Source organism: Microlunatus parietis (assembly GCF_013407955.1).
In the GTDB taxonomy this organism is placed as follows: domain Bacteria; phylum Actinomycetota; class Actinomycetes; order Propionibacteriales; family Propionibacteriaceae; genus Microlunatus; species Microlunatus parietis.
The window spans coordinates 7,117,985-7,175,655 of the sequence record NZ_JACCBU010000001.1 but is presented as its reverse complement, the minus strand read 5'-3'; the positions used below and the strand labels follow the sequence as shown (position 1 = coordinate 7,175,655).

45 protein-coding genes (2 of these 45 running past the window's edge) are annotated in these 57,671 nt (G+C 70.8%); 17 read left to right on the top strand and 28 right to left on the bottom strand.

Going from position 1 to position 57,671, the window contains the following annotated elements:
- The 4 genes from BKA15_RS34285 to BKA15_RS37160 form a co-directional block, all read right to left on the bottom strand.
- Positions 1 to 2,046: the 5' portion of a CDP-glycerol glycerophosphotransferase family protein gene (locus tag BKA15_RS34285; protein WP_179758083.1), read on the bottom strand. 1,563 nt of this gene lie to the left of the window's left edge; only the first 2,046 of its 3,609 coding nucleotides appear in the window; its start codon is at positions 2,044 to 2,046; its stop codon lies off the left edge, out of view.
- 10 nt (positions 2,047 to 2,056) lie between these two features.
- Positions 2,057 to 5,677: a bifunctional glycosyltransferase/CDP-glycerol:glycerophosphate glycerophosphotransferase gene (locus tag BKA15_RS34280; RefSeq protein ID WP_179758082.1), complete on the bottom strand. Its 3,621-nt coding sequence runs from the start codon at positions 5,675 to 5,677 to the stop codon at positions 2,057 to 2,059.
- A gap of 87 nt (positions 5,678 to 5,764) precedes the next feature.
- Positions 5,765 to 8,461, bottom strand: coding sequence for a glycosyltransferase family 2 protein (locus BKA15_RS34275; protein WP_179758081.1), 2,697 nt, complete (start codon positions 8,459 to 8,461; stop codon positions 5,765 to 5,767).
- Between the two features lie 3 nt (positions 8,462 to 8,464).
- A complete protein-coding gene (locus BKA15_RS37160) occupies positions 8,465 to 10,378 on the bottom strand; it encodes a glycosyltransferase family 61 protein (RefSeq protein ID WP_179758080.1) in 1,914 nt (637 codons plus the stop codon).
- Positions 10,379 to 10,476: 98 nt separating this feature from the next.
- On the opposite strand from BKA15_RS37160, the gene BKA15_RS34265 reads away from it, so the two are divergent.
- A complete protein-coding gene (locus BKA15_RS34265; RefSeq protein ID WP_179758079.1) occupies positions 10,477 to 11,985 on the top strand; it encodes a glycosyltransferase in 1,509 nt (502 codons plus the stop codon).
- A 144-nt stretch (positions 11,986 to 12,129) separates the two neighbouring features.
- Here BKA15_RS34265 and BKA15_RS34260 read toward each other — a convergent pair whose 3' ends face one another.
- The 3 genes from BKA15_RS34260 to BKA15_RS34250 all read right to left on the bottom strand — a co-directional run bounded on the left by BKA15_RS34260 (position 12,130) and on the right by BKA15_RS34250 (position 17,111).
- Positions 12,130 to 13,989, bottom strand: a complete 1,860-nt coding sequence (locus BKA15_RS34260; RefSeq protein WP_179758078.1) for a glycosyltransferase family A protein — start codon at positions 13,987 to 13,989, stop codon at positions 12,130 to 12,132.
- Between the two features lie 108 nt (positions 13,990 to 14,097).
- Positions 14,098 to 14,844, bottom strand: a complete 747-nt coding sequence (locus BKA15_RS34255) for a class I SAM-dependent methyltransferase (RefSeq protein ID WP_179758077.1) — start codon at positions 14,842 to 14,844, stop codon at positions 14,098 to 14,100.
- A 20-nt stretch (positions 14,845 to 14,864) separates the two neighbouring features.
- Positions 14,865 to 17,111, bottom strand: a complete 2,247-nt coding sequence (locus BKA15_RS34250) for a CDP-glycerol glycerophosphotransferase family protein (RefSeq protein ID WP_179758076.1) — start codon at positions 17,109 to 17,111, stop codon at positions 14,865 to 14,867.
- A 103-nt stretch (positions 17,112 to 17,214) separates the two neighbouring features.
- Between BKA15_RS34250 and BKA15_RS34245 the strand changes: the two genes are divergently transcribed.
- The gene (locus BKA15_RS34245; protein ID WP_179758075.1) at positions 17,215 to 18,753 is read left to right on the top strand and encodes a glycosyltransferase family 2 protein; all 1,539 of its coding nucleotides are present in this window, start codon (positions 17,215 to 17,217) and stop codon (positions 18,751 to 18,753) included.
- A 207-nt stretch (positions 18,754 to 18,960) separates the two neighbouring features.
- Here BKA15_RS34245 and BKA15_RS34240 read toward each other — a convergent pair whose 3' ends face one another.
- Complete coding sequence (locus BKA15_RS34240) at positions 18,961 to 19,710, bottom strand: class I SAM-dependent methyltransferase (protein WP_179758074.1); 750 nt, start codon at positions 19,708 to 19,710, stop codon at positions 18,961 to 18,963.
- Positions 19,711 to 19,822: 112 nt separating this feature from the next.
- Between BKA15_RS34240 and BKA15_RS34235 the strand changes: the two genes are divergently transcribed.
- A complete protein-coding gene (locus tag BKA15_RS34235) occupies positions 19,823 to 21,241 on the top strand; it encodes an SDR family NAD(P)-dependent oxidoreductase (RefSeq protein ID WP_312879649.1) in 1,419 nt (472 codons plus the stop codon).
- 3 nt (positions 21,242 to 21,244) lie between these two features.
- On the opposite strand, the gene BKA15_RS34230 is transcribed toward BKA15_RS34235, so the two are convergent.
- Complete coding sequence (locus tag BKA15_RS34230; protein ID WP_179758072.1) at positions 21,245 to 22,237, bottom strand: small ribosomal subunit Rsm22 family protein; 993 nt, start codon at positions 22,235 to 22,237, stop codon at positions 21,245 to 21,247.
- 46 nt (positions 22,238 to 22,283) lie between these two features.
- On the opposite strand from BKA15_RS34230, the gene BKA15_RS34225 reads away from it, so the two are divergent.
- From BKA15_RS34225 to BKA15_RS34205, 5 genes are all read left to right on the top strand, one after another.
- Positions 22,284 to 23,837 (top strand): flavin-containing monooxygenase, encoded by a 1,554-nt coding sequence (locus tag BKA15_RS34225; RefSeq protein ID WP_179758071.1) that lies wholly within the window; start codon positions 22,284 to 22,286, stop codon positions 23,835 to 23,837.
- Positions 23,838 to 24,009: 172 nt separating this feature from the next.
- On the top strand, positions 24,010 to 24,297 hold the full coding sequence (locus BKA15_RS37155) for an SDR family NAD(P)-dependent oxidoreductase (RefSeq protein WP_312879647.1): 288 nt from the start codon (positions 24,010 to 24,012) through the stop codon (positions 24,295 to 24,297).
- Positions 24,298 to 24,379: 82 nt separating this feature from the next.
- Positions 24,380 to 25,378: an aldo/keto reductase gene (locus tag BKA15_RS34215; protein WP_179758069.1), complete on the top strand. Its 999-nt coding sequence runs from the start codon at positions 24,380 to 24,382 to the stop codon at positions 25,376 to 25,378.
- 50 nt (positions 25,379 to 25,428) lie between these two features.
- A complete protein-coding gene (def, locus tag BKA15_RS34210) occupies positions 25,429 to 25,998 on the top strand; it encodes a peptide deformylase (RefSeq protein WP_179758068.1) in 570 nt (189 codons plus the stop codon).
- Positions 25,999 to 26,068: 70 nt separating this feature from the next.
- On the top strand, positions 26,069 to 27,073 hold the full coding sequence (locus BKA15_RS34205; protein ID WP_179758883.1) for an RNA polymerase subunit sigma-70: 1,005 nt from the start codon (positions 26,069 to 26,071) through the stop codon (positions 27,071 to 27,073).
- Here the strand turns inward: BKA15_RS34205 and BKA15_RS34200 are convergent, their stop codons facing one another.
- The 6 genes from BKA15_RS34200 to BKA15_RS34175 all read right to left on the bottom strand — a co-directional run bounded on the left by BKA15_RS34200 (position 27,074) and on the right by BKA15_RS34175 (position 35,256).
- The gene (locus BKA15_RS34200) at positions 27,074 to 27,658 is read right to left on the bottom strand and encodes a dihydrofolate reductase family protein (protein ID WP_179758067.1); all 585 of its coding nucleotides are present in this window, start codon (positions 27,656 to 27,658) and stop codon (positions 27,074 to 27,076) included. It lies immediately after the preceding gene.
- Between the two features lie 80 nt (positions 27,659 to 27,738).
- Positions 27,739 to 29,169: a MocR-like pyridoxine biosynthesis transcription factor PdxR gene (gene pdxR, locus BKA15_RS34195; protein WP_179758066.1), complete on the bottom strand. Its 1,431-nt coding sequence runs from the start codon at positions 29,167 to 29,169 to the stop codon at positions 27,739 to 27,741.
- Positions 29,170 to 29,173: 4 nt separating this feature from the next.
- Entirely contained in the window at positions 29,174 to 31,420 is a 2,247-nt protein-coding gene (gene treS / locus BKA15_RS34190) for a maltose alpha-D-glucosyltransferase (RefSeq protein WP_179758065.1), read from the bottom strand.
- A 112-nt stretch (positions 31,421 to 31,532) separates the two neighbouring features.
- The gene (locus tag BKA15_RS34185) at positions 31,533 to 33,269 is read right to left on the bottom strand and encodes a cation:proton antiporter (RefSeq protein ID WP_179758064.1); all 1,737 of its coding nucleotides are present in this window, start codon (positions 33,267 to 33,269) and stop codon (positions 31,533 to 31,535) included.
- 22 nt (positions 33,270 to 33,291) lie between these two features.
- Positions 33,292 to 34,338, bottom strand: a complete 1,047-nt coding sequence (lplAB, locus tag BKA15_RS34180) for a lipoate-protein ligase LplAB (RefSeq protein ID WP_179758063.1) — start codon at positions 34,336 to 34,338, stop codon at positions 33,292 to 33,294.
- 21 nt (positions 34,339 to 34,359) lie between these two features.
- Positions 34,360 to 35,256: a hypothetical protein gene (locus BKA15_RS34175; RefSeq protein WP_179758062.1), complete on the bottom strand. Its 897-nt coding sequence runs from the start codon at positions 35,254 to 35,256 to the stop codon at positions 34,360 to 34,362.
- Between the two features lie 167 nt (positions 35,257 to 35,423).
- On the opposite strand from BKA15_RS34175, the gene BKA15_RS34170 reads away from it, so the two are divergent.
- Positions 35,424 to 35,705, top strand: coding sequence for an iron-sulfur cluster biosynthesis family protein (locus tag BKA15_RS34170; protein WP_179758061.1), 282 nt, complete (start codon positions 35,424 to 35,426; stop codon positions 35,703 to 35,705).
- A 17-nt stretch (positions 35,706 to 35,722) separates the two neighbouring features.
- Here BKA15_RS34170 and BKA15_RS34165 read toward each other — a convergent pair whose 3' ends face one another.
- A complete protein-coding gene (locus BKA15_RS34165; protein ID WP_312879646.1) occupies positions 35,723 to 36,088 on the bottom strand; it encodes an MmcQ/YjbR family DNA-binding protein in 366 nt (121 codons plus the stop codon).
- A 67-nt stretch (positions 36,089 to 36,155) separates the two neighbouring features.
- Here BKA15_RS34165 and BKA15_RS34160 point away from each other — a divergent pair, with 67 nt between their 5' ends.
- Positions 36,156 to 36,980 carry a hypothetical protein gene (locus tag BKA15_RS34160; RefSeq protein ID WP_179758060.1) on the top strand — a complete coding sequence of 275 codons (825 nt, stop codon included), beginning with the start codon at positions 36,156 to 36,158 and terminating at the stop codon, positions 36,978 to 36,980.
- On the opposite strand, the gene BKA15_RS34155 is transcribed toward BKA15_RS34160, so the two are convergent.
- The 3 genes from BKA15_RS34155 to BKA15_RS34145 are packed head-to-tail and all read right to left on the bottom strand — an operon-like array spanning position 36,946 to position 41,383.
- Entirely contained in the window at positions 36,946 to 39,159 is a 2,214-nt protein-coding gene (locus tag BKA15_RS34155; protein WP_179758059.1) for a glycoside hydrolase family 3 protein, read from the bottom strand. The genes BKA15_RS34160 and BKA15_RS34155 overlap by 35 nt on opposite strands.
- Positions 39,159 to 40,427 carry an alpha-L-fucosidase gene (locus BKA15_RS34150; protein WP_246322490.1) on the bottom strand — a complete coding sequence of 423 codons (1,269 nt, stop codon included), beginning with the start codon at positions 40,425 to 40,427 and terminating at the stop codon, positions 39,159 to 39,161. Before BKA15_RS34150 ends, BKA15_RS34155 begins: the two co-directional genes overlap by 1 nt.
- The gene (locus BKA15_RS34145; protein WP_179758058.1) at positions 40,424 to 41,383 is read right to left on the bottom strand and encodes an ROK family transcriptional regulator; all 960 of its coding nucleotides are present in this window, start codon (positions 41,381 to 41,383) and stop codon (positions 40,424 to 40,426) included. The genes BKA15_RS34150 and BKA15_RS34145 overlap by 4 nt, the downstream gene beginning before the upstream one ends.
- A 142-nt stretch (positions 41,384 to 41,525) precedes the next feature.
- Between BKA15_RS34145 and BKA15_RS34140 the strand changes: the two genes are divergently transcribed.
- From BKA15_RS34140 to BKA15_RS34120, 5 genes are all read left to right on the top strand, one after another.
- The gene (locus BKA15_RS34140) at positions 41,526 to 42,416 is read left to right on the top strand and encodes a carbohydrate ABC transporter permease (protein ID WP_246322489.1); all 891 of its coding nucleotides are present in this window, start codon (positions 41,526 to 41,528) and stop codon (positions 42,414 to 42,416) included.
- Positions 42,417 to 42,499: 83 nt separating this feature from the next.
- The gene (locus BKA15_RS34135) at positions 42,500 to 43,423 is read left to right on the top strand and encodes an ABC transporter permease (protein WP_312879645.1); all 924 of its coding nucleotides are present in this window, start codon (positions 42,500 to 42,502) and stop codon (positions 43,421 to 43,423) included.
- Between the two features lie 13 nt (positions 43,424 to 43,436).
- Positions 43,437 to 45,179: a type 2 periplasmic-binding domain-containing protein gene (locus BKA15_RS34130; RefSeq protein WP_179758056.1), complete on the top strand. Its 1,743-nt coding sequence runs from the start codon at positions 43,437 to 43,439 to the stop codon at positions 45,177 to 45,179.
- Between the two features lie 33 nt (positions 45,180 to 45,212).
- Entirely contained in the window at positions 45,213 to 45,986 is a 774-nt protein-coding gene (locus tag BKA15_RS34125; protein ID WP_312879644.1) for a glycoside hydrolase family 16 protein, read from the top strand.
- 194 nt (positions 45,987 to 46,180) lie between these two features.
- Positions 46,181 to 47,107 carry an aldo/keto reductase gene (locus BKA15_RS34120; RefSeq protein ID WP_218871689.1) on the top strand — a complete coding sequence of 309 codons (927 nt, stop codon included), beginning with the start codon at positions 46,181 to 46,183 and terminating at the stop codon, positions 47,105 to 47,107.
- Positions 47,108 to 47,113: 6 nt separating this feature from the next.
- Here BKA15_RS34120 and BKA15_RS34115 read toward each other — a convergent pair whose 3' ends face one another.
- From BKA15_RS34115 to BKA15_RS34075, 9 genes are read right to left on the bottom strand one after another with little or no spacing between them, the layout of a single operon-like run.
- The gene (locus tag BKA15_RS34115; RefSeq protein ID WP_179758055.1) at positions 47,114 to 47,527 is read right to left on the bottom strand and encodes an HIT family protein; all 414 of its coding nucleotides are present in this window, start codon (positions 47,525 to 47,527) and stop codon (positions 47,114 to 47,116) included.
- 10 nt (positions 47,528 to 47,537) lie between these two features.
- Entirely contained in the window at positions 47,538 to 48,443 is a 906-nt protein-coding gene (locus BKA15_RS34110) for an aminoglycoside phosphotransferase family protein (RefSeq protein ID WP_179758054.1), read from the bottom strand.
- Between the two features lie 39 nt (positions 48,444 to 48,482).
- On the bottom strand, positions 48,483 to 48,650 hold the full coding sequence (locus BKA15_RS34105) for a hypothetical protein (RefSeq protein ID WP_179758053.1): 168 nt from the start codon (positions 48,648 to 48,650) through the stop codon (positions 48,483 to 48,485).
- Positions 48,651 to 48,693: 43 nt separating this feature from the next.
- Positions 48,694 to 49,374 carry a response regulator gene (locus tag BKA15_RS34100; protein WP_179758052.1) on the bottom strand — a complete coding sequence of 227 codons (681 nt, stop codon included), beginning with the start codon at positions 49,372 to 49,374 and terminating at the stop codon, positions 48,694 to 48,696.
- Entirely contained in the window at positions 49,371 to 51,893 is a 2,523-nt protein-coding gene (locus BKA15_RS34095; protein WP_179758051.1) for a DUF4118 domain-containing protein, read from the bottom strand. Before BKA15_RS34095 ends, BKA15_RS34100 begins: the two co-directional genes overlap by 4 nt.
- 4 nt (positions 51,894 to 51,897) lie before the next feature.
- Entirely contained in the window at positions 51,898 to 52,476 is a 579-nt protein-coding gene (kdpC, locus tag BKA15_RS34090) for a potassium-transporting ATPase subunit KdpC (RefSeq protein ID WP_179758050.1), read from the bottom strand.
- A gap of 5 nt (positions 52,477 to 52,481) precedes the next feature.
- Positions 52,482 to 54,569: a potassium-transporting ATPase subunit KdpB gene (gene kdpB, locus BKA15_RS34085; protein ID WP_179758049.1), complete on the bottom strand. Its 2,088-nt coding sequence runs from the start codon at positions 54,567 to 54,569 to the stop codon at positions 52,482 to 52,484.
- Complete coding sequence (gene kdpA / locus BKA15_RS34080) at positions 54,566 to 56,227, bottom strand: potassium-transporting ATPase subunit KdpA (RefSeq protein WP_179758048.1); 1,662 nt, start codon at positions 56,225 to 56,227, stop codon at positions 54,566 to 54,568. The genes kdpB and kdpA overlap by 4 nt, the downstream gene beginning before the upstream one ends.
- Positions 56,227 to 56,316 (bottom strand): potassium-transporting ATPase subunit F, encoded by a 90-nt coding sequence (locus BKA15_RS34075; protein ID WP_179758047.1) that lies wholly within the window; start codon positions 56,314 to 56,316, stop codon positions 56,227 to 56,229. Before BKA15_RS34075 ends, kdpA begins: the two co-directional genes overlap by 1 nt.
- Before the next feature lie 138 nt (positions 56,317 to 56,454).
- On the opposite strand from BKA15_RS34075, the gene BKA15_RS34070 reads away from it, so the two are divergent.
- Positions 56,455 to 56,988 (top strand): Dps family protein, encoded by a 534-nt coding sequence (locus BKA15_RS34070; protein ID WP_179758046.1) that lies wholly within the window; start codon positions 56,455 to 56,457, stop codon positions 56,986 to 56,988.
- Positions 56,989 to 57,178: 190 nt separating this feature from the next.
- Positions 57,179 to 57,671, top strand: partial view of a PQQ-binding-like beta-propeller repeat protein gene (locus BKA15_RS34065; protein WP_179758045.1) — the 5' end (the start) only. The gene runs 1,049 nt beyond the window's last position; only the first 493 of its 1,542 coding nucleotides appear in the window; it begins with the start codon at positions 57,179 to 57,181; the stop codon falls past the right edge of the window.

The window sequence follows — 57,671 nt, the reverse complement described above, 5'->3', positions numbered from 1 at the left end:
CACCGGGCCGGCGGCCGCGTTCAGCCCGAGGCCGACCGCGAGCAGCAGCCGGGCCGGGCCGGCGAACGTCAGCAGGCTCTCCCAGTCCCTGAGGTCGACCAGCTGGGTCCGTCGCAGCCAGCCGATCAGCAGCACGCCGGCGAGCGCCAGCACCACCGGCACGGGTTCCGGCGCACCGATCAGCACGGCGGCGAGCGCGAGGGCCGACAGCGCCCCGGCCATGGCTCCGCCGGCGAGCGCCGACAACTGCCGGCGCAGGTTCGCGCGCCGGCTGGGCCGGCTCGGCTCGTCCGGTTCGGACAGCCCGTGCAGGTTCCCCGGGTCGGTCTCGGTGGCGGCGTCGCGGACCGCGTCGACGAACGCGTCGGCGTAGTGCTCGGCCGGGAAGTCCCCCAGGTAGTCGGCCCGGATCTCGGCCCGGACCGCGGCGTGCGGGTCGGCGCCGAGCAGGTCGTCCAGGACCGGCTCCAGGTTCGCCAGGTCGCGGTCCAGGACGTACGCGCCGCGGGCGATCGGGTACTGCGCGACGAAGTCGCCGCGTACCGGATCGTCCTGGGGCACCGCCACCATGGCGAACGGCTTCCGCGAGTACAGGTAGTCCGAGACGATCGCGGACACGTCGGCGATCATCGCGGCGGACTCGTTGGTGCAATCGAGCACGGTCCGGTCCGACTCGGCCGCCGGCCCCCAGACGTGGGCCCGGCCGGTCGCGGCCGCATCGTCGGCCAGCCGGCGCTGGATCTGCTCGACCAGCGCGGTGTCCTCGGCGAAGTGGTACGAGAACGGGTGCGGCCGGAAGATCACCGTACGGCCGCGGGCCAGTAGCGCCTCGACGATCCGCAGGCCCACCGGCAGCGAGGACAGCTGGGTCTCGGTGACGTGGCCGCGCCAGGTCGGCGCGTACAGGACCGGGCCGTCGCCGGTCCCGCCGCCGGTCTCGACGACCTGGACGCCCTCGACCTGGGGCCGCCCGACGACCCGGAACTTGTCCGCCGGGATCCGGACGCCGTGATCGGCATAGCGGCGGGTCGCGGCCGGGCCGGCGGCGAAGATCCGGTCGTACATCGCATGGGTCGGGTTGTACGACGGCGGCTTGTCGGAGTCGCCGTGGCCGAGATACACGTGGGTCAGGTGGCCGTACCGGATGAAGACACCGTTGCCGGACGACGCGTTGACGTAGAACGCGGCCCGCAGGGTCGGCGCGATGACGTCGTCCAGGCCGCCGATGGTGCGGCGGACCACGATCGGCACGTCGGTCAGCCCGGCCAGCACCCGCGCCGGCAGCTCGTCCCGGGCGACGATGAGGAACGGCAGCCCGGCCCGTTTCAGGTACGGCAGCCACATGGCGACCTGGTACGACGCGTCGTCCGGCCGGGCCGTGTAGACGACGAACCGCGGCCCGTACGCGGCGACCGCGCCGGACAGCTGCCGTTCGATCTCCCGGTGCCGCCGGATCCGGCCGGCCGTCTCGGCCAGGAACGCGACCGTCACCAGCGCCGCCAGCACGGCGGCGACCGCCCACAGCCAGGAGCCCGGGATCTCCACCCCGATCCCGGCCAACCAGCCGAAGCAGGCGCCGGCCACGGTCGCACCGAGGCTCGCCCACAGCACGGCGGGCGGCAGCCAGCGGCGCGGCTCGGGCAGCGGCGGGATGCCGGGCAGCCCGTGCACGAAGACCAGCTTGGAGGCCGCTCCGCGGGCGATCGCCGGCTCGACGATCAGCCCGGCGACGATGATCAACATCGCCAGCGCCCGGCCGGCGCCGGCCACCGGATCGCCCGCCGGCTCGAACACCGTCACCGCCGCGACGAGCGCCACCCGGGGCAGCTGCCGGCTGCCGACCGGCGACTCACCGTCGCGCCGGTACGCCAGCTGCTGCTCGATCCCGATGATCACTGCGGCTGCGATGACCAAGATCACGAACAGCGCGACCCCGAGGTCGGAGTTCACCGCCCCGGACCAGACCAACCAGGCCAGGACCAGCGGCACCGCCGCCAGCAACGGGTCCTCCAGGCTCCACCGCACCTGCTGAGCAGTCGGATTCACGCCGGCCCACTCAGCCGTCGGTGCGACTGCCGCGATCGGCCTCGTCGAAGAACGCCTCCACCACGCGCTGGGTGGCGGCGCCGTCGTGCAGGCCGTTGTACTCGGCGTTGAACCGCGCGATCTCGCCGGCGTACTCCTTCTCCACGACGTCGAGCCGGAGCAGGCAGTCGAGCAGTTCCGGCAGGTCCTTGACCTGTGGGCCGGGCGCGGTGGGCGCCCAGTCGAACAGCGACGACCGGGTGCCCAGGTAGTCGTCCAGGTCCGGCACGAAGAAGATCATCGGCTTGCCGGTGAGCGCCCAGTCGAAGCGAAGCGACGAGTAGTCCAAGATCGCCACGTCGGCGGCCAGCGTGAGGTCGTTGATCTCCGGATAGCGGGTCACGTCGACGACCGTCGCGGCCCTCTGCCCGTTAGACCCGCGCTCCAGGTCGCCCTGGCGCAAATTGTAGTTGTGGCCGCGGAGCAGGATCACGTACTCCTCGCCCAGCTGGGCGGCCAGCCGGTCGATGTCCAGCGCGTCGTAGAACCGGGCCGACCAGGCGCCGGTGGCGCTGGTGTCCCGCCAGGTCGGCGCGTACAGCAGCACCTTCTTGCTCGGGTCGACGCCGAGCCGGCCGAGCACCCGGTTCCGCTCCCCGGGGTCCGGGGCGACCAGGGCGTCGTCGCGCGGGTAGCCGGTGACCAGGATCTCGCCCTCGTACCGATATTCCTGCCGGTACAGGTCGGCGCAGAACTCCGACGGGACCAGGATCGAGGTCCAGGCATCATTGCGGCGTTGGCACTCGACGTCGATCAGATCGTCGGGGAAGTCCTTGGCCCGCCAGAACGAGATGCCCATCGACTTGAACGGATAGCCGTGGAAGGTCTGCAGGAACTTCTGGTACGGCCGCCGAGCAAAGAACCGGTCGAAGTCGATGTTGTTGCAGAGGTAGCGCGAGGTGGCGATCGCCTCGTACCAGGCGGCGCTGCCGATGATCACCGGCTTGCCGCCCTCGGGCAACTCGACCGACAGGTCGGCGACCCCCCAGAGCAGGTCCAGCGGAGCGTTCCGCGCGTGCAGTTCCCGGTGGATCGCGAGCTGGCTGTCGGTGGCGAACTCGCCCCGGTAGCACTGGAAGAACACCTGGTCGGCGGGCTGGTGCGGCCAGTCGGTCGCGGCCAACCGGCGCTGCGCGACCCGGCCCAGTTCGGCCTCGGCGAGCGGCGCCCGGAGGCCGATCGTCAGCACCGGTGAGCCGGACCGGCGGCCGACGGTGATCCGGTGCCAGTCGGTGACCAGGTCGTACGGGAGTTCGGCGAGCCAGTCGATGGCGTACAGGAGGTTGACCGACTCCTCCTCCCCCGTCTCGGTCGTGGACCAGGGCAGCCGGACGCCGTAGCTGCCGGTCGGCAGCGGGTAGGACTGCTCGCTGCGCCAGTTCGGCACCGCCGGGTCGAACGCCAGCCGGTGCCGGCCGCCGGGCAGCTCCTCGACCGACGCGGCGAACGCCTTGCCGCGCGGCGAGTGCAGGTAGGCGCCGGCCAGGGTGGCCGGATCGGCACCTTCCAGGGACACGTCGACCAGGATCCGGGTCCCCTCGGTGGAAACGCCGTGGGCCCGCAGCACGACCGGTGCCGTGGTCAGCGTCACGTACCCGCGCGGGGTCCGGATCCAGCGCGACGAACCGCGGCCGTAGCTGCCGATCTCGGCACCCACCTCGGCCTCCGCGGGCCAGGAGATCCGGCGGTCCGAGCGGGCGCTGTCGCGCAGCCGTACCTCCCAGCTGCTGCTCGGCCGCAGGGTCTCCGGCAGCTGCAGCGCGAACGTGTAGTCGCCGTCGGCGCGCGGCTCGACCTTGGCCCGGAACACCTGCTGCGCGTTCCGGGTCAGCACCACCTCGCGCGGCGGCCGGCCGGGCCGGAGCAGCCGCAACCGGCCGGACAGTTCCTGTCCGTTCGCGGACAGCTGGACCGCCCGCCACTGGTCGGGCCGGATCTGGATCGCGAAGCCGATCTTGTCGTCGTTCACCGGCACGATCCGGTACGAGACGTCGCCGTGGGCCAGGTCCCGGGCCGGGTTCATCTTGCCCTGGCCGGTCCGGATGATGCCGTGCACGCCCGCCTCGCGCTCGACGCCCCGGCAGGAGGTGCGGATCCGCAACTGCCACTGCGCCTCGGTGACCGGCTCGTCGACCAGGGCGTCGACGTCGACGACGGTGGTGAAGCCGGCGGAGTCGTACCGCTGATTGGGGTGGTTGGCCCAGCGGGTGATGTAGTCGCGGCGGAACCGGCCGACCTCGAGCTCGACCCGGCGGCCGGTGGTCACCTCCTTGAGGTAGGCGGTGATCTCCTCGTCGTGCTCGGTCAGGTCGACGCCGCGGGCGAACGCCCAGCCCTCCAGCCGCAGCTTGCCGTCGGGCAGCCAGTCGGTCCGGGCGACACAGGCCGACAGCGCGCTCTGGTGATCACTGAGCCGGTACATCTCCTCCGGCAGGTCCAGCTCCTCGGCGATCGGCAGGTCGGCGTACACGACGCCGTCGATCACCGTCGTCTGCGGCAGCGCGCCGTTCAGCCGGAAGAACTCGATCACCCGGCCGGCCTCGACCCAGCGGCCCTGCGCGGCGAGCGCGACCCGGAGCTTGCGTTCGACCCGGACGTGCGCCCAGGCGGCGGCGTCGGCGCGGGCGATGAACCGCTGGCAGGCCCGCTGCAGCACGGACCGGTACTCCTCGTCGGCGGTCACCGCGAACTCGACGAACAGGGACAGGTCGATGTCCAGCACCCGGCCCAGCCAGGCCGCCGACACCCGCGGCGACGACTCGGCCGAGACGACCTCCCAGGCCAGGTCCTTCACCGAGACCCGGTCCCGCAGGTTGGAGACCTCGTGCTTCTGCTGGCCGATCGAGGACTGGTCCTCCCGGATCCGCCAGTTGTACGTGCTGATCGACAGCATGTCGAAGGAGCGGGCGCGCAGGTACGCGGTGACCATCGGCACGTGGTCCTCGTACGCGATGCCCTCGGGGAACGGGCCGATCTTGGTGTTCCAGAACTCGCGCCGGAACATCCGGTTGCAGGCGATCACGTCCTGCATCGCGTCCGGGAACTCGTCGATGGTGATCCCGAGCCGCTCCTCGCGGTGCGCGTTGTCGACCCAGGCCGGCTTGGACGACTTGCCGTGGCTGAACCGACGGACCGAACCGACGACGAAGTCGGAGCCGGTCTTGTTCAGGGTGTCCACCATCCGCTGGTACGCCCGCTGCGGGATCGTGTCGTCGGAATCGAGGAACGTGATCAGCGGCGCGGTCGCGGCCGCGATGCCCACGTTGCGGGCGGCGCCGAGGCCGGCGTTGGCCTGCCGGATCACCTTGATCCGGCGATCCTTCTTCACGTACTGCGCGATCACCGCCGGCGAGCCGTCGGTCGAGCCGTCGTCGACGACGATGATCTCGAGCCGCTTCAGGGACTGGCGGAGCAGGCTGTCCAGGCAGGCGCCGAGGTACTCCTCGACGTTGTAGACCGGGACGATGACGCTCAGGTCGGGTCCGGGCAGCCGCCGCCACAGCAGCGGTCCGACCGGACTTTCCTTCACGGTCCGGACCAAGCCGTTCGGGAGCCGCCGGGCGATCCGGCGCAGAAGCTTGCGTGCCTGCACAGTTCTCCTGTTCGTGTGCCACGTGGGCGAATGCACATATTTCGAAAATGTCACGGGGCCGCGGCGAGTTTAAGTGACGTCGACCGGTCAGGACGAGTCGTCCACGCCGCGCCGACGGTTCCAGACCTTCCGCAGGCCGCGGCGGAACCGGCCGCCGACGCCCTCCGGGCCGGGCTCGGGATCGGGTGCCGGCAGCGCCAGCGGCACGGTCGCCGCGGTCTCGCCGCCGATCGCGACGGTGGCCGTGTCGGCGCCGAAGTCGACGGTCATCCGGCGCGAGCTGCGGTGGCCGGTGAACGCGAACATCAGGTCCCGCCGGTCGGCCCGGACCGGGCCGTCGACGACCAGTTCCGCGCCGGCGTCGGTCGCGACCAGCCGGGCCGGCCGCTGGCTCTCGGTGACGGCCCGGCCCGACAGCCGGCCGGAGCCGGCGATCTGCACCCTGGCCAGGGCGACCACCACCTCGCCGGCGTCGGTGGTCACGTCCTCGGCACCGGGCCGGGCGGCGCCGACCACGGTCCGGGCGGTCTCGGTGAGGTCCAGCGCCAGCCCGCCGTCCTGCGTCGCGTACGCCACCGCGGCGCGGCCGTCGACCAGCGCCGGCAGCTCGGTCAGGCTGCCGATCCGGACCGGGTCGCGGTGCTTGCCGCTGGCGCCGTGGCCGTCCAGCCGGACGTCCCAGATGTCGTCCTCCAGCCCGGCCACGTCGACCCGCCCGGTGACCTCGAACCTCGAGTCCGGGTCCTGGGCCTGGCGATGCACCGGCACCTCGATCCCCGACGCACGTCCACGGACCGAGATGCTGGCCGAGTCCAGCGGCTCGCTCGCGGTGCCGGTGACGGTGACGACGAAGGTCCGGCCGGCCCAGGTGACCCGGACGTCGTCGGTCCGCAGCGTTCCGGTGGGCTTGGCCCCGGGGACGGCATGTGACTTGGCCGCGGCCGGTTCCGGGAGCGGCCGGACGACGGGTGGTTCGGCGGCCAGGTCGAGCTCGGCGCGCAGCGGCGTCTGGCGGTCCTGGAAGCGGGCGTGGACGGCGAACGTGTCGCCCGGTTCGGGCCGGAACCGCAGTTCGGCGGGCCGGTCGGGCTCGGCGACCAGGGCGGCCGGCGCCGAGCTCTCGTACCCGACGGTGCCGGTGAGTTCGGTGTCGCCGTACGTGTGCAGGCCGGTCAGGCCGAGCCGGACCCGATCGGGCCGGACCCGGCTGGCGGCCGGGTCGATCCTGGTCAGCGGCAGGATCCGGCGGGCCTCGCCGAGCCGGGTCAGGTCGACCGCGAGCCGCCCGTCGTTGGTCCGGTACGGCACCGCAGGCAACCCTGCGATCAACGCGGGCACCTCGAATCCGTGCCCTGAGCCTGTCGAAGCGCCGTCCTGAGCCTGTCGAAGGGGGTCGGCGCGGACCGGGTCGATCCGTTCGTAGCCGAGCCCGGTCAGGTGCAGCCGGGCGTCGAAGATCTCGTCACCCTCGCCGCCGTCCAGCCAGCCCCGCAACGGGCTGCCGCCCGGGCCGAGCTCGATCCGCGCGGCAACGGTGAACGTGAGCCGGCGTTCGGCGTCCAGTCGCAGCGGCGTACCGCCGGGCATCGGCCACTCGACGCCGGAGTTGCGGCCGCGCAGCCCGAGGTCGACCACGGTGGCGGCCAGGTCGCCGAGCCGGGTGGCCGACTCGGGCGGCAGGTCGGGCAGCCCGGCGCCGGCCAGGTCGATGATCGGGCCGTCGGTCCCCTCGGCGACCGGGTACGGTTCGTCGCCCGCCTGCAGCCGGCCCTTGATCATCACCCGCAGCACGCCCCGGTCCCAGGCCACCTCACGGACCGGGTCCAGCCCGAGCTTGACGGTCCGGTCCCGTTCCCGCAGGGCGTCCAGGCCGGCCCGGTCACCGCGCCGGTAGAGCCAGGACCGGACCCGGTCGATCGGCTCCAGGTCGGCGTCCATCCCGACCGGGAAGTGCCGCAGCAGCCGGTCCGCCTCGGACAGGAAGCGGTCCCGGATCGGGTGATCACCGGGGCCGAGCCAGCGCAGGATCACGCGGACGTACCAGCGTTTCAGCAGGGCCCGCCGCTTCGGCCCGTCGGGCAGCGCCTCGATCGGCTCCAGCGACCGTTCGAACGAGTCCAGGAAGACGTCGAAGTCGAAGCCGGCCCGGTGCAGGTTCTGATCATGGATCAGCCATTGGTAGCAGGGATAGTCGGCCAAGATCGCGATCTTGTCGGTCGCCGCGTAGACCGCCGCGTTGAAGTACTGGTCCTCCAACCGGACCGGGCCCTCCGGGAATCTGATCTTGGTCTCGGCCAGCAGCGACCGGCGGTACAGCTTGTGCGGCGTCACGCAGTGCAGCACCCGCTGGTCCACGCCGGCGTCGGCGACGTTGCCCTGCCAGGTCGGCCAGCCGGGCGTCAGCGGGTCGCCCTTCATCACCTCCTTGCCGAGCACCACGTCGGCGCCGGTCTCGACCGCGTAGTCGTACATCCTCCGCAGGGCGTCCGGGAACAGCTGGTCGTCATGATCGAGATAGAGGACGTACTCGCCGGTGGCGCGGTCGGTGCCCAGGTTGCGCGGCCGGCCGGACCAGCCGGAGTTCGGGATCTGGTGCAGTCGCAGCTGCGGCTGGTCCTTGATCAGCCGTTCGACGAGGGCGTACGTGCCGTCGGTGGAGCCGTCGTCGACGAAGATCCCCTCGTACTCCTCCGCGGGCAGGGTCTGGCCGAGCAGACTTCGTACGGTCTCCTCGACCCGGCTTCCCGAGTTGTACGTCGCAATGACGACGCTGACTTTCGGCATGGGTCACCAGTCTGTGGTTGCCGCGTCGGTGAGGAAGTCACCGTCGCGTTCGAAGTCGACGCTGAACCCCGACGCGAACGCCTTGCCGTCCCAACCCTTCTCCGGCTGGGCGATGTCCGGGTCGCACCAGACCAGGCTGACCCGGTGCCCCATCGCGAAGGCCATCATGTATTCGTTCCGCGCCGTGTACGACTCGGACGAGATCAGGATGACCCGTTTGGGTTCGGCGCAGAAGATCAGGCTGAACATGGCGCTGCCGGCGAACCCGGCGATCAGCTCGGCGGAGTCGAAGATCGTCGCCTGCTCGGCGACGTCGTAGTCCTCCGGGTAGACGATCGTGAACCCGTGCCGGGTGAAGAACTCCTCCACCTCGGTGAGGTTGTGGCAGGCGCGTTTGTAGTTGGAACGGCGGGACACGAACACCTTCGCCGGCCGGTCCTGCTCGCTCCGGGCCCTGCCCTCGGCAACCAGCTTCGCGCCGGCCCGGCGCCAGACGTCCGGAAGCTCCGGGTGGACGTAGCTCGGGTTGACCAGCATCGGCGTGGCCGACAGCAGCTTCTCCACCCGGAGCACGCCCTTCGGCGACACGAAGTCGTCCGGCCCGGCGCCGGCCGCCATCAGCACCTCCCGCTCGAACGGGGCCAGTTCGTTGTGGCCGCCGGGCAGCGGCAGCAGCACCTTCAGGTCGGGATGCCGCTCCTTGGCAGCCGACCAGGCCCACATCCGGGACAGCTGCTCGGTCATCATGTGGCCGAAGTGCCGCGGCCATTCCGAGGACAGGTAGAAGTAGCTGCCCGAGAGTTCCTTCGGTTCCGACACCTTCCGCGGGTAGCGGGCGAACAGCGGGTTCAGGTCGTCCAGGAACCGGTTCTTCAGCCGCGGATGGGTCAGGTGCCGGAACGTGTCGGGCAGGATCACGTCGTGCGACAGCACCACCTGGTGCGGGCAGGCCAGCGCGTCGTCGTACTCGCGTAGCTGCAGCTCGGGCACCTTGTATTCGGTGGCGAACCGCGGGTCGTGCCGATCATGGTTGTAGCGCAGGTCGCCGACCCGGGAGAACGTGGTCGCCGGCAGCCTGGTCAGGATCCGGCCGATCTCCGGCTTGGCCGCCAGCACCCGCTCCACTTCCCACTCGCGCAACTTCGGCAGCGCGGGCCCGGCGCTGGTGATGATCAACAACGCGTCGTCGTAGGAGATCCCGCGGACCGCCTCGGCGATCCCCTTCTCGTCCTTGCGGGGAGTCGGTTTCTTGTCCTCGACGTCGGAGAACCGGCCGCGGTCCCGGTCGTCGGTGACCCGGCTGACGAACTCCCAGATCGACGGCGTCTTCTTGGCGTCGGCGGTGAGCCCGGCGGCGGCGCTGCGGACGCAGTAGCGGCCGCCGGCCCTGAGGTGGAACAGGGTCCGGCGGAACCGGCGCAGCCGCTCGGCAGGGGCGGCCAGGGTGGCGTCGATGATCACGTCGAGCGGTCCCTGGGCGGTGAGCTCGGCGTGCTGGTCGGAGTCCGTACCGTCGGCGACCGCGAACACGGAACTGTTCGGCAGCACCTGCACCAGCAGAGCGGTCAGCTCGGCCGAGGTGTCGTCGGTGAACAGGGCGATCCGGTTCGTCCGGCCCTGCGGCAGGGCCTCCTCCAGCCGGGCCAGGAACGCGCGGGTCGGCTTGTCCGGGGTCCAGCCGCGGTCCTGGGCTACGTCCACCCACGGCACGGATCCGGCCTTCGTCTGGGTCCCGTTGCCGGCCTTCGTCTGGGTGGTCCCGTTGCCGGCCTTCGCTGGGGTCCCGTTGCCGGAACGTGCGGCCTCGCCGCGCGCCGACCGGTAGGCGCTCTTCAGCCAGTCCGGGGCGTAGCGACGACCCAGCTTCTTGAGTCGCGCGACGCGGCGTGGCTGCTCGGATGGGCGTGACGTATCCACCAGACTCCCGCTGTGCACTGTTAAATGACCATCGAAGAACCCGACGGTAGTGTGCAGGTTACGACGAACTGACAACTCTCGAACAACAGGACACCCGGATGCCCGTAGAAGTTTCGGTACTGATCACCGCCGACCGCGAGCCGCGACGGCTGGCGAAGCTGATCTCCTCCCTGGACAAGCAGACGCTGAACCCGTCCGAACTGGAGATCGTGCTGGTCAGTACCGGTGACGGGCAGGCCGAGCGGCTGGAGGACCTGGCCGCGCGGCGCCCGAACGTGACCGTGCGCCGGTCCGCCGGCCCGGCCGAGGCGGCCCTGGCCCAGGCGTTCGGCGCGGCCTCCGGCGCCTGGACCGTGATCTTCGGTACGGAGACGGCGACCCGGGACGCCGAGCTGCTGCCCGAGTCGCTGCGCCGGCTGGTCGACCACGCCGAAAAGCATCAACTGGACTGGCTCGCGGCGCAGGTCGCGTACCGGAACGCGAAGGGGCGGCTGACCGGCCTGTTCCGGCTGACCGAGCAGCGTTCCGGCGGTCCGGTGCCGCCGTCGCCGTGCATCCTGCACCGGACCGAGCGGCTCCGGAACGCCTCCGACAATCCGGGCACCGGCGGCGTGTTCGCCGATTACGCGTGCCTGGTGCTCGGCGAGCAGGACGGTGCCGAGGGTCCGGCGGCGTCCTTCGCGATGACCGACGCGGCCGCCTCCTGGCAGGGCACCGTCTTGACCGTGACCGCCACCGCGTCCTCGTCCGCCGAGCTGGCGTACACCTTGCAGCACCGGGCCACCGGCCTGGAGCACTGGCTGCCGACGACGACCGAACCCGCCGCCGACGGCGGCACCGTCGTCCGGGCCACGATCGATCTCGCCGCCGAGGCCGAGGTGCCGCAGCTCGCCGGCGGCGCCTGGGGCCTGTGGCTGACCGCGATCGACGGCGACGGCACCGGCGAACGGGTCCGCGTGCCACCGATCACCGCGCCGTCGGCCGTCGTCGACGGCACGCTGGTCGCCCTCGGCGTGACCGGGAACGGGTTCTCGCTCGACCTCGGCGCCACCATGCTGGCCGGGCTCGGTGAGCTGCCGGCCGGGCGGGCCACGATCACCGAGGCCGCCGGGGGCACCCTCGCGACCCTGCCGGCACCGGGGCTGCACGTGCACGGCGACGCCCGGATCGAGGGCTTCCTGCAGCAGGGCACGTTCCCGCTGCCAGCCGAACTGATCGCCACTGACGGCGAGGCCCGGGTCGAGTGCCTGCTGTCCGGAATGGCCGGCAGCAGCCCGCTGCTGACCAAGTTCGGCACCAGCCACGCCGCCGACACCGGCCTGACCCTGACCATCGACCCGGTCGGCGCCATGTCCATCGCGCCGACGCCGCCCAAGCCGGCCCCGAAGCCTCCGGCTCCCAAGCCGGTCGCCAAGCCCGCCCCGAAGCCGGCGCCGCCGAAGCCGAAGCCGGCGGCCAAGAAGAAGGCGAAGAAGAAGGCCCCGCCGACGGCCCTGACCAAGCTGCGCCGCCGCGTCCCCGGCTTCCTGGAGCCGGCCGTGAAGGGCCTGTCCCGCAACTCCGCGGCCCGCTCGCTCTACGGCCGGATCAACCGCGCCCTGCGCTGACCATCTCCGCGCCCCATCCGCTTCCGGACCGGGGTGTCGGTTTTTCACGTCCCGTGAAAAGTTGTCGCTTTACCAGGGAAGTTTCTCTGGTAAAGCGCCAGTTTTTCACGCAACGTGAAAAACTGACGGCCCCTCGGCAGGGACTCAGCGCCGGTGGAGCAGGCGGCGGAAGCGGGTGCTGAGGGTCGACCGTACGGTCACCGTGTGGTCGGTCTTCGTGGTGCGGCCGCTGAACCGCACCTGGATCGTGTACGTGCCCGGGGCGATCGCCGCCGCCGCGGTACGGATCCGGGCCCGGCCGTCCGAACCGAGCAGGGTCGCGCTGAGCTCGACCGGCTCCCGGTCGTCGTCGGGGACCAGCCGGACCGTGCCGGGCAGGGCCGTACAGCCGTGCACGTGGACGCCCGGCACCCCGAGCTCCAGTACCGAGCCGCCGTCGGACGGGAGCAGGTCGACGGTCGCGTCGGGCGAGGCCGCCCCCGCCGCGACGGTACGGAAGCGCTCCCCCACGTCCAGCGACAGGCCGCCGCTCCGGTTGGTATAGGCGATCACCGCCGTCCCGTCGATCAAGGCCGGCAGCACGAGCCCGTCCGGTCCGGGCGCGGCGTGGTGGAACCGGCGGTCCAGGGCGGTGGTGCTGAGGCTGACGTCGTACGGCTGCTGCCCCAGCGGCCGGCCGAAGATCGCGGTCCCGATCTCGACGGCCGCCGTGTGCCGGCCCTTGATCACGAACCGGTCGCCGGCCGGCTCCAGCGCCAGCGGGCCGGGTTCGCCGACGTGCCAGTCCTCCCGGGTGTCCCGCGCCTTCAGCCCGAACTGGAGCAGCCCGGTGTCCGCCGAGCCGGCGAAGTCGAGTTGATCTTGACCGAGTGCCGCCCGGACGGCGGCGTCCGGCTCCCGCTGCAGCCGCCCGTCCGCGGTCCGGGTCAGGATCAGCGGCGCTCCCTCGTACCGCAGCTGTGACTCGATGGTCAGCAGCAGCCGCGGTCCCTGCCAGGACACAGCGACCGCGACCGCCGACGCGCTGACACCGCGTTCGATCAGCGCCAGCCGCCGCGCCGTGTCGAGGTCACCGGTCCGCAGGCAGCGCGAACGGGCGCGGACCGGCGGCGTCAGTCCAGCGTCCAGGCGCTCCGGGATCAGCTCCTCGGCCAGCGCGCGGGCCCGCTCCGTCTCGTACTCCAGGCGCTGCGGCCGCGCGGTCAGCATCCACGCGCCGAGCCGATCCAGGAACCGGCCCCGGTAGAGGTGCAGCAGCACCTCGTCGCGCCGCGGCCCGGGCGGCAGCAGGTCGGCGCTGGAGCGGACCAGGTCGGTCAGGTTGCGCCACTTCTCCTCCACGTCGACCCCGAACGTGGTCGAGGTGCCGGCCTCCCGCTTCATCCAGTGGTAGCAGGCCCGGCTGCCGAAGACGGCGACCCGGGCACCGCGGGCGTACGCGAGTAGGTTGAACCGGACGTCCTCCCAGAGCAGCCGCCGCCGCTCGTCGAAGCGCACGTGCTGCTCCCGCAGGAAGTCCCGGCGGTAGAGCTTGTGCGGCGTCAGCGGCAGCAGGTCGGCCAGTGCGGACTCGGGCGCCGGGGCCCGGTCCTGGTCGTAGGTGTCCCAGCCCCAGCCCCACCCCTTGGTCCGGGCCTCCTTGACGTTCACCACGTCGGCCTGGTGCCGGTGTCCGAAGGCGTACGCGTGCTCCAGGCCGTCCGGGAACAGCACATCGTCGTGATCCAGGTAGAGCACGTACTCGCCGGACGCCTGGTCGGTGCCGACGTTGCGCGGCCGGCCCGGCCAGCCGGAGTTGGGGATCTGCCGGGCGATCGTGTGGGGCCGCTCAGCGGCGAGCTTCTGAAGCCGTGCGTACGTGTCGTCCGGCGACCCGTCGTCGACGAAGATCAACTCGAATGCGTCCGCGGGCAGCGTCAGCCGGTCGACCGACTCCACCAGCATCCCGAGGTGGTCCGGCTCCGTCCGGTACGTCGGTACGACAAGGCTTACGCAGGTCCGCATCCCCAGCCTCGATTTCGTTCTCCGGCAGTCCGCCAAGTATCACCGCAGATGTCGCGGGGCGCGGGGATTTGCGCAGAGAATCAGGGTCGAGACGCGGGCTTTCTGGGGTCAGGCGTACGCGGCGCCGAGCGAGGCGCCGAGCCGCTCGGACAGCTGGGCCTGCACCTCGTGCGCCGGAGTGCCGGCCCGGACGCCGTTCAGCGTGTCCCAGAGGTCGGACTGCATGACCCGCTCCGGGGCCTGCGCGCCGAGCCGGTCGATCAGCTGGATCGGCACCGGCTGCGGGTCGGGCCTGCGGAACTCGGCCAGGATCTCGGTGAAGTTGTCGGCCAGCACCGTGTTCTCCGGGTCCAGGCCGGTGACCAGCAGCAGCCCGGTCGGCCGGACGTCGATCGCGACGACGGTCAGGTCCGGGCGGTACCGGCGCAGCACCTCGACCATCGAGTACACGTCGCCGGTCCAGAGCCGGGTGTGCTTGACCCGGGCGGCCTCGTCGACCGTGTTCGGCATCATGTCGTCGAAGAAGATGACGCCCCTGGTCGAGCTGTACCGTTCGGCGTTGATGAAGTCGCGGAGGGCGTACTCGAAGAGGTGCATGCCGTCGATGAAGGCCAGTTCGAACGGCCGGCCGCCGGTCGCCGCCAGCGGGTCGGGCTGGCTGAAGTAGGCGTCGCTCGTGGTCCGGAACAGGGACACGTCGCAGTGCAACTCGGACTTGATCGTGAACGCCGGGTCGATCCCGATCGCGCGGCAGCGGGCCAGCGCGAGACTGGTCCCGGTCCGTACGCCGATCTCAAGATAGGTGGCCGGGTTCAGCTTCCGGTGCGCGTATTCCAGGACCTCGAGATACCTCATCGGCACAACTTATCCCCTCTTCACTTTCGGTTCACGTTCTCGTCACCGAACACGACGTCGACCACGCGCGCGGCCGCCTGGCCGTCGTCGCGCGGGTTGAACTTGGCCACCCAGGCCGCATAGGCGTCCGCGTGCTCGGCGTGCTTCGCGTCCGCGTTGCGAACGTTCTCGACCAACTCCTCCGGCGTGTACGACAGCGGCCCGGGCGCGCTCTCGGCCAGGTCGAAGTAGAGCCCGCGGCGGCGGTCCCGGTAGTCGTCGTAGTCGGGCACGAAGAACTGGATCGGCTTCCCGGTCACCGTGTAGTCGAACATGATCGACGAGTAGTCGGTGATCACCAGGTCGGCCGCCAGCAGCAGATCGTTCAGCAGCGGGTACGAGGTCGCGTCGATGATGTTACTGCCGAACACGCGGGCCCCCGGGCGCAGCGAGTTGGTGTGGCCGCGGAGCAGGAAGACGTAGTCCGGCCCGAGCTGTCGGCCCAGCCATTCCAGGTCGAGGTAGCCGACGACGTGTCCCTCGCCGTCACGCCAGGTCGGCGCGTACAAGATCACCTTCTGGTCCGGCCGCAGGCCCAGCCCCTCTCGGATCGCGGCGACCTGCTCCGGCGGCGTGGTCACCAGCGTGTCGTTGCGCGGGTAGCCGAGCTCCAGCAGCGGGCCCTCGTAGAAGTAGGCCTCCCGGAAGATCTCCGCCGCGTACGAGTTCTGCGCCAGCAGGTAGTCCCAGTCCGAGGACAGCGCGACCTGCAGCTTCTTGTAATTGGCCCGGTCCCGGTTCACCGGGCGGTCGTTGCCGAGCAGCTTCAGCGGCGTGCCGTGCCAGGTCTGGACGACGGTCTGGCCGGGCCGCTTGTGCTGGCGCAGCGGGATCGGCGCGCCGCAGTTGTGGAAGAAGTACGAGGCCTTGCCGAGCACCTCGAACCACTCCCGGCTCTTCCAGAGCAGCGGCGTGGCGCCCTCGGGCAGCGGCACCGAGTAGTCCGCCACCGTCCAGTAGAGGGTGCGGTCGGTGCCGCGCCGGACCAGTTCCTCGTGGATGGCGCGCGGGCTGTCAGTCGCGCTGCGGGCGTAGAAGCTCTCGAAGTAGACCGAGCCGTCGCGCTCGGACGGGGTGGACCAGTAGCGGTCCCGCTGCTGGCGGAACGCGTACAGGCCGGCCTCGTCGACCCGCAGCGGGGGCGCGATGTGCACCGACGGGACGTCCTTGCCGCCGCGGCCCAGCGTCGCGTTGAGCCGGCTCGACTCGAACTCGACCGGCAGGTCGGCGATCGCCTCCGGGGCCAGCCTGACGTCGATCGGCTCGCCGCCGGCCAAGGCCCAGAGCCGGTAGTGGCCGATCGACAGCGGCGCCACCGGCCCGTTCCAGAAGCTCGCCTCGAGGTTGACGGTCAGGGTGAAGCTGCGCCGCTGCCAGGTCAGGTCGGCCGGCACCGCGCCGAGCGGCCCGCGCAGTTCGAGGGTCACCGTCTCCGGGTCGACGTCCTCGGCGACCCAGCCGGCGGCCCGGATCCGCGGGGCGCCGGGATCGTAGGCGACCCATTCGTTGATCATCACCGGCGCCGTGGCCGGGCGCGGCGGTTCGCCGTCCTTGCGGACGATCGTCAGGCCGTCGGTCTTGGACCAGACCGGCTGTAGGTGCCGCGGCGCCTGGTCCGGTCCGGCGCCGCCGGCGGACGGGGCGAGGCTGCCGGCGGAGCCCTGGTCCTGCCGGCCGGTGACCGTACCCTCGAGCTTCGAACTCTGCCGGGTCAGGGCGCAGCGAACCGTGAGCTGCTCGGTGTCGGCGCTGGTCAGCAGCGGCTTCAGGTCGACCACCGCCTTGAAGCCGGAGCCGCTGCGGTCGTGCTTGTCGTCGGCCGCGTACAGGTTCGCCCGCAGGTCGACCCGCTGCTCGACGGTCGCCTCCACCGACAGGTCGCCGCCGGCCAGCCAGAGCCGGAGCTGGGGCGGGTTGATCGTCGCGGGCAGCTTGCTGCCGTACGCCCAGCCGGTGAGTTCGTACGTCGCCGGGCCGAGCCAGCGGACCCCGGCGACCACGAACACCAGATCGCCGAAGTTGATCTTGGACGCGGCCGCCTTCTTGGCCGGCTGCGGCGCCGCCTTCTTGGCCGGGGCCTTCTTGGCGGCGGGCGGCGGGGCCGCGGCCTTGCGGGCGCTGTCGTATCGGCGGAGCAGGCCGTTCAGCACCGGAGTCCGTTTGGCCACGCGGCGGAGCCGCCGTTTCAGCCGGGTCACGGAGCTCCGACGTTCGCCTGTCCTCGCCATGGCGGGGAAGTTTACGGGCGATGTGCCCGCAGCGGGGCCAACGGTGTCCACGGCGCGCCAGGAACCGGCGACGGAGCGGGGAATCGCCGTTAAGGTTGATCCGATGTCGCACTCCGTCTCGGTCGTGGTGTATGCGGACCGCCCCGCCCAGGAGTTGTCCGCCACCCTGGCCTCACTCGATGCCCAGTCGCTGCCCGCCGCGCGGCTGCAGGTCATCCTGGCCACCGGCAACGGCGAGTTGGCCCGGCGCCTCGACCGCTACGCGCAGCACCGGCCGAACGTCCTGGTCCACCACAACCCCGGGCCGGCCGAGGCGTCGAAGCACGGCGCCGCGGCGCTGGCCAGCGGCGACTGGACGCTGATCCTCGGCCCGAGCGTGATGGAACGCAGGGCCCGGGTGCTGCCGGAGGCGCTGGAGCGACTGACCCGGTACGCGGCGGAACAGGATCTGGACCGGCTGACCGGCCGGGTCGCCTACCGCAGCGCGGCCGGGATCCTGGACGGCCTGTTCGGCGAGAACTCGGTCTGGTCCGGAGACGTACCGGATCGTCCGGAGCCGTTCGTGCTGTACCGGACCGCGGTCCTGACCGATCCGCGCCGGCACACCCGCCGCGGCGGCGTGCTGGCCGACTACCCCGCCCTCTATCTGGATCCGCGGCCCAGCAACACGCCGCCGATCACCCGGTCCGGCGTGGCCGCCCGCTGGGTCGACGGCCGGCTCCGGGTCGAGGTGACGCTGCGATCCGAGGCGGCCGCGATGGCGGTCGCGGACCGGCGGCTCCATGATCAACAACTGCGGTTCGCCGTCCACCACCCGGCGTCCGGCCTGGACTTCTGGCTGCCCACCGACGCGCCGCGGCCGGACGACCCGGACTCCGACAAGCGGGTGGCGCGGGCCGAACTCGATCCGCGCCGGGCCGCTCTTGGCGAGCCGCTGGCCCCGGGCGTCTGGGAACTCTGGGTCTCGGTGATCAGCCCGGACCACACCGGCTGCCGGCTCCGGATCCCGGCCGCCGACGCACCGTCCGCGGTGCTGGACGGCCTGCTGGTCGCGACCGCCCGGCACGGCGACGGCCTCGCCGTCGACGTCGGCGCCACTCGCTACCCGGCCCTCGGTGCGCTGCCGGCCGACGGCGCCGAGGTCACCGAGAGCGTCCGCGGCACCCGGGCCCGGCTGATGGTGCCGTCCCTCCACGTCACCGGTGCGGCCGCGATCCGCGGCCAGCTGGTCCAGCGCGACGCGGCCGCCCCGGCCACCCTGATCTGCGCCGACGGCCAGGCCCGGGTGGAGAGCTACCTGTCCGGCCTCGCCGGCACCAACTCGCTGGCCGTCGCGTTCGGCGGCGCGAAGCCCGCCGAGACCGGCCTCAGCCTGCGCATCGACCCGTCCGGCAGCATGGCCGTCATCGCGACCCCGAAGCCGCCCCGCCCCCGCGTCATCCCCGCCCCGGTCGCCCCCGAACCCGAACCGCCCTCGGACCGCCCCCGCCGGACCTCCCCGAAGCCCCCGCCCACGGTGCTGACCCGCCTCCGCCACCGCATCCCCGCCTTCCTCGAGCCCGCGGCGCAACGCCTCTCCCACAACCCGGCCGCCCGAGCCTTCTACCGCCGAGTCAACCGCTCCCTCCGCCCCCGCCACTAAGGAACCGCCGACGGAACTGGTCGAGTGGCGAGAAATCGACGCACTTCGATGAGATCCAGGTCGTTTTCTCGCCACGCGATCCCTGATCGCGAGCAGTTCATGCTGCCCGCACCGGCGCCGGGTCCGCTCGCTCTATCCGACCGGGCACCTCAGCAGCGACACGCCGCCCAAACGCCTGCTTTTGTGACCGGTCGCTGGATCGGCGGGTCAGCGGGCGAAGGCGGGGCCGAGGTGTGTGGAGAGGCAGCCGGCTACCTGTTGCTGGACCATCACGGGGCCGTCGGTGGGCGACGCTTCGCGGAGGACGGACCAGAGGTCGGACTCGAGGACGCGGGCGGCCGGTTGGGCGTCCAGGCGGTCGAGCAGGTCGGCTGGGACCTGCTGCGGGTCGGTGGCTCGGAACTCGGAGACGATCTGGTCGTAGCGGGCGGCCAGCACGGTGTTGGTCGGGTCCAGGCCGGCCAGCAGCAGCATCCCGGTCGGCTCGGTGGCCAGCGGTACGACAGCGAGGTCCGGCCGATACGTCCGCAGCACGCCGATCAGCTGGTACGCGTCGCCGGTCCAGACCCCGGTGTGCCGCACTCGGGCGGCCTCGTCGACGTTGCGCGGCAGCACCCCGTCGAGCAGGATCACCCCGCGCGGCGAGCTGCAGCGCTCGACGTTGATCACGTCCCGGAGCACGAACTCGAAGAGGTGCAGCCCGTCCACGTACGCCAGGTCGAACGGCCGCCCGCCGGTCGGCTCCAGCGGGTCGGGCCGGTTGAAGTAGTCGTCGCTCGTGGTCCGGAACAGGGCCACGTCGCAGCGCAGCTCCGCCTCGATGGCGTACTGCGGATCGATCCCGATCGCCTGGCAGCGGGCCAGGGCCAGACTGTGTCCCTGACGTACCCCGATCTCGAGGTAGCGCTCCGGCTGCAGCCGCCGATGGATCTCCGCCAGCACCTCCAGGGACTTCATCGCGCAACGGTATCGCGGCAGAAGGTTTCCCGGTGGCGCCCACACGGCGACGTCCAGGTGACGCCACGGCGTGTTCCACATGTCCCACGGCGGAACAGTTAGAGTTCGTCCGGTGACAAGCTTGCGTAACGTCGCCGTGATCCTGGCCGGAGGCATCGGCACCCGGGTCGGCATGAGCATCCCCAAACAGTTGATCAAGGTCGCCGGGAAGCCGATCATCGAGCACACCCTGGCCACTTTCCAGGCGTCGCCGCTGATCGACGAGATCCTCGTGCTGATGACCCCGGGCTACCTGGACGAGATCCGGGCCATCGTCAAGAAGGGCGGCTACGACAAGGTCAGCCAGATCCTGGAGGGGGCCGGCGCGGGCGGCACCCGCAACGACACCACCGCCATCGCGCTCAACGCGCTCGGCGACGAGGATTGCAACGTGCTGCTGCACGACGCGGTCCGGCCGCTGGTGTCGCAGACGATCATCGCGGCGAACGTCGAGGCGCTGCGCACCCACCAGGCGGTGGACACCGCGATCCCGTCGGCGGACACGGTGATCATGGTCGACGATCCCGGCGCCCGGATGACCGACGTACTGCCCCGGCATCTGCTGCGCCGCGGCCAGACGCCGCAGTCGTTCCGGCTCTCCACGATCAGGGCGGCGTACGCGAAGGCGGCCGAGGACCCGAACTTCATGGCGACCGACGACTGCACCGTCGTCCTGCGCTACCTGCCGGACGTCGAGATCGCCGTCGTCGCCGGCCACGAGCGCAACATGAAGGTCACCGAGCCGATCGACATCTCCCTTGCGGACAAGCTGTTCCAGTTGGCCTCGGCCGATCGCCCGGAGCCGCTCAGCGACGACGAGTACCGGCGCCGGCTGGCCGGAAAGATCATGGTCGTCTTCGGCGGCTCGTACGGGATCGGCCACGACATCGCCGAGCTCGCCGCGGGCTACGGCGCGACCGTGCGCGCGTTCTCCCGCTCCTCGACCGACACCCACGTCGAGCGCCGGGCTGACATCACGAAGGCCGCCGAGGAGGTCATCGCGAAGGACGGCCGGGTCGACTTCGTGGTCAACACGGCCGGCATCCTGCCGCTCGGCGAACTGGCCGAATACTCGGAGGAGGCGATCTACGCGGCGACGGAGATCAACTACCTGGCGCCGGTGTTCATCGCCCAGGAGTTCTTCCCGCACCTGGCCGCGAGCCACGGATCGCTGCTGCTGTTCACCTCGTCCTCCTACACCCGCGGCCGGTCCGGCTACTCGCTCTATTCGTCGGCGAAGGCGGCGGTGGTCAATCTGACCCAGGCGCTGGCCGACGAGTGGGCCGACGCCGGGGTACGGGTGAACTGCCTGAATCCGGAACGGACGGGTACGCCGATGCGCACGAAGGCGTTCGGCGACGAGCCGCCCGGCACGCTGCTCACCTCGGCAGAGGTCGCCCGGCAGTCGCTGGACGTGCTGCTCTCCGGCCAGTCCGGCCACGTGATCGACATCCGCCGCTCAGAGGGCCCGGCCGCGCTCGAAAACGGCTGACCATCAGGGCCAGCGGTCGCCCCACTCGACCTTCCTGGCCGTGCGGTAGTCGTCCTTGGCCCGCTTCGTGATCTTGGTCCGCTCGATCCCCGGCGGCACCGTGCACAGCGTCAGATCCACCTGCCCCTTGGCATATCCGGGATGCCGGACGATCCGAGCCGGCGCCGGCGCGACCGGTTCCCGGGTCGCGACCAGGTAGCTGAACTTCTCGTCCTCGTAGGAGAGCTCGGCGTTCTTGATCACCCGGTGGGTGGCCGAGCGCCCGATCCGGACGGCGAAGTGGCACCAGTCGTCGTTGTCGGCCATCGGACACTCCAGGTCGTGCGGACAGGGCGCGGCGATCCGCAGCCCGGCCGTGATCAACTGGTCCCGGGCGTCCAGGACCCGGCGATAGCCCGCCTTGGTGCCGGGCTCGATGATCGCGATCGTGGCGCCCGCGTCGGCCAGCTTGGTGATCATGGTCCGGCGCGACGCCGGGTCCAGCTCGCCGAGCACGTACGAGATCGTGATCAGATCGGCTTCCGGCAAGATCAGCGCATCGTCCAGCAGGGAACGGATCCAGGCCGTCCCGCCGACCGGACCGTCGGCGCCGGCCAGCAACCGGCGGCCCACCGTGATCATGGCCGGCGCCTGCTCGATCACCCGGTGCTCGGCGATTCCGGGCCAGGTCTGCGCAGCCGCCCAGACCGCTCCTCCGGTGCCGCCGCCGAGATCGACGTGCCGCTCCGGCCGGAAGTCCGGCAGCGCCGCTGCCGCCTGGTGCAGCGCCGACCGGACGGCGGCGAAGGTGGCCGGCATCCGGTACAGCGCATAGGCGGCCGCCTGCTCCTCGGCCGCCACGATCGGCGCGCCGGCCGGCGCCGGGCGGTCGGCCTGGTAGCGGTCGATCAGCCGCCCGGTCAGGTCGGCCAGCCGAGCGGTCGGCAGCGAACCGGCCAGCCGCTGCAGGCCCTCGGCCAGCGGTTCCGGCAGTGGCTGCACCGCACCGTCCTTCATGATCGACTCGGTCCCCGGATCTGGTCCCGACTCTACGATAGGGAAGATGGAGCGGTTCGACGTGATCATCGTCGGCGCGGGCATCTCCGGGATCGGGGCCGCGTGTCAGCTCCGGCGGCGCCGCCCGGGCCGGACGTTCGCGGTGCTCGAGTCGCGGGACCGGATCGGCGGGACCTGGGACCTGTTCCGCTATCCGGGCGTGCGTTCGGACTCGGACATGTTCACCCTCGGCTATGCGTTCCGGCCGTGGCGCGGGCCGCGGGCGATCGCCGACGGCGCCTCGATCCGCAACTACGTCGAGGACACCGCGCGGGCGTTCGGCGTGGACCGCGAGATCCGGTTCGGTCACCGGGTGCGGGCGGCGGACTGGGACGACACGGCGGCGCAATGGACGGTCACGGTCGAACACGGCGGCGAACTCCGCACGCTGTCCTGCCGCTGGCTCGCGCTGTGCGCCGGCTATTACGACTTCGAGGCCGGTCACCGGCCCGACTTCCCCGGCGAGCAGGAGTTCCGCGGGCGGATCGTCCATCCGCAGCAGTGGCCGGCGGACCTTGATCACGACGGCAAGCGGGTGATCGTGATCGGCAGTGGCGCGACCGCGATGACGCTGGTTCCGGCGCTGGCCCGGACCGCGGCGAAGGTGATCATGGTGCAGCGCACGCCGAGCTACGTGGTGTCCCAGCCGCGGGACGACCCGTTCGCCGAGCGGCTGCCCGGCTGGCTGCCGAGCCGGCTCCGGCCGTGGCTGGTCCGCTGGCGGAATCTGCTGCTGACGCAGGCCTCCTACGAGTTGTCCCGCCGCCGGCCGGAGGAGATGAAGGCGCGGCTCCGCCGTGGTCTGCGGCACGCCCTGCCGGAGCCGTACGACCTGGACACGCATTTCACACCGCCCTATCAGCCGTGGGACCAGCGGCTCTGCGTCGTCCCGGACGGCGACCTGTTCCACGCGATCAACGAGGGCCGGGTCGAGGTCGTCACGGGCCGGATCGACACCTTCACCCCGACCGGGCTGCGGCTGCGCTCCGGCCGCGAGCTGGACGCCGAGTTGATCATCACCGCGACCGGCCTGACGGTACGGATCGCTGGCGGCATCCGGCTCAGCGTCGACGGCGTCCCGGTCGATCCGGGCCGTACGGTGACGTACCGCGGCGTCATGCTCTGCGGCGTGCCGAACCTGAGCCTGGTGATCGGCTACGTCAACGCCTCCTGGACGCTGCGGGCCGACCTGGTCAGCGGCTACCTGGTCCGGCTGCTGCGCCTGATGGACCGGCGCGGCTTCGACCGGGTGGTGCCGGAGCCGCCGAAGGGTGATCTGGGCGACCGGCCGCTGCTCGATCTCCGCTCCGGCTACATCGCCCGGGCCGCCGCAGCGCTGCCCAAGCAAGGCAAGCGGTCGCCGTGGCTGATCCACCAGAACTACCTGCGCGAGCTCTGGCCGCTGCGCTTCCGGCCGCTGCGCTTCCGGCCGCTGCGCGACGGCATCCTGCAGTTCCGCCGGCGGGCCGCTCCTGATCATGGCCGGTCCCCCGTTGATCATGATCGAGCGGCGAACGGCTCGCGTACCAACTCGCCGACCGGAGCCCGCGGCTCGCCCTGATCGACCGGGACGCCGAGCTGCTGGGCCGTGTCGCCCCAGCGCTCGGGCAGCGGACGGCGGTGACCTGCTACCTGGCCGACCTCGCCGACCCGGCCGCGACCGAGCGGCTGGCCACCGACCTGGCCCGGTCAACCTGCACGCGACGGTAACCCTCTGCCGCGCCCTGATCCCCGTGGTCCGCTCCCATCCGGGTTCCCATCTGGTCAACGTTTCCAGCCTGTTCGGCCTGATCGCGCCGGCCGGGCAGGCGGCCTATGCGACCAGCAAGTTCGCGGTCCGCGGCTTCACCGAGTCGCTGCGCGCCGAGCGGACCCCGGCGGTCGGCGTCACGGTGGTCCATCCGGGCGGCATCCGGACCGGGATCGCCCCCACCGTGCCCGACCTGCTCGCCCGGATCACACCCGGCCACTACCCCGCCGCGCTGTCGCTCCTGCTGAACCGTCGACGCTGGGCCCGCTGAGCGGAGCCGGCCGGGATTGGCCCGTGATCCTGTGCGGCGATTGGCCCGGGCGCGGGGGCAGCTCGGATCCTAGGCTCCGCCCATGGAGAGCAGATTTCTGGGACGGACCGGGTTGCAGGTCAGTGAGCTCGCGCTCGGCACGATGTCGTTCGGGGACCGAACCGAGGAGGCCGAGGCGCATCGGATGCTGGACGCGTTCGTCGCGGCCGGCGGGACGTTCATCGACACCGCCGACGTCTATCAGCTGGGTGGCTCCGAGACCATCCTCGGTCGCTGGCTGGCGCGGCAGGACCGGGACCGGCTGGTGATCGCCAGCAAGGCGTATGGCGAATCGGTCGCCGGCGGCCCGATGAACGGCGCCGGCCGCAAGCATCTGATCCGGGCGGTCGAGGCGAGCCTGCGCCGGCTGCAGACCGACTATCTCGACCTGTACCAGATCCACGTCTTCGACGATGCGACGCCGATCGAGGAGACGCTCTCGACGCTGGACGGGCTGGTGAGGTCCGGCAAGGTGCGCTTCGTCGGTGCCAGCAACTACACGGGCTGGCAGTTGCAGAAGTCGATTGATCTGGCCCGGCAGCACGGCTGGGAGCCGTTCGTCGCCCTGCAACCGCTCTACAACCTGCTGCAACGTGACGCCGAGTTGGAGCTGCTGCCGATCTGCCGGAACGAAGGACTCGGCGTGATCTGCTGGAGCCCGCTGGACGGCGGCTGGCTGAGCGGCCGCTACACCCGGGACCAGACGGCTCCGCCCGCTGAGAGCCGGTACGCCGAGCAGACCGAGGGCTGGCAACGGAAGGCGACCGAGGACACCTGGCAGGTGGTCGACGCGGTCGCGGCGATCGCCGCCGAGCTCGGCCGGACGCCGTCCCAGGTCGCGCTGCGCTGGCTGCTGCAGCAGCCGGGGGTGACCGCGCCGATCATCGGAGCCAGGACGGTCGGCCAGCTCGAGGACAATCTCGGCGCCGTCGGCTGGTCGCTGACCGATGATCAACTCGCGGCGCTGGACCAGGTCAGTAGCCGGCCGCTGCCCTATCCGTACGCGCTCCAGCGGCTGCCCCAGTTCGTCCGCCGCCCCTGAGCGTCCCGGGGCGTCGTGCGAAGCCGGCTCGGATGCTGCACGATGGTCCGATGCCGATCGCTGAACTGCTCCGCCTGGGCCGTCCCCGGCCGATCGTCCGCTGGGGCGATCCGGTCCTGCACCGGCCTGCCCGACCCGTCACCGATTTCGGTCCGGAGTTGCAGCAGCTGCTGGCCGACATGTTCGCCACCAACCGGGCCGCGAACGGGGCCGGGCTCGCGGCGCAGCAGATCGGTGTGGACCTCGCGGTCTTCGTCTACGACTGCCCGGACCAGACCTGGGAACGCCGGATCGGCGTGGTGTGCAATCCGGTGCTGGACCCGCCCGGACGGCGCAGCCTGATCACCCTGGGCGAGGGCTGCCTGTCACTGCCCGGCGGCGAGGCGGACGTGTCCCGGCCCGAATACGCGACCTGCCGCGGCCAAGATCAATTCGGCGAGCCGGTCGTGATCACCGGCGGCGGCACGCTGGGCCGCTGCCTGCAACACGAGACCGACCACACCCGCGGCACCGTGTACGGCGATCGGCTGAACACCCGCCGCCGCAAGGACCTGTACCGCCAGGCGGCCCGCTACGAAGACCGCTTCCCCGCCGACTGGCCGGTCACCGACGCGACCTGACTGATCGACTGGGGAGCATTCCGCCGCGTACTCCCGGCCGTAGGTGACCCACAGAGATTGGGCGGTGATCATGACCGAGGGAAGACAGCCGGGCGCAGACGCGGCCGCGTTCATCGCGGCGGCCCGCTCGGACGACCCGACGCACTTCGAAATCCTGACCGAGCGCCATCGGCGGGAGCTTCAGCTGCACTGCTACCGGATGCTCGCGAACTACGAGGACGCCCAGGACCTGACCCAGGAGACGTTCCTGCGGGCGTGGCGCAAGCGGGCATCGTTCCAGGGCCGCGCCGCGGTGCGGACCTGGCTCTACCGGATCGCGACGAACGCGTGCCTCGACTTCCTGGAGAAGCGCAACGATCGGACGCCGGTCCCCGCCGGGTTGGCGAACCTCGACGAGGTGCTCTACCTGCAGCCGTACCCGGATCGGATGCTGCCTGAGGACCCGCAGGAATCGGCCGTGGCGCGGGAGACGATCGAGCTCGCGTTCATCGTCGCCGTTCAGCACCTACCGCCGCGGCAGCGGGCGGTGTTCATCCTGCGCGACGTCCTCGGCTGGCCGGCGGCGACCGCCGCCGAGACGCTCGAGCTGACCGTCGGCTCGGTGACCAGCGCGCTGCAACGGGCTCGGGTGACGGTACGGGAGCGGCTGCCCGACCGGCGCCTCGACTGGAGCCGGCCCGCGACCCACGAGCTGTCGGAGGACGAGCGCAGCACGGTGCGGCGCTACCTCGAGGCCCATCAGCGCAACGACCTCGACGGGCTGACGTCCCTGCTGCGCGACGACCTGCGATTCGTCATGCTGCCCGAGGCGGGCACGTCGGTGATCACCGCGAAGGATGCGGTGGACGGCTGGGTCGCCGGCGGGCTCTTCCAGCCCGGTCACGACGACTGGCGCGGCCTGATCACGACGGTCAACCTGATGCCCGCCGTCGCGCTCTACCTCCGCACCCCGGACGAATCGAGGCACCGGCTGTTCGCCGTCTCGGTCCTGCACGTCGTGGATGGCAAGATCACCGAGCTGACCGGGTTCGACGCCGCGGGCAAGTCCTGGCTGGGCCTGCCCGCGACGCTGTGATCATCGCCGCTTCTCGTACCGGGTCATCAGCCGGCCGCCGGGGAACGCCCGCGTCTCCACCAGGGCCAGGTTGACCCAGTTGTCCAGCGTGGTGAAGTACGGGGTGCCGCCGCCGACCAGGACGGGCACGGTGACGAGGACGTACTCGTCGATCAGCCCGGCCTTCATGGCCGCCCCGGCGAGCGTCGCGCCGACGATGTCCATCGGGTCGCCGTCCTCGGCCTTGAGCCGGGTGATCTCGGCGACCGCGTCGCCGCTGACCAGCCGGGAGTTCCAGGCCACCTTGTCGATCGTCGACGAGAAGACGATCTTCGGCCGGTCCCGCCAGCGGCGGGCGAACTCGATCACCGCCGGGGTGGCGCCGGGCTGTTGATCGGCGGTCGGCCAGGTCGAGCTCATCCCGTCCCAGAGCCGGCGCCCGTACAGCGACAGGCCAGGCGCCGCCACCCGGTCGGACCACCATTGGAACAGTTCGTCGCTCGGCGGCGAGCCCGGTTCGTCGTCCCCGCTCCAGCCGATGTCGTCGCCCGGTGCGGCGGTGTAGCCGTCCAGGGTCACGTTCATGGCGTAAGTCAGTTTTCGCATGGCAGGTGCCTTTCGGTGAGTTGATCTTCACCGGTATGGACCACCGCGGTGCGGAAACCTGATCGGTGGGCCCGACAGACTTAGGGCGCCGTGGTCGGGCGGCGGGGGCGGTTGGCGAGGAGTTCGCGGAGCAGGCGGACGGCGGGGACGACCTGGGCGTCGCGGAGGTTGCCGTAGCCGAGGACCAGGGCGGGCGGGTCGGGCGGGCGGTCGGCGGCCCGGTAACGATCATGGTCGACCAGGTGCAGGTCGGCCTCGGCCGCGCGGCGGACAAGATCAGGAACGTCGGTCGCGGGCGGCAGGCCGAGGACCAGGTGCAGGCCGGCGCTCAGCCCCGAGACGGGCAGCTCGGGCAGTTCGGCGGCGAGCCGCTCGACCAGGCGGTCCCGCCGTTTCCGGTACGAGAGCCGGAGCCGCCGGAGTTGCTGGTCGTACCGCCCGGACTCGATCAACTCGGCGAACGCGACCGCATCGACGGTGGACGGCCCGATCCCGTCCAAGGCGGTCGCGACGGGCTCGATCCAGTCCGGCGGCGGCACCAGCCAGCCGAGCCCGAGGGCGGGCGACAGGGTCTTCGACACCGAGCCGAGCAGGGCCACCCGGTCCGGCGCCATCCCTTGCAGGGAAGCGACCTGGGCCCGGTCGTAGCGGAACGGCGCGTCGTAGTCGTCCTCGATGATCAAGCCGTCGACGTCGCGGCACCAGGCCAGCAGCGCGGCGCGCCGGGCCGGCGACAGGGCCACCCCGGACGGGAACTGGTGCGCCGGAGTGATCAACACCGCGCGCACGCCGGCGAGCCCGGTCAGCCGGTCCACCAGCAGGCCGTCGGCGTCCACCGGCACCGGCCGCGGGGTCAGACCGTGCGCCGCGCAGAGGTCCCGCAGCCGGCCCCAGCTCGGGTCCTCGACCGCGATCTCGGTCAGCCCGGCCCGCACCAGTGCCTCGGCCAGCGCCCGCATCCCGGCGCTCGCGCTCGGCACCAGCAAGGTGCCTGCGGCATCGGCGTACGCGTCCCGGGCCCGGCGCAGATAGCCGGCGACCGCCCGCCGGGCCCGCGGATGCCCGGCCGGATAGGCCGCGGCCAACTCCCCCGCCGGCAACCCGCCGATCGCCCGTCGCATCGCCTCGGCCCAGGCCGTCCGCGGAAACAGGTTCAGGTCGGCGATGCCGGGGCCGAGGTCGATCCGCCAGGGCCTCGGATCCGGGTCGGCGACCGGCTCGGCCTCCGCCTGCCAGACCAGGCCGGGGCGGACCCGGGTCGCCGAACCGCTCCGCGCGGTCAGGTAGCCCTCGGCGGTCAGCTGCCCGTACGCCTCGGTGACGGTGGCCCGGGAGATGCCCAACTCGGCGGCGAGGATCCGGCTCGGCGGCAGGGCCGTGTCGCCGGGCAGCCGGCCGTTCCGGATCGCGGCGCGGAGGGCCCGGGCCAGCCGCTGGTAGAGCGGCCCGTCCTCGACCTCCGACAGGTCCAGGACCAGGTCCCAGGCCAGCCGCGGCGCCCGGTCGGCCACGCTCCTACGCCGAGTCGGCCGGCGGATTGATCAACAACGACAACCCCTGGTACGGGTCCAAGATCACCGGGAAGCTGTGCAGGTCGTCCACCTCGCCGATGATCTTGTCCGTCATCATGTCGATCACCGGCGCGCCCGGGATCAGATGTTCGGACAGGACGCTGCCGGAGATCGGCTCGTCGGAGAAGTTGAGCACCGTCACCTGCCGCGCGTCGCCCTCCAGCGCGTGCACCATCACCAGCATCGCCCGCTGCGAGACCTGCGGCACGTCCAGCTGCTCCGCGACGTCGATCCGGTACCGCTTGCGGACCCGCAGGATCGCGGCCAGGCCGGACACGAACGAGTCCGGGTCCTCCAGTTGAACCGGCAGTCCCCCGTACAGGCTGACCCCGCGCGGCATCTGCGACCCGGAGTGCAGGGCGTGCGGCTGGTAGTCCATCAGGTCGTACGCGGCACGATGGATCCACCGGGTGTCGCCGGTCGCCAGCAGCGGCTCGACCTGCTTCCGCGGCAGCGTCAGCAGACCGCACAGATCCCAACCGGACAAGGCGAAAACGCCCGGTTGCCAGGCGTTGAACGCGGCCAGCAGCAGGTGCGCCCGCTTGATCGTCTCGATTTCGGCCGGGGTGATCTCGTCGAGGTCGGTGACGCCGAGCGTGGCGGCGATGATCGTCGCCAGCGTGGACGCGATCCCGTTCGTGGTGAACGTCGCGTTGTACGGCGCCGCGTCGCCGGCCAACCGGTCGGTCAGTTCCTGCCGGATCGTCACGGCCAACTCGGCCCCGCTGATCTCGTCGCCGCGGAACGGGAACGCGTCCTCGGCATGCAGGGTGGCGAAGTGGACGAGTTCGTACGTCATCTCGTCGTGGTTCTGCAGCGCATGCACCAGCCCGACCGGCGGCACACCCATCGACAGGGCCAGGTTCATGGTGAGCCGGAGGAACTCGGTGTCGGCGGTGGCCAGCGCATGATGGTAGGCGGGCCGGTTGACGAAGTCGTACGACAGGTCGGCACCCCGCTCCGAGGTCGCCTTGATGTCGTCGATGGTCAGGTTCAGTTCCTGGAACGTGAAGCCGCCGACCTTGCGCACCATCGAGGCGATGAACTGGTTCGCCGCCTCCGACAGCGGATGGCCCTCGGACCAGGCCGGCGCTCCCTCGGTGGTCTTCTCCACGGCCAGGAAGCCGTTCGCGTCCAGCCGCAGCGCCCCCGTACCAAGATCACCGAGCGAGTGCAGGGCGTCGCCGATCACCAGCCGCATCCCGGCGAACGTCGGGTCGAGCCAGTTGATCGACGGCTGGCCCTCCTTGAAGTAGTGCAGGTAGACCCAGCGCCGCTCCACCCCGTCCGCGCCGAGCACGACGTCGGTGGCGCTCCAGTTGGTGTCCTTGATGCCCGGGTCGTAGAAGATCACCCGCTGCATCTGGCCGATGATGTAACCGGCCTTGGCGAGCTGGTCCTCGGTCTCGGCGTCGAGGTTGATCGAATCGCGGCCGCGCGGCACCCGGGGCAGCAGATGCCAGTCCTCCGGCGCGATCTCGACCATGTGGTAGACGCCCGGGTAGTCGTCCACCTTCATCTCCGCGAGCCGGAAGTCGGCGCCCTTCCCGGTGTGCCCGGGCACGATGTCGTCGATCACCGTACCGCCGTGCGAGGCGGCCACCTCGCAGAGCGTGCGGAACTCCTCCTCGGTGCCGAACTGTTCGTCGATCTGGGTGCTGATCCGGTCGAAGTGGCCGTCCACGGTCGGCGTCGCGTCCCAGCCGGTCAGCCCGCCGGCCCGCTTCACCGGCCCGGTGTGCACCGCCTTGATGCCGATCTTCTCGAACGCCCGCCACAGGTCGTCGTCACCGAGGGTGCCGAGGAACGAGCGACCGGGCGCGGTGATCAACGAGATCGGGTACGCGGTGAACCAGACCGAGGCCTTGTCGATCGCCGCCCGCGGATCCGGGTGCGCGTACGGGTTCTGCCACATGCTGCCGAGTCCGGAGAACTGGGCGGCGATCGCCGTCGCGTCGCCGAGCATCGACTCCTCGCGCAGCCAGGCGACATAGGCCGGGTTGTCCCCGGACGGCCTGCCGTTGCGCGGCGTCCGCGGCCGCAGCGCGAAGAGGTCACGCAACCGGGCCCGCGGCCGCAGGCGCTGCGGGCGGGCCGGATAGAACTGTTCGTCGTACGTGATCTCGCTCGTCGGTGTCTCGTCGCGCGGCTCGGCGACCTCGTCGTCGGATGTGTAAGCCTCCTCCGCCACGCAAGTCCCTTCCGCCCAGGCGACATCGAACGTCGCTCCCGCATGGTCAGCACCAACGCTACTGCAGCAGAGCCGGTTCGAAACCCCAAATCCACCGTGCCGCGGACCAAGATCACTGCAATCGTGAGGAAAGCCGTGCTGTGACGGACGCTTCGTCGAGATCGAGCTGTTCGATCAGTTCCCGGTAGACGTCGTCGTCGAGCCGGAACGCATCCCGTTCCGCGGTCAGCGCACGCCGCTGGGCCCGGACCATCTCCAGCCGGGCCTGCTGGAACTGTTCGGCCATCAACTGCCGCTTCGCGTCGTGCCGGCCGTCGAGCTCGCCGTCGGCCTCGGCCGGTTCAAGATCATCGACGACCCGCTGCCGGGCCCGCTGTGCCTCGGCGAACCGGGCGGCGAACGCCTCGACGGCGGCCGGGTCGACGCCGGATCCCTTCTGCTCGGCCAGTCTGGCGAACAACTCACGCATCGTGTCCTGCCCGGCCCGGAGGATGACCTGCTGGGCATGGCGGTGCTGCTGTGCGGTGTACGCCTCGTCGGCGGCCGGGTCCAGCTTGAGGCTGCGGATGAACGCGGGCAGCGTGGCGCCCTGGATCAGCAGCGTGCCGATCGCGACGACCAGCGCGATCACCTGGATGGTGGCCCGGCCGGGGAATTCGGCACCGGAGGCCGTCACGGCCGGGATGCCGGCGGCCGCGGCCAGGGTCACCACGCCGCGCATACCGGTCCAGGAGATCACCAGATCGGACTTGAGCGGCAGCACCCGTTGCTCGGGCGGCAGTTGCCCCTCCCGGTGCCGGGCGCGCTTGATCGCCTTCCTGGCGTTGGGCCGGTCGCGCAGGAACCAGCGGCCGAGCCGGGCCTGCCCGACCAGCCGGGCGTGATCGAGCAGCACCCAGGCGACCCGTACCAAGATCACCACCAGCAGCACGCCGAGCGCGGCCAGCAGCACGCCGCCGATCGGCCGTCCCTCGGCGACGACGTCGTCCAGGACGAACTTCACCTGCAGGCCCATGTAGGCGAAGACGAACGCCTCCAGCAGCACGGAGACGGTCCGCCAGACGTCGCGTTCCTGCATTCGGGTGGCCACCCCGGTCCGGTCCGCGTTGTGCCCGATCAGGAACCCGGCCGCGACCACCGCGACGACGCCGGAGGCGTGCAACTCCTCGGCGATCAGGTACGCGGCGAACGGCACCACGATGCCGAGCACGGTCTCCAGCCCGGCGTTGTTCAACCGGCTCCGGGTCCGCAGCACGATCACCGCCAACACCAGCCCGACCAGGAGCCCCACGACGGCGCCGTAGCCGAAGAACAGGACCGGGCTCTCGATGAACGCGGTCTGCTGGGTGACCGCGACGGTGGTGATCGTGAACAGGGTCAGTGCCGCGGCGTCGTTGACCAGGCTCTCCCCGGTCAGGATCGTCATCACCCGTTTGGACAGGCCGAGCCGGCGGCCGATCGCGACCGCGCTGACCGCGTCCGGCGGCGCGACGACGGCGCCGAGCACCAGCGCCGCACCCAGCGTCAGCTCGTTGACCATGATGTTCGCGGCGCCGCCGACGACCAGCGTGGTCGCCACCACCAGCAGGATGCCGAGGCCGAGGATTGGCCGCAGGTTCCGTAGGAAGTGGATCAGCGAGAACTCCAGCGCCGTCGAATAGAGCAGCGGCGGCAGCACGAAGCTCAAGATCAACTCGGGCTCGATCTCGAACCGCGGCAGGCCCGGGATGAACGAGACCGCCGTCCCGACCACGACCAGGATCAGTGGCGTCTGCAGGCCGCGCCGGTGCGCCACTGCCGTCACCACGATCGCGGCGATCACCACCAGGAGAAGCTGCGCACCGTCCACCTACAGGACAGTAGTGACCGGATCAGGGAACCCGGTGGAGCCACTCGGTGGTTCCGAACTTCTCCTCGACCAGCCGCTCCGCCCGGGCCCGCTCGTCCGGGGTGATCTCGGCGTCCCGGGTGTCGTAGCGGGACCGGAAGTGATCCTTGTACGCCTCGATGATCGCGGCCCGGGTCAGCCCGGTCTGACTGCGCAGCGGATCGACCCGTTTGTTGGCGCTCTTGGTGCCCTTGTCGGACAGCTTCTCCCGGCCGATCCGCAACACCTGCAACATCTTGTCGGCGTCGATGTCGTACGCCATCGTCGCGTGGTGCAGCACCGAACCGGAGGCCAGCCGCTTCTGGGCGGCGCCGCCGATCTTGCCGGCCGGCGAGGCGATGTCGTTCAGCGGTACGTAGCTCGCATCGATGCCGAGGCCGTGCAACGCCCCGAGCACCCAGTCGTCCAGGAACGCATACGAGCGCTCGAAGCTGAGCCCCTCGACCAGCGACGTCGGCACATAGAGCGAGTACGTGATCGTGTTGCCCGGTTCGATGAACATGGCGCCGCCGCCGGAGATCCGGCGCACCACCGTCACCCCGTAGGCGACCGCGGCGTCGGTGTCGACCTCGTTGCGCAGGGACTGGAACGAGCCGATCACCACGGTCGGCCGTTCCCACTCCCAGATCCGCAGCGTCGGCGCCCGGGTGCCGTCCGCGACGGCCTCGGCCAGCACCTGGTCCAGCGCCATCTGCATCGGCGGCGTCTCGGCGGCGCCGTGGATGATGTCGAACGTGTGGTCGGCCCAGCCGGTCGCGCGGCCGACCGCCCGCCGGACCGCGATCGCGACGGCGTCCGGGGTGAACCCGATCATCCGCGCCTCGCCGGCCGCCACCGCCACCAACTCGCTCAGCCGGTCCACCGCCGTGTCCACGGCCAGGCCGGTCAGCGCCGCGTCGATCCGCTCCAGGGCGTCGTCGGGCTCCAGGAAGAAGTCGCCCGAGATCCGGACCGACGCCAGCCGGCCCTGCTCGACCTTGACATCGGCGGCGACCAGCTTGCCGCCCGGCACCTTGTATTCGCCGTGCATGGCGTTTCCTGTCTCGTCGGCTCAGCGGTTGGCCGGCGGCCATTCCTGGCGCGGTTCGGCCGGCGGCCACTCCGGGCGCGGTTGGACCGGCTGGGCCGACCGGACCGGACCCTGGCCGGGCAGCACCGGTCCCGGCGGCGGCTGCTGCCCGTACTGCTGCGGATACGGCGGTTGCTGCTGCTCGTGCTGCGGTTGTGGCGCCGGCGACTGCTGCTGGTATGGCTGCTGATACTGCGGCGACGGCTGACCGTACGGCTGCTGCTGACCGTACGGCTGTGGCTGCTGCCCGTACTGCTGCGGAGCCGGCTGGTACGGCTGCGGGGACTGCTGCTGGTAGGGCTGCTGCGGTTGGGGTTGGCCGTACGGCTGCTGGGCGTACTGCTGCGGCGGGCCGACGGGTTGCGGCTGCTGTGGTTGCCCGGGCTGGGCCATGATCACGGTGATCATGCCGGGCGGGTTGGCGCGGTAGAGCGCGTCGACGAAGGCCGGGTGGGCCCGGGTCATCAGGATCGTCTGCCCGTCGACGTCGGCGCCGACCACGTCGGACCGGTAGCTGCCCAAGATCACCGCGCCGAAGGCGGCGAGCAGGAACAGCACGAACAGAATGGCGCCGATCGGGTTCGGGACGACGGCGACGAGAACGAAGGCCAGCACGATCGAACCGAGGCCGCCGAGGATCGTGATCAGCCGCCACATCGCGATCTTGCTCCGGACCGCCTCGCTGACCGGGATCGTGAGACCGATCGGCGGACTGGTCGCGTTCATGATCAACCGTCCGATGCCCGGCAGGAACATCGTCCATTCCTTGCGGAACAGCATCTTGGTGTTGGTCGTGGCAGGCTCGCCCGTGGCCGGGCACACCGGCGGGAAGACCACCCGCGACACGTCCTGGCGGAGCCAGGAGACCTTCATCGTCACTCGTCAAACCTCTCCAAGACCGGGCTCTGTCTCATGAATCGGGGAAACCGTACGCCACAATACGAGACGCCCGGAGCGGATCCGACTCTGACCGGCGATTGGGGTTGATCTGTGCGGAGGAACACGTAGCGTGGTCGTTTTCCTGTCCGCGATCTTCGAGGAGAGCTGTGCTCACCCTGACCGAGAACGCAAGCACCGTTGTGAAGACCATTGCCACCCAACAGCTGGGGGCCGAGGAAGGCGGCCTTCGGATCAGCAGTCACGACGGAGACGGAAGTTTCGCGATCGCCGCGGTGCCGGACGGCCAACCGGGCGATCAGGTGGTGGAGAGCGACGGCGCGAAGGTGTTCGTCGACGAGAGCGCCACCCCTGCCCTGAACGACAAGGTGCTGGACGCCCAGATCGACGATCAGGGCAACGTCCAGTTCCGGCTCGGCCAACAGGCTTGACCGGGCTGCGGGCCTGATCATCTGCGCCGGTGGACGGGCAGGCGGGGCGGCTGGCCTCCCTGCTCGTCCACCAGCCAGGCCGGGGCGGTCAGCCGCCAGGCCTCGAACGTGAGCTCGCTCAACTCGTCCGGCTGGATCCCGTCTAGCTGGACCACCACCCAGCCGAACTGTCCGGTCGTGAACTGGACCTCGAACACGTCCGGCCGCTCGTGCACGAGCGCCAGTTGCTCGGCGATCGTCTGTTTCAGGCCGACCGTGCTGGTCCGCTCCCAGAGGTAGCCGAAGCCCTTCCCGTGCACCTTGAACCCGGTCCATTCGGGTCCCTCGGACCGCTCGACCTCGGGCAGTAGGTCGACCAGGCGGAGGAATGTCGGAATCGTCACGGCCACCGGATCATCGAACCAGAACGGTCCGACAGTTGGCCGGGCCGATGCCGTAGTCTCCCCCGCTGTGACGGAGCGACCCGACGGAACCGACGACAGCGAGGGACTCGGCCGGGAGGCCGGACCGGACTTCGCGGCGCCGGGGACCCCTTCGGCGTACGGTTCCGGCACGCCCACGCCGCCGGTGTCTCCGCCGCCGCCGCAGTATCAGCAGTACCCGCCGCCGGGGCAGCCCGATCCCCCGCTCGGCCAGGCCGCGCCGCCGCCGCAGGGCGCTCGACCACCCCTGTCGGCCGGGTCGCCGGTGCCACCGCCGCGGTCCAACCGAGGCCTCACCCTCGCCATCGTCGGCACCGTGGTCGTGGTGCTGGTCCTCGTGGTCGGCGCCGTGGCGCTGCGGAACGCCTTCAGCGGCTCGTCCGGGGCGGCCACCGATCCGGCCGGCCAGTGGACCACGCCGCCGCGCGAGAAGACGCCTCCGCTGAATACCGAGCCCGAACAGCACCAAGGCTCCGGGTTCACGTTCACCTCGCCGGCCGGCTGGAAGCGCGCGGACGACTGGGGCGACAAGAACGACGGCAAGATCGTCGACGCCGCCGGCAACGACATCACGGTCTACATCTTCGAGCCGGACGATCCGCGCGATCGGTGCCGGAAGGAGCTGCGGTCGCTCGAGGTCTGGGTGCCCGGTGAGATCAGCGAGCTGCCGGACCGCAAGCTCGACGGCAAGGTCGCGCCCGGCGGCCAACTGCTCGGCGAGGACACCTATCAGATGCGCTGCGCCTCCGGCCCCGCCGGGCTCTACAACATCTCGCTGCAGTCCCACCCGGACGATATCGACGCCACCAGCGCCGCGTTCACCGCGGTGCTGGACAGCTGGACGTGGCGCTGATCTCGACGGTTCGGTCGCCGACCATGATCACCGTCGTGCTGTCCGGTCCGGCGAAGGCGTCGGATTCCATGATCACGAAGCGGTACGTCTGCCCGCCCGGCGGCACCTCGACCCGGCGGAACGCCAGCAGCTCCCGCTGCCGCGGCCAGAACGGGCCACCGAGCCGCTTGCCGTACACCTGAAGGACTTCCGGAACCGCGGTCTCGTGATCATGGTGCAGCCCGACCTCAACCTCGATTCCGTCGGCTATGCGTGCCGCGGCCAGCCGGGAAACACCGACGGTACGCAGGCCCAGCCCGGACCCGAACGGCCGCAGTACCGGATCCGGCCGATCGACGTAACTGCGCGTCGAGTCCAGTCGATCGTTGTAGCGCACCGGCACCACCCCGGTCGCCGACGGCAGCGTCACCGGCAGCCGCCCGGTCGGCTCGGCCGCCCCGGTCAGCAGGTCGGCGATCGCCCCGGCGCCGTACGGACCCGGATAGAACGCGAGCACCGTCGCGTCGCTCAACTTGATCACCTCGGTGAGCACGTGCGGCCGGCCGGTGATCACGACGCTGATCACCGGTCCGCGCGCCCGCGCCCGGATCCCACGCAGCCAGTCGACCTGATCACCGGGGAGTTCGAGGTCGGAGAGGTCGACGCCCTCTCCGCAATTGGCCGCCGTCGCCTCACCGGCTGCGCCGTTGTCCGCGAACTCCTCCGAATAGGCCCTGTGGCTGGTCCCGCCGAGCACGCAGACGACCAGGTCCGCACGCTCGACCGCATCTTCGTCGCCCACCGTCCAGTGCGCGCCGAGCGCCTCCCGGACCGTCTGGCCGTCGCCGGGTCGCAGCGGCGGCACGTAGTCGCCGAGCATCGCGGTGACGGAGTCGGCGTTCGGCCCGGCCACCGCGACCAGGAACGTGCCATCGACGTTCCCTGAGCTTGTCGAAGCGTCGTCCTGAGCCTGTCGAAGGGGGCGAGGCACGGTCGTGTCCGGCACTTCGACAGGCTCAGTGCGCGTTCGACCCCTCACCGGCAGCACGCCGGCCGGGTCGTCGAGCAAGATCAACGACCGCGCGGCGAGGGCTCGGGACAACGACGCCGCGTCCCGGACCACGATCGGCTCCGGCCGTGGGTCGGCGGGTCCGGGCAGCAGTCCGTACCGCTGCTTCAGCCGGAGCACCCGGCGGCAGCTGCGATCGACCGCCTCGACCAGCTCCGGCTCGTCGGTGACGAGGTCCTCGAGCAACGTGTACGCGGTGTCCCACAGGCTGACGTCCACGCCGGCGACCAGCGCGGCCCGGGCGGCGGCCCGCAGCGAGCCGGTCTGGCCGGCCAGCCGGTCGATCGCCAGCCCGTCGCCGACGACGACCCCGTCGAAGCCCCACCGGTCCCGGAGCAGCCCGGTCAGCAGATCCGGGTTGGCGCAGCACGGGACGCCGTCGATGTCGTTGTAGGCCGCCATCACGCCGACCGCACCGGCCTCGATCCCGGCCAGCGCCGCCGGCAGGTGCAGCTCGGCGAGGTCGTGCGGGCCGATCACCGCGGAGTGCCCGTTCCGGCCCCCGCTCCCCTCGCCCTGGGCCGCGAAGTGCTTGATCACCGCGCCGACCCCGGCAGCGGCGAGCCCGCGGACCTGGGCCGCGGTCAACTCCGCGGCCAGCCGCGGATCCTCGCCGAAGCACTCCTCGCTGCGGCCCCAGCGCGGGTCGCGAAGCAGGTCAAGGCCGGAGATCAGCGCCAGGTGGACCCCGGCGGCGCGGAGCTCGGCCCCCATCGCGGCCGCGCACTCCTCGACCAGGTCCGGGTCCCAGGCCGCCGCGGCAGCGAGATTCACCGGGAACAGCGTCTGGCCCAGGCTCTGATGCCCGTGCGGCGCCTCCTCGACCAGCAGCGGCGCGATCCCGTGCCGGGAGCTCCGCCGACCCGCCTCGCCCACCAGCGCGGCCACCTCGGCGCGGCGCTCCGGCAGGATGCCGTTGTGCCAGCCCCGCCCGGACCAGGCGTCGGAGCGGAACACCCCGTACAGCCCACCGAGCCCGGCGCACCGCTCCGCCTCGGCGTGGAACGCGCCGGTCAGCACATGATCATCACCGGCCCGGTCGACCGCGGTCCAGCCGTGCAGCCGCAGGCTGAGCTGCCCGGCCTTCTCCCGCAGGGACATCCGGCCGAGCAGGTCCTCGATGTCGGCCATCAGTCCAGCGGGGCCGTGGTCGTGGCCCGGTAGTCGGCCGGCAGCTCCGGGATCTCCGAGACCCCGGTCGCATAGCCGATCACCTCGGCCAGCCGCGGCGCGTCACCGTCGAGCTTGATCGACAACCGCTCCACGCGGCGGGCCGGGAACGCGTGCAACCGCCGGCTGCCGACGGTCTGCCCGGCGACCAGTTGTTGATCTTGGTCGAAGACCGTGTGGCCGGTGATCCGCTGCCCGTCGGCGAGTTCCTCGATCAGGGCCAGGTGATCGAGCTCCACCTCGGCACCGAAGTCGATCATGACTCCGTCCTCGGTCTCGGTGAGCTTGGCCGGGATCGGATCGGCGAACCGGCGGTCCAGCTCGGCGGCCCATTCGGCCACCCGGGCCCGGTCCGCGTCGTCGATCAGGCCGCGCCGGTCCGGCGGGATGTTCAGCAGCAGGTTCGCGCCGAGGCCGATCGACCGGTAGTAGATGGCCAGCAGATGATCAAGGTCCTTGGGCTGCTCGGCCGGCTGCCAGAACCAGCCGCGGCGCAGCGACACATCGCACTCGATCGGGAGGTAGAGCGCCTCGCTGAACGTCGTGGTGACCACCGTGTAGTTGTCCATCTTGGTGTGGTCGATCACGTAGGAGTACGGATCCGCGGAGTAGCCGTCCTCGTTGCCGACCCAGCGGATCGTCGGGTCGCCCATGTTGAAGACCATCGCACCCGGCTGGTGGGTGTGCACCACGTCCATGATCGCCGCCCAGTCGTAGGTACGGCCCTGCGAGCCGGCCCCGTCGAACCAGAGCTCGACCAGCGGCCCGTACCGCGTGCACAGCTCGGTCAGCTGGCGGACGTAGAAGTCGTCATAGGCCGCCGGATCGTCGTAGCAGGGGGCGTTCCGGTCCCACGGCGACAGGTAGAGGCCGAGCCCCAGGCCGGCCTCCGCGCAGGCTGCCGCGACGTCGCCGACCACGTCACCGCGACCGTCCTTCCAGGGGCTGCTCGCGACCGAGTAGTCGGTCGTCTCGGTCGGCCAGAGGCAGAACCCGTCGTGGTGCTTCGCGGTCAGCACCACGTACCGGGCGCCCGCTTCCTTGGCCACCGCCACCCACTGCCGGGCGTCCAACTCGGCCGGGTCGAAGCTGGCCGCGGGCAGCGTGCCGTCGCTCCATTCCTTGCCGTGGAAGGTGTTCAGGCCGAAATGGAAGAAGACACCAAGGCCCCAGTGCTGCCAGCGCAGCTGTTCCGGGGTCGGGGTGAGGGTCCGTTCCAGGGAGGTCAACGTTCGGGCTCCTCGTCGAAGTAGACACGGTCACGGCCCCGGTCCAGGGCCAACGCCAGGGCGCCGCGCACCGCGGCACCGTCCGGCAACGCACTCGGCACCACCCGCGGCCGGAACAGCGACGTCGCCGCCACCTGCTCCTCGACCGCCTCGGCCACCTCTGCCGTCGCCTGCGGGCCGGACAGCACCACCAGTTCGGGATCGGCCACGGCGCAGAGCGCGATCGCCGCCTCGGTCAGCTGCCCGATCACCTCGGCCGCCGTCCGCTGATACGGATGGAAGCCGATCTCACCGGCCGCCCCGTTGGCGCCGCGGACCAGCCGGCCGTCCAGCACCAGCGCCGCGCTCAGGCTCTCGGTGAACCGGAGCAGTACGAAATCGTCGGAGTCGGCCGCCGCGCCGTAGCGGTGTTCGGCGACGCCGGCCAGGTTGGTGTCGTTCTCCAGCACCACCGGTACGCCGAGCGCCTCGGTCAGCCGGGCACCCTGCGGGCCGGCCCAGTGCGGATGGTCGGAGACGAACACCACGTTGCCCTGCCGATCCACGATGCCCGGAGTCGCGACGACCACGGCCTGCAGCCGGTCCGCGCCCCGGAAGGCGCGGACAGCGCGGCGGACCAGCGTGGCCGGCCGCTCGTTCTGCCGTGCCTTGACCCGGATCCGCTCCAGTTCCGTTCCGTCGACGTCGGCCAGCACCGCCTCGGCATGATCCGGCTGGATCTCCAGGCCGACCACGCTGCCGCAGCCGCGGCGCAACCGGTAGCGCATCGCGTTCGGACCGCGGCGGCCGGTCGGGATCTCGCCGTCCTCCTCGACCAGGCCGGCGTTGATCAACCGCGTGATCAACTCGCCCGTCGACGGCCTGGACAGCCCGGCCAGCTCCGCCAGCGCCGGACGGTCCAGCGGCCCGCGGGCGAGCAGCAGCTCGATCACCCGGTCATCGCTCTTGGACTTCACGCCGCCATTCTCCCAGCTATCAAGGCCCGCTCTTGATTGGTGCGTCGCAAACACTAGCGCACGAATTAACTATTAGGTAGCCTGCCTGTTAGTTTCCATCCGGTCAGCGATGATCTTCGAGGAGGAAGGGAGGTTCCACTGCATGCGCATCCGTGAACCCCGCATCGACCGGGGCTTCCACGTGATCAACTACTGCATCCTGGCGTTGTTCGCGCTCTCGGTGGTGTATCCGTTGGTCTACGTGGTGAGCAGTTCGCTGAGCAGTGCCGAGGCGATCAGTACCGGCGCCGTGAAACTGTTCCCGGTCGGGTTCAACGTCGACGCGTACCAGACGATCTTCGCCGCCCCGCCGCTGCTGCGCGGGATGGCGAACTCGATCTTCTACGCGGTCGCCGGCGCGGTGATCGGCACCGTGCTCACGGTCCTCTGCGCGTACCCGCTGTCCCGGCCGGACCTGCCCGGCCGCCGCTGGCTCACCTTCTTCGTGCTGATCCCCACGCTGTTCTCGGCGGGCATCATCCCCAACTACATCGTGGTCCAGCAGCTCGGCCTGCTGAACACGGTCTGGGCGATCGTGCTGCCCGGCGCGATGGCGGTGTTCAACGTGATCATCACCCGGACCTTCTACCAGCTGAACATCCCGGGCGAGCTGCTCGAGGCGGCCAAGATCGACGGCGCCAGCGACGCCCAGTTCTTCCTCCGAGTGGCGCTGCCGCTGAGCAAGCCGATCATCGCGGTCAACCTGCTCTTCTACGCCGTCGGGCAGTGGAACGGCTGGTTCTCCGCGATGCTCTATCTGACCGACCAGAACCTCTATCCACTGCAGCTGGTGCTGCGCGAGGTGCTCACCCTGGCCAGCGTGTCCCCCACCGACATGGGCAGCATGAGCGCCGCCGAGTTCGCCCGCCGGCAGGACCTCTTCGACAAGCTCCGGTACGCGCTGATCGTGGTCGCGATGATCCCGCCGCTGATCGCGTACCCCTTCGTCCAACGCCACTTCGTCAAGGGCGCACTGATCGGATCCCTCAAGTGACCAACCCCACGACGCAGTCCTCCGCCTCCGCTACGCTCCCCCGAACGGCGCCGCGGAGGCCCCGGGACGAACACACCGCCATCGTGACGCCCCGCAAGAAGCGCACCCTGGTCCGGATCCTGCAGTCCTGGCAGCTCTACCTGATGCTGGCCCTGCCGCTGGCGTACGTGATCGTCTTCCTCTACTGGCCGCTCTACGGCCTGCAGATCGCGTTCCGCAACTACAACATCGTGCAGGGCATCCTGGGCAGCCCGTGGGTCGGGTTGCAGCACCTGGAGCGGTTCATCGCGTCGTACCAGTTCTGGCCGGTGATCACGAACACGCTGATCCTCAACGTCTACGAGCTGGTCGCGCTGTTCCCGCTGCCGATCATCCTGGCGCTGTTGATGAACGTGGTCCGCAGCACCCTGTTCCGGCGCGGAGTGCAGTTGATCACGTACGCGCCGCACTTCATCTCGACGGTGGTCGTGGTCGGCATGATGGTGATGCTGTTCTCCCCCAACGGCGGCATCGTCAATCAGGTGCTGCAGCTGTTCGGCGGCCGGCCGTTCGACTTCCTGGCCAGCCCGGACTCGTTCCGGCACATGTACGTCTGGTCCGGCGCCTGGCAGACCCTCGGCTGGTCGGCGATCATCTACCTGGCCGCGCTGTCCGGTGTCGACCCGGAGTTGCACGAGGCAGCCAAGGTGGACGGCGCCAACATCCTGCGCCGGATCTGGCACATCGACTTCCCGGCCGTACTGCCGGTCAGCATCACGTTGTTGATCTTGAACATGGGCGCGATGCTGAACAGCGGGTTCGAGAAGGTGCTGCTGATGCAGAACCCGCTCAACCTGGCCGGGTCCGAGGTGCTGGACACCTACGTCTACCGGGTCGGCCTTGCGTCGACCGTCCCCCAGTTCTCCTATGCGACCGCGATCGGCCTGTTCAAGTCCGTGATCGCCCTGATCCTGCTGATCCTGGCCAATTGGCTGGCCCGGCGCGTCGCCAAGACCTCCCTCTTCTAGAAAGGAAACGATCATGGTCGATCTCAGTGATCTGTCCCGCCGCAGTCTGCTCGCCGGCGCGGCCGGCGTCTCGGCCGGGCTGGTCGCCGGCTGCACGACCGGCGGCGAGGCCCCCGGCTCCGGCCCGTCCAGCAGCGCTGCCGGCACCGGACCCAAGGTCGAACTCGGCCCCGAGACCGAGGGCGTGCTGTATCCCGACCCGTACGTCGGTCCGAAGGCGACCCAACTGAAGCCGTTCGCCGACGGCAGCACCACGTTCCGGATCGTCGTACCGCAGGACACCACGGTGGTCGGCGACTGGAACAACAACACGTACACGAAGTGGCTGGAGGAGCACACCGGCGTCAAGGTCCAGTTCGACGCGGTGCTGGTCACCAACCCCGACGGCAGTGCGGACCTGTCCAAGATCAACGCGATGATCGCCTCGGGTGATCTTCCGGACGCCTTCATGGCGGTCGGGCTGACCCGGGACCAGATCGCCCTGTACGGGCAGCAAGGGCTGTTCCAGGCTCTTGATCAACACATCGAGACCTCGGCGCCGCACATGCGGCAGTTGCTGACCGACCTGCCCGACGTGCGGCGGACCAACCTCGCCCAGGACGGCAAGATCTACAACTTCGGCGGCGTCAACGACTGCTTCCACTGCCGCTGCGCCGGAGCCCGTGCGTTCGTCAACCAGAAGTATCTGGACAAGGTCGGCGCCAAGATGCCGGAGAGCACGGAGGAGTTCCGGCAACTGCTGCTGGCGTTCAAGGCGGAGAACCCGAGCGGCAAGGAGGGTTTCCTGCCGTTCCTGGGCGGCGATGTGACGTACGACCCGGTGGACCAGTTCATGATGGGGCCGTTCACCTACAACCCGGGGCCGACCTCCGGCGCGGTCTACCTGCGGCTGAACCAGGGCAAGGTCGAGTTCGCCGCGAACAGCGAGGGCTGGCGGAACGGGCTGCGCTTCATGCGCCAGCTGTTCGACGACGGGACGCTGACCCAGCAGACGTTCACGGTGAAGGGCGAGGAGCTGACCAAGCTCGGCAACAACGGCCTGATCGGCGTCTGCCGTGCCTTCAACTGGGCCGCCTGGGTCAACATGGACCCCGGCGATGACGCGCTGTGGCGCGACTACGTCCCGGTGCCGCCGCTGGCCGGGCCGGACGGCACCCGGATCGGCACCTGGACGTACGGCAATGCGCCGTTCACCAACGCGATGGCGATCACCAGCGCCTGCAAGGACCCGGCCGCTTTGGTCCGCTGGGCCGATGCGCAGATGGAGCTCGAATCGACCCTGCGCGCGTACGCCGGGCCGAAGGACGCCGGCTGGCGCTGGGCGAAGAAGGGCGAGCAGGGCAGCGGAGGCAAGCAGGCCGTCTGGGCCGGCATCCCGCGGGACAAGATCCCGGTCGGCGACGGCTGGAACCAGTACGCGATCATGTACCGCTCGGCCGACTTCCGGGCCGGCGAGAAGGTCGACCCGTCGGTGCCGAACCTGGACAAGATCGCCGAGCTCTACAAGGAGTACGCGCAGCCGGAGGACCAGTTCCTGCCGCGCCTGCTGTACACCCCGGACGTCACCGCCCAGCGCGGCGACATCGAGGCCAACCTGACCTCGGCGGTGTCGATCCACCTGGCCAAGTTCGCCACCGGACAGCTGGACGTGAACGACGACGCGGCCTGGAACGGCTACCTGTCCCAGCTCGAGCAGATGGGCCTGCCCACGTATCTGCAGCTCACCCAGCAGGCGTACGACGCTCGGCCCCAGTGAGCTGTCAGGGGCACCCGTTAGCCTGATCGCCTCGTGATCTTGGAGGCGATCATGGTCGACCTGAACGACGAGTTCACCGGCCCGGTTCTCGATCAGGGCCGGTGGCTCGACCACTACTTCCCGCACTGGACGACGCTCGACCGGTCGGCCGCGCGCTACGCGTTCGTACCGGACGGGTTGCGGCTGCGGATCGATCATGATCAACCGGCGTGGCGGGTCGAGGACGGCCCGATGCGGACGTCCGGGCTGCAGACCGGCAGCTTCGCCGGGCCGGTCGGCAGCAGCACGGGTCAGCAGCGGCACCGTACCGACGGGCTGGTGGTGCGGACCGCCGTGCCCACGCGGCACCTGTGGACCCCGAGCGCCGGCCGGGTCGAGGTGACCGCCGCGGCCAGCCCGGACCCGGCCTGCATGCTCGGGATCTGGCTGGTCGGCGTCGAGGACGGGGCACCGGAGGACTCGGGCGAGATCCTGCTCGCCGAGCTGTACGGCAGCATGATCGGCCCGGGCCGCTCGACCGTCCGGCTCGGCGTGAAGGCCCATCACGACCCCCGGCTGACCACCGACGTCACCGACCATGAACTGCCGCTCGACGCGACCACGCCGCACCGCTACGGCACCGAGTGGGACGAGACCGGCGTCCGGATCCTCGTCGACGGCCACCTGATCAAGACCTACGACCAGGTCCTGGCGTATCCGCAGCAACTCATGATCGCCCTGTTCGAGTTCCCGACCGCCGAGGACCGCGACCCGGCCGCCTACCCCAAGACCGCCGACGTGCTCCGGGTGTCCGGCTCCGGCCGCTGATCAGGCCCGCCCGGTCCGATCGATGTGCACGCCGGAGTGAATTTCCGCCGGTCAGTCACGGCGGAAATCCACATCGGTCGGGATGCAAGGTGAGCGCGATCAGGCAACAAACTCGGCGCAGGAGCCGAATCGAGCCGTTCCGTTCCGCAGGGCCTTGCCAGTCGGGTCGGGCGGCGGTCGGGGATGATGGGGGCGTGAAGCTTCTCGAATCCACCTTGTCCGGTCTCAAGGCCTCCAATGTCGTCCTCGGCCTGATGCGGATCAACTCCCTTGACGATGATCAGATCCGCGACTTGGTCGCGGCCGCCCGGGACGAGGGCATCAACGTTCTTGATCATGCCGACATCTACGGCGGTGATCATGGTTGCGAGCGCCGATTCGGCGACGCGGTCCGGCCGACCGGGGCCGATCGCGAGGCCATGATCATCCAGTCCAAGGTCGGCATCCGGCAGGGCTATTTCGACTTCTCGGCCGAGCACATCGCCGAGTCGGTGGACGAGTCGCTGCGCGCGCTCCGGACCGACTACCTCGACATCCTGCTGCTGCACCGGCCGGACACGCTGGTCGAGCCGGACGAGGTTGCGGCGGCGTTCGACCGGCTGCACGAGGCCGGCAAGGTCCGCCACTTCGGCGTCTCCAACCACACGCCCGGCCAGATCGAACTGCTGAAGCGGTCGGTACGGCAGCCGCTGGCGTACAACCAGGTGCAGTTGAGCATCACCCACGCTCCCCTGTTCGCGGCCGGGATCGCCGCCAACATGCAGGGCCTGGACCAGTCGATCGACCGGGACAACGGCCTGCTCGACTACAGCCGGCTCAACGGGATCACGCTGCAGGCCTGGTCGCCGTTCCAGAAGGGCTTCTTCGACGGCGTCTTCCTCGGTGACCGGGAGCAGTACCCGGAGCTGAACGACGCGATCGACGAACTGGCCGAGAAGTACGGCGTCACCCCGACCGGCATCGCCGTCGCCTGGATCACCCGCCACCCGGCCGGCATCCAGGTCGTCCTCGGCACCACCAAGCCGGACCGGGTCCGCGAGTCCGCCGCCGGCTCCGAGGTGCCGCTGACCCGGCAGGAGTGGTACCGCCTGTTCACCGCGGCCGGCTACCGCGTTCCCTGACCGAGATCAGGAACGGAGAGCGTCCCGGATCCGCTCCGCATAGGCCTGCTGCTCGCCGTCGGCGTACTTGGTCCGCGGCCAGAAGAAGCCGCGCAGCCCGTCGCCCTTGCTCCGCGGTACGACGTGCAGGTGCAGGTGCGGTACGGACTGGCTGATCACGTTGTTCATCGCGACGAAGCTGCCCTGGGCCCCGAGCGCCGTGCCCAGGGCGGCGGCGATCTCCCGGCCGAGGTCGAGCAGCGGCTGCATCAGGTCGGGCGGCAGGTCGAGCAGGGTGTCCACATGATCGACCGGGATGATCAGCACGTGCCCCTTGAACACCGGCCGATGATCAAGGAACGCCACCAGCCGGTCGGTCCGGGCCACCTCCGCCGCCGGCAGTTCGCCGCGCGCGATCTGGCAGAAGATGTCGTCGCTCATGGCGGCGATCCTACTGAGCCAGGGCCCGGGTCTCGGTGAGCAGCGGCAGCGCCCCGGTGATCATCGCGTCGTAGTCGGGGCCGCTGCCCAGCACGCCGCGGAACGCGATCAGCCCGGCCAGGATCTGCAGGGCGCGCAGGTCGCGGCACAGGGCGAGCCGTTCCGGGTCCGGGCCGAGGGAGGCCAGTTGCGGTTCGTCGACGTACCAGGAGAGCAGGGCGAGGTCCCACTCGCGCGGCGCCAGGCCGACGTCCTCGAAATCCAACCAGCGCACGCCTTCCGGCGTGTTGATCATGTTCCCCGGGTGCAGGTCGCCGTGCACCGGCAACAACGGCGACGGCGGGGCGAGCCGGAAGTCGCGCAAGCGCTCCGCTGCGGTACGGAGCGCCCGCTCCCCCGCGGAACCGAGCAGGTCGGCGGCTCGGTCCAGCCGGTCCAGGCAGTAGGCCAGGTCCTGGTTGACCGACCCGAACGGCTCCAGCGGGCCCGGGTAGCCGGCGAGTTGATCATGCAACGGCCCGATCAGAGCGAGGCAGTCCTCGAGCGTCGGCGCGGGCGCGTCCGGCCGCCGCTCCGCGTACTCCCAGAACCCGATCCAGTGGCCCTCGTGGTGGTACGGCCTCGCCGGCAGCAACGGGCTCGGCCCGACGACGGGCGCACCCTGCCCGGCCAGATAGCCGGTCACCGCGAGCTCCCGGCCCAGCGACGATTCCGGGTCCCGCATCCGAGCGGTGAAGGTGGCCACCCGCGCCACCACCGGTGCGGGCCGCAGGTGCACCATCAGCCAGAAGCCGTCGGACAGGACCTCCGGCTCGGTCACGGTCAGGCCGAGCTCGCGGCCCAGCCCGACCGCGGCCCGCAACGCGGCCGGTGCCGGGTCGTCGGTCCGCTGGTGGCCCTCGAACGGATTGCCCATCCCGGCAGGATAGGCGAGCAGTTCACCGGGCCGTGGTGATCAGCCCGGCGGCCGCCTGCTCGGCCAGGTGACCGCGACCAGGCGCTGTTCCAGGGAGGGGCGGCTGATCCGGGTGGCGGCGGTGATCAAGAACCGGCCGTGCCCGACGCCGGCGTGTTCGACGGCAAGTTCGATGACGTCGTCGGTGGGCAGCCCGGTCCGATCCACGTCGACCGTACAGTCACGATCTTGACTTCGGGTTTTGACGGGTTCAGGGGACGAAGCGGTAGCCGACGCCCGGCTCGGTCCGGAAGTGCCGCGGATGGCTCGGCTCGGCCTCCAGTTTGCGGCGCAACTGGGCGAAGTAGACGCGCAGGTAGTTGGTCTCCCGGTGGTAGGCCGGACCCCAGACCTCCTGCAGCAGTTCGGTTTGCCGGACCAGCCGGCCCGGCCGCCGGGCCAGCGCCGCGACCAGTCGCCACTCGGTCGGCGTCAGGTGCACCTCCTCGCCGTCCCGGGTCGCGATCTGCTCGGCAAGATCAAGTCGCAGCCTCTCGGTGGTGATCACCGACTGGTCGCCGGCGAGTTGATCAGGACCGCGGCGCAGCGCCGCCCGGATCCGGGCCAGCAGTTCCTCCATCCCGAACGGCTTGGTGACGAAGTCGTCCGCACCAAGATCAAGTGCCTCCACCTTGTCGTCCGACTCGTGGCGGGCGGACAGCACGACCACCGGCACCGCGCTGAACTCGCGCAGCTTCGCCAGCACCGACACCCCGTCCAGGTCCGGCAGCCCGAGATCGAGCAGCACCAGGTCCGGCATCCGTTCGTTGATCACCTGCAGGGCAGACCGGCCGTCCCCGACCGTCTCCACGTCGTAGTCGCGTGCCCGCAGGTTGATCCGGAGGGTACGCAGGATCGCCGGGTCGTCGTCCACCGCGAGGATGAAGGTCACTCCGGTCCCCGTTCGGCCGCCGGCAGGTCGATCACCAGGGTCAGACCGCCGCCCGGTGTGTCCTCGGCGGAGAATTCGCCGTGCATCACCTCGGTCAGGCCGCGCGCCACCGCAAGCCCGAGCCCGACGCCGTCGCCGCGCGGCACGTCACCGAGCCGCTGGAACGGCGCGAACAGCTTCTCCTTGCCCTCGCCCGGCACTCCGGGACCATGATCGACGATCCGCAACGACACCCACTCCCGCCCCGACTCGTCCTGGAACGGCGCGGCCGTGACGTCGATCGACGCCTCGGCCGGCGTGTAACGCAACGCATTCTCCACGATGTTGGCCAGTACCCGGTCCAGCAGCCCGGCGTCCGCCACCGCGAGCGGCAGGTCGTCGCCGATCTTGACCGCGATCCGCTGCGCCTCCGGCAGCGACCTGGTCACCTGGTCCATCGCGGCACCGAGGTCGACCTCGGCCAGCAGCGGCTTGACCGTGCCCATCTGCAGCCGGCTCATGTCGAGCAGGTTGCCGACCAGCGCGTCCAGCCGGTCCGCCGACTCCTCGATCGTCTCGAGCAGCTCGGCCTCGTCCTCGGCCGACCACTCGATCGTGCCGCGCAGGCTGCTGATCGACGCCTTGATCGCCGCCAGCGGGCTGCGCAGGTCGTGCGACACCGCGGCGAGCAGGGCGGTCCTGGTCCGGTTCCCCTCGGCCAGCCGGGCCCGCTGCCGGGAGTCCTCCGCCGCCCGTTGCCGTTCCCGGATCACCGCGAAGTGGGTGGCGTAGGCGGTCAGCAGGGTCCGGTCCGAGGCGTCCAGCGGCCGGCCCGCCATGGCCAGGTCGACCTCGTCGTCGATCCGTACCGACACGTCGGCCTGGTCCAGCGTTTCCGGTCCCTGGCCGCACCGGGCCGCGACCCGCTCGACGCCGCTCTCCCGCCGGATCAGCGACGCCCCCGTCATCCCGAACACCTCGCTGGCCTGCCGCAGCAGTTGATCTTGATCTTCGCCGATGTGCATCAGCCGGTGGGACAGGACGGCGAGCGCGTTCGCCTCCGACCGGGCCCGGGTGGCCTCCTCGGTCCGCCGGCCGGCCAGGTCGACCACCGAGGCGACCGCGATCCCGGTGATCAAGAACACGCCCAGCGCGAACGCGTTCTCCGGGTCGGCGATGGTCAGCGTCATCGTCGGCGGTACGAAGAACAGGTTCAGGCAGATCCCGCTGATCAGCGCGCCGACGACCGCCGGCCACAACCCGCCGACCAGTGCGGTCGCGACGACCAGCGCCATCATCATCATCGACTCGGTGGGCAGGCCGTGCAGGTTCGGGGTCGACCACAGCACCGCGGTCAGGATCACCGAGCCGATCGTGGCCATCAGATAGCCGGCGACGGTCCGTTTCCGGCCGACGTTGGGCCGGCGCCGGTGCAGCAGGGACCGGGCCCGGGCGTAGTCGTGCGTGACGACGTGGATGTCGATGTCGCCCGACTCCGCGATCACCACCTCGCCGATGCCCGGGCGCAGCGCGGTGGCCAGCCGGCTGCGGCGGCTGGCGCCGATCAGGATCTGGCTCGCGTTCACCCCGCGGGCGAACTCCAGCAGCCCCTCGGCGGTGTCGGTGGCGACCACGGCGTGGAAGCTGCCGGACAGCTCGGTCGCCTTCTGGCGCAGCCGTTCCAGCTGTTCGGCCGACACGCCCTTGAGGCCGTCGCTGCGGCTCACGTACACGGCCATCCACTCGGCGCCGGCGGTCCGGGAGGCGATCCGGGCCGCCCGCCGCATCAGCGCCGCCGACTCCTTGCCGCCGGAGACCGCGACGACGATCCGCTCCCGGGTGGTCCAGGTGGTGGCGATGCCGTGCGCCTCCCGGTAGCGCTCCAGGCCCTCGTCCACCCGGTCGGCCAGCCAGAGCAGGGCCAGCTCACGCAACGCGGCCAGGTTGCCCTCGCGGAAGTAGCGGGACAGCGCGGTATCGATCTTGGTCGCCGGATAGATGTTGCCGTGCGCCATCCGGCGGCGCAGCGCCTGCGGACTCATGTCGACCAGCTCGACCGCGTCGGCGGCCCGGACCACCGCGTCCGGCACGGTCTCCTGCTGCCGGACCCCGGTGATCGACTCGACCACGTCGTTCAGCGACTCCAGGTGCTGCACGTTGAGCGTGGTGATCACGTCGATGCCGTGGTCGAGCAGCACCTCGACGTCCTGCCAGCGCTTCTCGTGGGCCGCCGGATCGGCCGGGTCGCGGACATTGGTGTGCGCCAGCTCGTCGATCAGGGCGACCTGGGGCGCCCGGCGCAGCACCGCTGCAAGATCGAACTCGGACGCCTCCAGCCCGCGATAGCGCAGGTGTTTGCGCGGCACCACCTCCAGGTCGCCGAGCTGGGCCTCGGTGAGCTCCCGGCCGTGGGTCTCGACCAGGCCCACCACCACATCGGTGCCGCGGGCGCGGCGCCGCCGGCCCTCGTTGAGCATGGCGAACGTCTTGCCGACGCCCGGCGCCGCGCCGAGATACACCCGAAGCTTCCCGCGATCCATATCGCTAGTCTGCTCCCAGCGCCTGGTTCAGGGAGACCACGTTGACCCGTCGTTCGCCGAGAAAGCCGAGCATCCGGCCCTCGGTGTGGGCCGCGACGAGCCGCTGGACGTCGGCCACCGGCAGGTCCCGCGCGGTCGCGACACGGTTCACCTGGATCGCCGCGTACTCCGGCGAGATGTAGGGCTCCAGGCCGGACGCGCTCGCCGTGACCGCGTCCGGCGGCACCGCTGACTCGGGCACACCGTTGGCCTTCGCCACCGCGGCCCGCCGCTCCTGGATCGCGGCGATCAGGTCCGCGTCGTTCGGGCCGGCGTTCGACCCTCCGCTGGCCAGCGCGTCGTAGTCGCCGGCCGACGGCCGCGGCTGGAACCACTGGTCGCCCTCGAAGGACTGCCCGATCAGGGCCGACCCGACGACCTGGCCGTTCTCGGTGATCAAGGACCCGGCCGCGCGGTACGGCATCGTGAAGCCGATCAGCCAGACCGCCACCGGGTACGCGACGCCGAGGACCACCGTCAGCACGGCGACGGCACGCAGGCCGGTCAGCAGCTGCCGGACGAAGTTGGGGAAACGTGCATTCATGATCTTCAGCCAATTCCTGGGATGAGGGAGACGAGCAGGTCGATGATCTTGATCCCGAGGAACGGCACGATGAGGCCGCCGAGACCGTAGATCAACAGGTTGCGGCGCAGGGTCGCCGCCGCGGCCGCCGGCCGGGCCTTCACGCCCCGCAGCGCGAGCGGGATCAACGCGACGATGATCAGCGCGTTGAAGATCACCGCGGACAGGATCGCGGAGGCCGGCGAGGAGAGCCGCATGATGTTCAGCGCCTGCAGCCCCGGGTAGGCGACCGCGAACATGGCCGGGATGATCGCGAAGTACTTCGCGATGTCGTTGGCGATGGAGAACGTGGTCAATGCGCCGCGGGTGATCAACAACTGCTTGCCGATCTCCACGATGGAGATCAACTTCGTCGGGTCGGAGTTCAGGTCGACCATGTTGCCGGCCTCCTTCGCCGCGGCGGTGCCGCTGTTCATCGCCACCCCGACGTCCGCGGCCGCCAGCGCCGGCGCGTCGTTCGTCCCGTCGCCGGTCATCGCGACCATCCGGCCGCCGGCCTGTTCGGACTTGATCAAGGCCATCTTGTCCTCGGGCGTCGCCTCAGCCAGATAGTCGTCCACGCCGGCCTCGTCGGCGATCGCCTTGGCGGTGCGCGGGTTGTCGCCGGTGATCATCACCGTCCGGATGCCCATCGCCCGGAGCTGGTCGAACCGCTCCCGCATGCCCGGCTTGACGATGTCCTTGAGGTGGACCACGCCGAGGATCCGGGCCCGGTCGCCGATCTTGGTCGCCACCACCAACGGGGTGCCGCCGGCGGCGGAGATCTCGTCCACGACCTCGGCCAGCCCGGGCGCGTCGGTCCCGGCCCAGGCCAGGATCGCCGAACCGGCACCCTTGCGGATCTGTTCCTCGCCGTCCGGGCCGGCCAGGTCGATACCGGACATCCTGGTCTGGGCGGTGAACTCGACGAACGTCGCGCCGTTCGGCAGGTCGTCGTCGCGGGATCCCTGCCGCAGGCCCAGCTCGACGATCGAGCGGCCCTCCGGGGTCTGGTCGGCCAGGCTGGACCAGCGGGCCGCGTCGCGCAGCTCGGCGTCGCCGACCCCGGCCAGCGGCCGGAACTCGGCCGCCTGCCGGTTGCCGTACGTGATCGTGCCGGTCTTGTCCAGCAGCAGGGTGCTGACGTCACCGGCCGCCTCGACGGCCCGGCCGGACATCGCGAGCACGTTCGCCTGCACCAGCCGGTCCATGCCGGCGATGCCGATCGCGCTGAGCAGCGCTCCGATGGTGGTCGGGATCAGGCAGACCAGCAGCGCGACCAGCACCGCCACCTGCTGTGGTGCGCCGGCGTACGTCGCCATCGGCTGCAGCGTCGCCACCGCCAGCACGAAGATGATCGTCAGGCTGGACAGCAGGATCGACAGCGCGATCTCGTTCGGTGTCTTGCGCCGGGTCGCGCCCTCGATCAGCGCGATCATCTTGTCCAGAAAGGATTCCCCGGGTGCCGCGGTGATCTTGACCACGATCTCGTCGGACAGCACCGTGGTGCCGCCGGTGACCGCGGACCGGTCGCCGCCGGCCTCCCGGATCACCGGCGCGGACTCGCCGGTGATCGCCGACTCGTCCACGCTCGCGACGCCCTCGACCACGTCGCCGTCGCCCGGGATGATCTGCCCGGCGACGACCCGGACCCGGTCGCCGATCTTGAGCTGGGTGCTCCGCACCTCGGTCACGGTGCCGTCGGTCTCGAGCCGGTGCGCGACGGTGTCGCTGCGGGTGGCGCGCAGCGTGTCGGCCTGCGCCTTGCCACGGCTCTCGGCGACCGCCTCGGCCAGGTTGCCGAAGATCACGGTCAGCCAGAGCCAGATCGCGATGCCGGCGTTGAACAGGCTCGGCTGTATGACAGCGAGGATCGTGGTCAGGATGGCACCCAGCCACACGATGAACATCACCGGCGACCGGAACAGGTGCCGCGGGTCCAGCTTCCGTAGCGCGTCCGGGAACGCCTCGACCAGTTGCCGGCCGAGGCCGGCGTGCACGATCTGCCGCCGTTTGTGCGTCACCGGTGCCGGCCGGTCGAGTTCCGGCGCCACCTTGAGATCGGTCCTGCTCATGAGAGTGCCTCCGCGATGGGTCCGAGCGCGAGCGTCGGGAAGAAGGTGAGGCCAGTGATCAACAACACTTCGCCGATCAGCAGGCCGATGAAGAGCGGTGTGTGGGTGGGCAGCGTCCCGGACGTCTTCGGTACGGTGCCGGCTCGGGCCACCGACCCGGCCAGCGCCAGCACCAGCGCGATCGGCACGAACCGCCCGATCAGCATCACCAGGCCGAGCGTCATCTGGAAGAACGTCGAGGTCACGGTCAGACCGGCGAACGCGCTGCCGTTGTTGTTGCCGGCCGACGCGTAGGCGTACACCACCTCGGAGAAGCCGTGGATCCCGGAGTTCGCCATCGCGTCCGGGGTGCTCGGCAGCGAGATCGCCGCCGCCGTGCCGACCAGCACGCAGACCGGCATGATCAACACGAACAGGGCGACGTAGGTCATCTCCTGCTGGCCGATCTTCTTGCCCAGGAACTCGGGCGTCCGGCCCACCATCAGCCCGGCGATGAACGTGGCCAGCACGGCCATCACCAGCATGCTGTACGCGCCGCTGCCGACCCCGCCCGGCGACACCTCACCGAGCAGCATGTTGAGCATGATCACGCCGCCGCCCGGTGCCGTGAACGAGTCGTGCATCGAGTTGACCGCGCCGGTCGAGGTGCCGGTGGTGCTGGCCGCGAACAACGCGCTGGCCCAGGCGCCGAACCGGACCTCCTTGCCCTCCAGTGCCGCGCCGGCCAGCTGCGGCGCCGCACCGACCCGGGACACCTCGGCCCAGACCGTCAGCGCGACCGAGGCGAGCCACAGGATCGCCATGGTGGCCAGGATCGCCAGGCCCTGCTTCTGGTTGCGCAGCATGGTGCCGAGCGTCCGCGGCAAGCTGAACGGGATCACCAGCAGCAGGAAGATCTCGAACAGGTTGCTGAGCCCGTTCGGGTTCTCGAACGGGTGTGCCGAGTTGGCGTTGAAGAACCCGCCGCCGTTGGTGCCGAGTTCCTTGATCACCTCCTGGCTGGCCACCGGGCCGCCCGGCAGGGTCTGCTGACCGCCGGCGATCGTGGTAATCGTTTGGTCCGGCGCGAAGTTCTGCACCACGCCGGTCGCGATCAAGATCACCGCGCCGATGATCGCCATCGGCAGCAGCAGCCGGAAGCAGATCCGGATCAGGTCGACCCAGAAGTTGCCCAGGACGTCGGACCGGACCGCGAGGAAGCCGCGCACCACGGCCGCGAAGACGGCGATGCCGGTGGCCGCGGAGACGAAGTTCTGTACGGCCAGACCGGCCATCTGGGCGGTGTAGCCGAGGGTGGACTCCCCCGCGTAGGACTGCCAGTTGGTGTTGGAGACGAACGAGGCCGCCGTGTTGAACGCCATGTCCCACGGCATCCCCGGCAGGTCCCGGCTGAACGGCAGCGCGCCCTGCCCGACCAAGATCAGGAACAGCACGACCAGGCCGGCCAGCGAGAAGCCCAGCGTGGCCAGCAGGTAGCTGGTAGTGCTCTGCTGGTTGTCCGGGTTGACGCCGAGCAGCCGGTAGGTGACCCGCTCCACCCGGTTGTGCCGGGTCGGCGTCAGCACCGCGGCCAGATAGTCGCCGAGCGGCACGTGGACCAGCGCCAGCAGGCCGATCAGCGCGGCGATCGTCAGGACCCCCGAGAGTTCCGGCGCCATCAGAAGCGCTCCGGCAGGACCAGCGTGACGACCAAGTAGACGATCAGGCCGGCGACCAGCACGATCAAGCCGGCGGATTCGAGACTCATGATCACGATTCAACGCGGGCCCGGGCGGTCCCGGCCGGTCGTTGACGCCGTCCTCATCGATCTTGACGCCGTCTTAACCCGCCCGTTAGGCGCGCCCCTGCGCTGGGTACCTGGCCGGAGTCAGCGAAAGGAGCACCGATGAGTGACACCCTGCCCGGACGCCGTACCGTCGCCCACGCCGCCAGCCCGAGCTTTCGGGCGTCCCGACCGCTGGCGGATCACCTGCAACAGTTGCACGTGGACCTGATCGACCTGCACCTGCAGGGAAAGCAGGCGCACTGGAACGTCGTCGGCAAGAACTTCCGCGACCTGCACCTGCAGCTGGACGAGGTGGTCGCGGCGGCCCGCGAGTTCTCCGACGACCTCGCCGAACGGATGCGGGCGATCTACGTGACGCCGGACGGCCGCGCCGCGACCGTCGCCGACCGGTCCAGCCTGGCCGAGTTCCCGGCCGACGAGGTGGATACGGCCGAGACCGTCGACCTGATCACGACCGCGCTCTACACCGTGGCCGGCACGGCCCGCCGGATCCACGACGCCGTCGACGCCGAGGACCCGACCACTGCGGATCTGCTGCACTCGATCCTGGAGCGGATCGAGCAGCTGGCCTGGATGATCGACTCGGAGAACCGGATCGCCAACCGCAGCATCCCGCGCCCGATCAACGAGTAGCCCGCCCGGCTCGCCGGGAGGCCGGGTCGGCCCCGGCCCTGCCAGGATGGGCGCCATGGTCGAGCCAGGAGGCGGAGAGCCGCCCGAGCAGCGTCCCGACGCGTGGCTTCCGCCCGGGGGCCGCCGAGAACCGGCGGGCGCGCGGCCGCCCGAGCCTGGGCGGTCGGGCCGACCGCCCGAACCGGGCGGGGTGACCGGTCGCTGGCCCGACCCGCCGTCCTGGCCGGCCTGGCAGCCGCCGCGGCCGACGGCTCCCCGGTCCCGCACGCCCGCGTACGTGCCGATCGTGGTGATCGGGGTCGTCGTCGTGCTGCTGATCGCCGCTGCCGTCGTCGCCGGCCGGAGCGTGGCCGGCCTGCTGGACCGGACCGGGTACGCGGACCGGCCCCGGATCGAGCGGCCGACGCCGCGGCCGTCCGCGCCCCCGGTCCCGGAGCGGCCGGTCACCGTCCCCTGGCGGATCGAGCCGGGCCAGCTGCGGCCCGACCTGACCGGTGCCGAGTTCGTCGGGCCGGTGGACGGCGACTTCTCCGGCCCGTACGTCTCGGCCGTGGATCCGAAGGTCGCCGACATCTGGGTGGCGCTGACCGGGGACGACGACGAGCGCGGGATGGTCGCCCACGGCCTCGATCCGGCCACCGGCCGGCCGTTGTGGGACCGCCCAATGGAGGGCGGACTCTGCG

Bases quoted from the DNA above. Each gene is read 5' to 3' on its own strand.
- BKA15_RS34155 (WP_179758059.1), bottom strand. From the start codon at position 39,159: ATGGCCGACATCGAGGACCTGCTCGGCCGGATGTCCCTGCGGGAGAAG.
- BKA15_RS34255 (WP_179758077.1), bottom strand. From the start codon at position 14,844: ATGAGGTATCTCGAGGTCCTGGAATACGCGCACCGGAAGCTGAACCCG.
- BKA15_RS34130 (WP_179758056.1), top strand. From the start codon at position 43,437: ATGGTCGATCTCAGTGATCTGTCCCGCCGCAGTCTGCTCGCCGGCGCG.
- BKA15_RS34250 (WP_179758076.1), bottom strand. From the start codon at position 17,111: ATGGCGAGGACAGGCGAACGTCGGAGCTCCGTGACCCGGCTGAAACGG.
- BKA15_RS34260 (WP_179758078.1), bottom strand. From the start codon at position 13,989: ATGCGGACCTGCGTAAGCCTTGTCGTACCGACGTACCGGACGGAGCCG.
- kdpB (WP_179758049.1), bottom strand. From the start codon at position 54,569: ATGAGCAGGACCGATCTCAAGGTGGCGCCGGAACTCGACCGGCCGGCA.
- BKA15_RS34095 (WP_179758051.1), bottom strand. From the start codon at position 51,893: ATGGATCGCGGGAAGCTTCGGGTGTATCTCGGCGCGGCGCCGGGCGTC.
- BKA15_RS34075 (WP_179758047.1), bottom strand. From the start codon at position 56,316: ATGAGTCTCGAATCCGCCGGCTTGATCGTGCTGGTCGCCGGCCTGATC.
- BKA15_RS34275 (WP_179758081.1), bottom strand. From the start codon at position 8,461: ATGCCGAAAGTCAGCGTCGTCATTGCGACGTACAACTCGGGAAGCCGG.
- BKA15_RS34115 (WP_179758055.1), bottom strand. From the start codon at position 47,527: ATGAGCGACGACATCTTCTGCCAGATCGCGCGCGGCGAACTGCCGGCG.
- BKA15_RS34110 (WP_179758054.1), bottom strand. From the start codon at position 48,443: ATGGGCAATCCGTTCGAGGGCCACCAGCGGACCGACGACCCGGCACCG.
- BKA15_RS34245 (WP_179758075.1), top strand. From the start codon at position 17,215: ATGTCGCACTCCGTCTCGGTCGTGGTGTATGCGGACCGCCCCGCCCAG.
- BKA15_RS34140 (WP_246322489.1), top strand. From the start codon at position 41,526: ATGCGCATCCGTGAACCCCGCATCGACCGGGGCTTCCACGTGATCAAC.
- kdpA (WP_179758048.1), bottom strand. From the start codon at position 56,227: ATGGCGCCGGAACTCTCGGGGGTCCTGACGATCGCCGCGCTGATCGGC.
- BKA15_RS34225 (WP_179758071.1), top strand. From the start codon at position 22,284: ATGGAGCGGTTCGACGTGATCATCGTCGGCGCGGGCATCTCCGGGATC.
- BKA15_RS34070 (WP_179758046.1), top strand. From the start codon at position 56,455: ATGAGTGACACCCTGCCCGGACGCCGTACCGTCGCCCACGCCGCCAGC.
- BKA15_RS34200 (WP_179758067.1), bottom strand. From the start codon at position 27,658: ATGCGAAAACTGACTTACGCCATGAACGTGACCCTGGACGGCTACACC.
- BKA15_RS34205 (WP_179758883.1), top strand. From the start codon at position 26,069: ATGACCGAGGGAAGACAGCCGGGCGCAGACGCGGCCGCGTTCATCGCG.
- BKA15_RS34240 (WP_179758074.1), bottom strand. From the start codon at position 19,710: ATGAAGTCCCTGGAGGTGCTGGCGGAGATCCATCGGCGGCTGCAGCCG.
- def (WP_179758068.1), top strand. From the start codon at position 25,429: ATGCCGATCGCTGAACTGCTCCGCCTGGGCCGTCCCCGGCCGATCGTC.
- BKA15_RS34215 (WP_179758069.1), top strand. From the start codon at position 24,380: ATGGAGAGCAGATTTCTGGGACGGACCGGGTTGCAGGTCAGTGAGCTC.
- lplAB (WP_179758063.1), bottom strand. From the start codon at position 34,338: ATGCACGGCGAATACAAGGTGCCGGGCGGCAAGCTGGTCGCCGCCGAT.
- BKA15_RS34230 (WP_179758072.1), bottom strand. From the start codon at position 22,237: ATGAAGGACGGTGCGGTGCAGCCACTGCCGGAACCGCTGGCCGAGGGC.
- BKA15_RS34265 (WP_179758079.1), top strand. From the start codon at position 10,477: ATGCCCGTAGAAGTTTCGGTACTGATCACCGCCGACCGCGAGCCGCGA.
- kdpC (WP_179758050.1), bottom strand. From the start codon at position 52,476: ATGAATGCACGTTTCCCCAACTTCGTCCGGCAGCTGCTGACCGGCCTG.